The 57,671-nt window shown below is 35.6% G+C and carries 43 protein-coding genes and 1 riboswitch (1 of these 44 cut by a window edge); of the genes, 26 read left to right on the plus strand and 17 right to left on the minus strand.

What is annotated here, in order from left to right:
• Window positions 1-118 precede the first annotated feature (118 nt).
• Together NSS97_RS04480 and NSS97_RS04485 are read left to right on the plus strand one after the other, a co-directional pair.
• On the plus strand, window positions 119-658 hold the full coding sequence (locus tag NSS97_RS04480; protein ID WP_107887886.1) for an ester cyclase: 540 nt from the start codon (window positions 119-121) through the stop codon (window positions 656-658).
• Window positions 659-677: 19 nt separating this feature from the next.
• Complete coding sequence (locus NSS97_RS04485; RefSeq protein ID WP_107887887.1) at window positions 678-1,226, plus strand: NAD(P)H-dependent oxidoreductase; 549 nt, start codon at window positions 678-680, stop codon at window positions 1,224-1,226.
• Window positions 1,227-1,280: 54 nt separating this feature from the next.
• Here NSS97_RS04485 and NSS97_RS04490 read toward each other — a convergent pair whose 3' ends face one another.
• Together NSS97_RS04490 and NSS97_RS04495 are read right to left on the minus strand one after the other, a co-directional pair.
• The gene (locus NSS97_RS04490; protein ID WP_044444655.1) at window positions 1,281-1,799 is read right to left on the minus strand and encodes a hypothetical protein; all 519 of its coding nucleotides are present in this window, start codon (window positions 1,797-1,799) and stop codon (window positions 1,281-1,283) included.
• 30 nt (window positions 1,800-1,829) lie between these two features.
• The gene (locus NSS97_RS04495) at window positions 1,830-3,569 is read right to left on the minus strand and encodes an ABC transporter substrate-binding protein (protein WP_107887888.1); all 1,740 of its coding nucleotides are present in this window, start codon (window positions 3,567-3,569) and stop codon (window positions 1,830-1,832) included.
• A 154-nt stretch (window positions 3,570-3,723) separates the two neighbouring features.
• Between NSS97_RS04495 and NSS97_RS04500 the strand changes: the two genes are divergently transcribed.
• Complete coding sequence (locus tag NSS97_RS04500) at window positions 3,724-4,986, plus strand: MDR family MFS transporter (protein ID WP_016119656.1); 1,263 nt, start codon at window positions 3,724-3,726, stop codon at window positions 4,984-4,986.
• 52 nt (window positions 4,987-5,038) lie between these two features.
• Here the strand turns inward: NSS97_RS04500 and NSS97_RS04505 are convergent, their stop codons facing one another.
• The 5 genes from NSS97_RS04505 to gapN all read right to left on the minus strand — a co-directional run bounded on the left by NSS97_RS04505 (window position 5,039) and on the right by gapN (window position 10,920).
• Window positions 5,039-5,242, minus strand: a complete 204-nt coding sequence (locus tag NSS97_RS04505) for a hypothetical protein (protein WP_044444657.1) — start codon at window positions 5,240-5,242, stop codon at window positions 5,039-5,041.
• A 250-nt stretch (window positions 5,243-5,492) separates the two neighbouring features.
• Window positions 5,493-6,008, minus strand: a complete 516-nt coding sequence (locus NSS97_RS04510; protein WP_002029999.1) for a type 1 glutamine amidotransferase domain-containing protein — start codon at window positions 6,006-6,008, stop codon at window positions 5,493-5,495.
• A gap of 282 nt (window positions 6,009-6,290) precedes the next feature.
• Window positions 6,291-7,490 (minus strand): ABC transporter permease, encoded by a 1,200-nt coding sequence (locus NSS97_RS04515; protein WP_107887889.1) that lies wholly within the window; start codon window positions 7,488-7,490, stop codon window positions 6,291-6,293.
• A 60-nt stretch (window positions 7,491-7,550) separates the two neighbouring features.
• Entirely contained in the window at window positions 7,551-8,975 is a 1,425-nt protein-coding gene (locus tag NSS97_RS04520) for an amino acid permease (RefSeq protein ID WP_002010833.1), read from the minus strand.
• Between the two features lie 146 nt (window positions 8,976-9,121).
• Window positions 9,122-9,303: riboswitch (Lysine riboswitch) on the minus strand.
• A 177-nt stretch (window positions 9,304-9,480) separates the two neighbouring features.
• Window positions 9,481-10,920, minus strand: a complete 1,440-nt coding sequence (gene gapN, locus NSS97_RS04525) for an NADP-dependent glyceraldehyde-3-phosphate dehydrogenase (protein ID WP_002010835.1) — start codon at window positions 10,918-10,920, stop codon at window positions 9,481-9,483.
• A 706-nt stretch (window positions 10,921-11,626) separates the two neighbouring features.
• Between gapN and NSS97_RS04530 the strand changes: the two genes are divergently transcribed.
• The 5 genes from NSS97_RS04530 (at window position 11,627) to NSS97_RS04550 (ending at window position 17,933) form a co-directional block, all read left to right on the plus strand.
• Window positions 11,627-13,387, plus strand: a complete 1,761-nt coding sequence (locus tag NSS97_RS04530) for an ABC transporter transmembrane domain-containing protein (RefSeq protein WP_107887890.1) — start codon at window positions 11,627-11,629, stop codon at window positions 13,385-13,387.
• The gene (locus tag NSS97_RS04535) at window positions 13,384-15,384 is read left to right on the plus strand and encodes an ABC transporter ATP-binding protein (protein WP_341111708.1); all 2,001 of its coding nucleotides are present in this window, start codon (window positions 13,384-13,386) and stop codon (window positions 15,382-15,384) included. The genes NSS97_RS04530 and NSS97_RS04535 overlap by 4 nt, the downstream gene beginning before the upstream one ends.
• A 303-nt stretch (window positions 15,385-15,687) precedes the next feature.
• Window positions 15,688-16,485: an amino acid ABC transporter substrate-binding protein gene (locus NSS97_RS04540; protein ID WP_341111712.1), complete on the plus strand. Its 798-nt coding sequence runs from the start codon at window positions 15,688-15,690 to the stop codon at window positions 16,483-16,485.
• The gene (locus NSS97_RS04545; RefSeq protein ID WP_033706449.1) at window positions 16,472-17,170 is read left to right on the plus strand and encodes an amino acid ABC transporter permease; all 699 of its coding nucleotides are present in this window, start codon (window positions 16,472-16,474) and stop codon (window positions 17,168-17,170) included. The genes NSS97_RS04540 and NSS97_RS04545 overlap by 14 nt, the downstream gene beginning before the upstream one ends.
• 28 nt (window positions 17,171-17,198) lie before the next feature.
• The gene (locus NSS97_RS04550) at window positions 17,199-17,933 is read left to right on the plus strand and encodes an amino acid ABC transporter ATP-binding protein (RefSeq protein WP_002010843.1); all 735 of its coding nucleotides are present in this window, start codon (window positions 17,199-17,201) and stop codon (window positions 17,931-17,933) included.
• A gap of 51 nt (window positions 17,934-17,984) precedes the next feature.
• On the opposite strand, the gene sasP is transcribed toward NSS97_RS04550, so the two are convergent.
• Entirely contained in the window at window positions 17,985-18,188 is a 204-nt protein-coding gene (sasP, locus tag NSS97_RS04555; protein ID WP_000013349.1) for a small acid-soluble spore protein, SasP family, read from the minus strand.
• 490 nt (window positions 18,189-18,678) lie between these two features.
• Between sasP and NSS97_RS04560 the strand changes: the two genes are divergently transcribed.
• On the plus strand, window positions 18,679-18,924 hold the full coding sequence (locus NSS97_RS04560; RefSeq protein WP_002087367.1) for a hypothetical protein: 246 nt from the start codon (window positions 18,679-18,681) through the stop codon (window positions 18,922-18,924).
• 16 nt (window positions 18,925-18,940) lie between these two features.
• Here the strand turns inward: NSS97_RS04560 and NSS97_RS04565 are convergent, their stop codons facing one another.
• Window positions 18,941-20,401 (minus strand): YheC/YheD family endospore coat-associated protein, encoded by a 1,461-nt coding sequence (locus tag NSS97_RS04565; RefSeq protein WP_050000858.1) that lies wholly within the window; start codon window positions 20,399-20,401, stop codon window positions 18,941-18,943.
• A 19-nt stretch (window positions 20,402-20,420) separates the two neighbouring features.
• A complete protein-coding gene (locus NSS97_RS04570; RefSeq protein WP_002010850.1) occupies window positions 20,421-21,473 on the minus strand; it encodes a YheC/YheD family protein in 1,053 nt (350 codons plus the stop codon).
• Window positions 21,474-21,598: 125 nt separating this feature from the next.
• Here NSS97_RS04570 and NSS97_RS04575 point away from each other — a divergent pair, with 125 nt between their 5' ends.
• The 6 genes from NSS97_RS04575 (at window position 21,599) to NSS97_RS04600 (ending at window position 28,376) form a co-directional block, all read left to right on the plus strand.
• A complete protein-coding gene (locus NSS97_RS04575; RefSeq protein ID WP_107887892.1) occupies window positions 21,599-22,744 on the plus strand; it encodes a DUF445 family protein in 1,146 nt (381 codons plus the stop codon).
• Between the two features lie 143 nt (window positions 22,745-22,887).
• Window positions 22,888-23,244, plus strand: coding sequence for a YlbF/YmcA family competence regulator (locus NSS97_RS04580; protein ID WP_000164622.1), 357 nt, complete (start codon window positions 22,888-22,890; stop codon window positions 23,242-23,244).
• Window positions 23,245-23,454: 210 nt separating this feature from the next.
• A complete protein-coding gene (alsS, locus tag NSS97_RS04585) occupies window positions 23,455-25,143 on the plus strand; it encodes an acetolactate synthase AlsS (protein WP_044444664.1) in 1,689 nt (562 codons plus the stop codon).
• 16 nt (window positions 25,144-25,159) lie between these two features.
• The gene (alsD, locus tag NSS97_RS04590; protein ID WP_016119663.1) at window positions 25,160-25,918 is read left to right on the plus strand and encodes an alpha-acetolactate decarboxylase; all 759 of its coding nucleotides are present in this window, start codon (window positions 25,160-25,162) and stop codon (window positions 25,916-25,918) included.
• Window positions 25,919-26,136: 218 nt separating this feature from the next.
• Window positions 26,137-27,216, plus strand: coding sequence for a glycosyltransferase (locus tag NSS97_RS04595; RefSeq protein ID WP_107887893.1), 1,080 nt, complete (start codon window positions 26,137-26,139; stop codon window positions 27,214-27,216).
• A 50-nt stretch (window positions 27,217-27,266) separates the two neighbouring features.
• On the plus strand, window positions 27,267-28,376 hold the full coding sequence (locus NSS97_RS04600) for a glycosyltransferase (protein WP_044444667.1): 1,110 nt from the start codon (window positions 27,267-27,269) through the stop codon (window positions 28,374-28,376).
• A 179-nt stretch (window positions 28,377-28,555) separates the two neighbouring features.
• Here NSS97_RS04600 and NSS97_RS04605 read toward each other — a convergent pair whose 3' ends face one another.
• Window positions 28,556-29,170, minus strand: coding sequence for a DNA-3-methyladenine glycosylase (locus tag NSS97_RS04605; RefSeq protein WP_107887894.1), 615 nt, complete (start codon window positions 29,168-29,170; stop codon window positions 28,556-28,558).
• 134 nt (window positions 29,171-29,304) lie between these two features.
• Here NSS97_RS04605 and NSS97_RS04610 point away from each other — a divergent pair, with 134 nt between their 5' ends.
• From NSS97_RS04610 to NSS97_RS04625, 4 genes are all read left to right on the plus strand, one after another.
• Complete coding sequence (locus tag NSS97_RS04610; protein ID WP_000640394.1) at window positions 29,305-30,177, plus strand: Cof-type HAD-IIB family hydrolase; 873 nt, start codon at window positions 29,305-29,307, stop codon at window positions 30,175-30,177.
• A gap of 418 nt (window positions 30,178-30,595) precedes the next feature.
• Entirely contained in the window at window positions 30,596-34,999 is a 4,404-nt protein-coding gene (locus NSS97_RS04615) for an MSCRAMM family protein (RefSeq protein ID WP_445285989.1), read from the plus strand.
• Window positions 35,000-35,140: 141 nt separating this feature from the next.
• On the plus strand, window positions 35,141-36,631 hold the full coding sequence (locus NSS97_RS04620) for a coproporphyrinogen III oxidase (protein ID WP_002010930.1): 1,491 nt from the start codon (window positions 35,141-35,143) through the stop codon (window positions 36,629-36,631).
• A 270-nt stretch (window positions 36,632-36,901) separates the two neighbouring features.
• A complete protein-coding gene (locus NSS97_RS04625) occupies window positions 36,902-38,458 on the plus strand; it encodes a fatty acid--CoA ligase (RefSeq protein ID WP_044444669.1) in 1,557 nt (518 codons plus the stop codon).
• A gap of 157 nt (window positions 38,459-38,615) precedes the next feature.
• Here NSS97_RS04625 and NSS97_RS04630 read toward each other — a convergent pair whose 3' ends face one another.
• Both NSS97_RS04630 and NSS97_RS04635 read right to left on the minus strand, forming a co-directional pair.
• Window positions 38,616-39,221: a DedA family protein gene (locus NSS97_RS04630; RefSeq protein WP_044444670.1), complete on the minus strand. Its 606-nt coding sequence runs from the start codon at window positions 39,219-39,221 to the stop codon at window positions 38,616-38,618.
• Window positions 39,222-39,420: 199 nt separating this feature from the next.
• Window positions 39,421-40,053, minus strand: a complete 633-nt coding sequence (locus tag NSS97_RS04635) for a GNAT family N-acetyltransferase (RefSeq protein WP_107887897.1) — start codon at window positions 40,051-40,053, stop codon at window positions 39,421-39,423.
• Window positions 40,054-40,132: 79 nt separating this feature from the next.
• On the opposite strand from NSS97_RS04635, the gene NSS97_RS04640 reads away from it, so the two are divergent.
• The gene (locus tag NSS97_RS04640; protein ID WP_107887898.1) at window positions 40,133-40,981 is read left to right on the plus strand and encodes a MerR family DNA-binding transcriptional regulator; all 849 of its coding nucleotides are present in this window, start codon (window positions 40,133-40,135) and stop codon (window positions 40,979-40,981) included.
• A gap of 143 nt (window positions 40,982-41,124) precedes the next feature.
• On the opposite strand, the gene NSS97_RS04645 is transcribed toward NSS97_RS04640, so the two are convergent.
• On the minus strand, window positions 41,125-41,595 hold the full coding sequence (locus NSS97_RS04645; RefSeq protein WP_002030036.1) for a hypothetical protein: 471 nt from the start codon (window positions 41,593-41,595) through the stop codon (window positions 41,125-41,127).
• Window positions 41,596-41,828: 233 nt separating this feature from the next.
• Here NSS97_RS04645 and NSS97_RS04650 point away from each other — a divergent pair, with 233 nt between their 5' ends.
• Window positions 41,829-43,307 (plus strand): SulP family inorganic anion transporter, encoded by a 1,479-nt coding sequence (locus tag NSS97_RS04650; protein WP_044444673.1) that lies wholly within the window; start codon window positions 41,829-41,831, stop codon window positions 43,305-43,307.
• A gap of 234 nt (window positions 43,308-43,541) precedes the next feature.
• Window positions 43,542-43,913: a hypothetical protein gene (locus NSS97_RS04655; protein WP_002125538.1), complete on the plus strand. Its 372-nt coding sequence runs from the start codon at window positions 43,542-43,544 to the stop codon at window positions 43,911-43,913.
• 70 nt (window positions 43,914-43,983) lie between these two features.
• Here NSS97_RS04655 and NSS97_RS04660 read toward each other — a convergent pair whose 3' ends face one another.
• Together NSS97_RS04660 and secA2 are read right to left on the minus strand one after the other, a co-directional pair.
• On the minus strand, window positions 43,984-44,865 hold the full coding sequence (locus tag NSS97_RS04660) for an accessory Sec system S-layer assembly protein (RefSeq protein ID WP_341111724.1): 882 nt from the start codon (window positions 44,863-44,865) through the stop codon (window positions 43,984-43,986).
• 11 nt (window positions 44,866-44,876) lie between these two features.
• The gene (secA2, locus tag NSS97_RS04665; RefSeq protein ID WP_107887900.1) at window positions 44,877-47,246 is read right to left on the minus strand and encodes an accessory Sec system translocase SecA2; all 2,370 of its coding nucleotides are present in this window, start codon (window positions 47,244-47,246) and stop codon (window positions 44,877-44,879) included.
• Window positions 47,247-47,515: 269 nt separating this feature from the next.
• Between secA2 and NSS97_RS04670 the strand changes: the two genes are divergently transcribed.
• From NSS97_RS04670 to NSS97_RS04685, 4 genes are all read left to right on the plus strand, one after another.
• A complete protein-coding gene (locus tag NSS97_RS04670) occupies window positions 47,516-49,036 on the plus strand; it encodes a putative polysaccharide biosynthesis protein (RefSeq protein ID WP_044444675.1) in 1,521 nt (506 codons plus the stop codon).
• 165 nt (window positions 49,037-49,201) lie between these two features.
• Window positions 49,202-50,302 carry a polysaccharide pyruvyl transferase CsaB gene (csaB, locus tag NSS97_RS04675; protein WP_107887901.1) on the plus strand — a complete coding sequence of 367 codons (1,101 nt, stop codon included), beginning with the start codon at window positions 49,202-49,204 and terminating at the stop codon, window positions 50,300-50,302.
• A 727-nt stretch (window positions 50,303-51,029) separates the two neighbouring features.
• Window positions 51,030-53,480: an S-layer homology domain-containing protein gene (locus NSS97_RS04680; protein ID WP_044438488.1), complete on the plus strand. Its 2,451-nt coding sequence runs from the start codon at window positions 51,030-51,032 to the stop codon at window positions 53,478-53,480.
• Window positions 53,481-54,190: 710 nt separating this feature from the next.
• The gene (locus tag NSS97_RS04685; protein WP_341111728.1) at window positions 54,191-56,815 is read left to right on the plus strand and encodes an S-layer homology domain-containing protein; all 2,625 of its coding nucleotides are present in this window, start codon (window positions 54,191-54,193) and stop codon (window positions 56,813-56,815) included.
• Window positions 56,816-56,919: 104 nt separating this feature from the next.
• Here NSS97_RS04685 and patB1 read toward each other — a convergent pair whose 3' ends face one another.
• A protein-coding gene (gene patB1, locus NSS97_RS04690) for a secondary cell wall polysaccharide O-acetyltransferase PatB1 (RefSeq protein ID WP_107887903.1) crosses the window boundary here: on the minus strand, window positions 56,920-57,671 show its 3' portion. The gene runs 439 nt beyond the window's last position; only the last 752 of its 1,191 coding nucleotides appear in the window; its start codon lies beyond the right edge, outside the window; its stop codon occupies window positions 56,920-56,922.

Here is a 57,671-nt window from a genome sequence, read left to right on the forward strand (position 1 = left end):
AAAACTATCTTTTTGGTAACTATATGAAAAAAATATCACTACTTCCATAAAGGAAGTTAGTGCATATACAATAGCAATACGAAATACAAAGGGTTTGTATGAGGAGGAGGTGATTTCCATGGGTATGAAAAAGTTGTTTATGTTTCTTAGTTTTTTTGTCATTTGTATTGTGCTTGTAGCATGTAGTGGTGAGCAAAAAACTGAAATTCAGTTAGTAAAGGAAATGCCGAAGCCAAAAGCAATGACAATTGATTCTTCATTAAGTAAAAAGGAAGCGACAGAAATCGTGCATGCAGCTCAGCGTTTTTATGCATTTTGGGATACAGGTAAAGAGGAGCTTATTCCGCAGACGGTTACTGAAAATTTTTTCGATAACACACTGCCGAAAGGTCGACCACAAGGCACTGAAGGATTAAAGCTTGCGGCGCAAAACTTTCGTAAAGTAGTTCCAGATATACATTGCGAGATTGAAGATTTATTAGTGGTTGGTGATAAAGTAACAGCTCGTCTTTCTTTTACAGGAACTCATAATGATAAGAAAATCAATTTTTTTGCAATTGATATTTTGCATGTGAAAGACGGAAAGGTAACGGAAGATTGGCATTTAGAAGATAATCTTACGCTGAAACAACAACTTGGGTTAATAGCTGAAGAGTAAAATAAGGGAGAGAAAAGTTATGAAAAATATATTCATTATAAATGGGCATGAAAAATACGGTTCAAAGGAAGGTCGATTAAATAAAACGCTAGCTGATTGCATGATAAGTTTACTAAGTGAAAATCATCATGTGAAAACAACAACGATTCAAGATGGATACAGTATTAAGGAAGAGCAAGAAAAGTTTTTATGGGCTGATGTTGTAATTTATCAAACACCTATTTACTGGTTTAGTGTACCGGGATTATTTAAAACATATATGGATGAAGTGTATGAATACGGTTTGTTCTTTAAAGGTGCAGATGAATATGGAACAGGTGGTTTATTAAAAGAGAAGCAGTATATGTTCTCTACAACTTGGAACGCACCTGAAAAAGCATTTGGAGATAAGACGAAGTTCTTTGAAGGAGAAAGTTTAGAATCAGCACTTAGTCATTTACATCGTGTGCAGAAGTTTCTTGGCATGAGTCCGTTAAAGAGTTTTGCTTGTTATGATGTGGTGAAAAATCCGGATATTGAGCAATATTTATTGAACTTGAGAGATCACTTAGATAGAGTAATTAAATAATAGTTTGTATCTGTATGTGAAGAAGGTACTACTAAGGATGTAGTACCTTCTCTTTCATGAAATACGTTGAAAATCTTTACTCATACAGGACGGTTTTAGTTTTTTTGATTTGATTAAATGTTTAATATCAGAGATGTTATCGTATGAAAGTTGAGTATGATAATAGTTAATGTACTCAAGTAATGCAAAAATATAAATAAATAGAGTGAATGATACCCCGCCTAAAGGTAAGTGGGGATACCAAATTACAAAATCAATAGTAAACGTAATAAATCCCGTGACAATCAATGCTATATTTATCTTTTTAAGTACTTTTAAATATTGAATCATCCTAATAGGTGTAATAGATGTTTTCTCTTTTTTTAGTCGTTTCCGCTTTACGTACCAGTAAATTGCTCCTTGTAATAAGATAAACTCTAAAAGAAGAAATGAGATCCAAAAAGAAAATAGGGAATATAAATGTAACGTAGGATAAGCATAATTAAGTAAGTAACTTGTGAAAATAAAAGTAATGACTGAAAATAACTCACCTGTGTATAGATAGGAAAGTCTTTTTTCTAGGTTGCGTTTCATGGTTCTTCTCCTTTTATAAAAACTCATATTTTAATACGTGGATGGCTGTATCCATAACTTCGCAAAATTCGCCCAACCGAATGAATCAATTGTTACGTTTTTTAAAGAAGAAGGGTATGTTTTTCTTTTTAAAACGTGATAGTTAAATAAAATGATGTTTTCAGCTTGTAAAAACTCTTCAATCTCATACATGAGCTTATACCGTTTTTCTTTATTGTCTTCTAATAAAAAGGTATCAAGTAAACAATTAATTTGTTTTGCATAGTGTGGGTCCATGAATCGATTTACGAAGCAACTTTTATTTTTAAATACATTTAAAAATGCAATTTCATGATCGGTAGCAAATACTTCCCCCATGAAAATAATATCCGCATGTTTATCAATAGAACGATCCATATAATCTGAAACGAGAAATGGGTGAAGTTCTACGTGTACTCCTAATTGTTCGCAGCGTTCTTTTAGGAAATGTGCATCATTTGCACTATCTTTAAATGCGAAGAAATAAATATGTATCGTTTCTCCATTATAGGTGCTCTTTTTTAAATAATCTTTCGCTTTTTCTAAAGAGTAGGACCTGTTAGGAAATTGGCGGCTTCTTTCAGGAAAAAAGCTTGATGCAGCAATGGTTCGTCGCCCCTCTATATTACAAAGTATCGTTTTAACGTCATACATTTCTCTCCAAGCTTTACGAAAATAAATGTCGTGGTGGGGACCAGGCTTTGTAAAGTTGAAGCTAGCATAAATACAACCTATTTCTTCTATTTGTATATCATGCCTTTCATTTTCCTCTTCATTTGGTAGTTCATAATCAGCATCTATTTGCAAATGATCAGGAATACCCCAAAATTCAATACGGTCTAATAACGCACGCTCTTTAAAATAATGGGTGAACGCTTCGAGTACGATATTGTCTTCAGAGTAATGAGTAAGTTTAAAAGGTCCAGTACCTATGTAGTGATGATTTTGAATAACTGCATCATGCGGTAAAATTGCGAGTTGCATGGAACTCACATAACGTAAGAAAAAAACGTTAGGTTTTGCTAAATGAAATCGTATTTGCAGTGGTGATGGTGTTTCAATTTGAACAATTTCCTGTGTTAACCATGCGTAAGGAGATTGAGCTTGCTGCAATCTTTCAAATGAAAATTGTACATCTTTAGAAGTTAGAACAGTTTCGTTATGAAAATATATATCTTTTCTTAAATGAAACGTCCACGTAAGCCCGTCTTCGCTTAATTCCCACGTATGTGCAATGTGTGGTTCCATTTTTTCTGTAATATCGTTATAAATGACTAATGTATCAAAAATTTGGTTAATAAGATGACCCTCTGTTGTTACAGCCGTAAAAGCGGGATCTAATGGTAATATCTTTCTTGATATAGGGATCTTCAATATGTCATACATATCATTTGAAGGTTCGTATCCAAAATGATGATGTAGTTTATTTTCTATCTTTTTTTGAATTGCAAGAGGAAGGGGCTCTTTTAAAAGAAGAAAGACATCTTTTAATTTTTCTTGGGTTAACAGTTCATCTGTATAGGATTCAATCGCTTCTGCTAAAGTATGTGCAAATATAATTTCTGTTTTATTTCCGCGACCACGCCCTGGTGTCCACTTAATGAATTGCTCCTCGTTCATTTTCTTTAATAAAATCTTTACGTTTTTCGTACTGCAATATAAAACATCCGCTAATTCTTGTAAGCTATTTCGTATATGTTGTTGGTCTTGTGCATGTAATCTTAAACGAATGTAATAGTCCATAATTTTCATATATACACTTCCTTCTATAATAAAGTGAAACTTTAATCAGTGGGGGTCTTACTGCCCGTTAATGCGGGATAAAAGGGGAAACTCTTTAGAATATTCTAACCTTTTTCTTCCTCTTTTTCAAAGTAAAATGAATAAGCATAAGGAGGGGGAAACAATGGGATTTTGGAGTATGCACCGAAATATAAAAATCAGAATTATAACTTCGTTTTTAACACGCACTGTATCCACAATGATTTTTCCATTTATGGCGATTTATTTTTCAATAAAATTAGGTAGTGCGATTGCTGGTGCTTTATTACTCATCAATGTGCTAGCTGCATTAATTATCGGTTTATATGGTGGGTATGTTGGAGATCGGCTCGGTCGTAAAAAAGTAATGATTATCGGCCAAAGTATACAAGTCGTTTCCATAGCTTGTATGGGAGTTGCGAACTCAGATTATGTAGATTCACCGTGGCTAACATTTGTGTTTATGTTAGTGAATAGTTTAGGATCTGGACTTATGAATCCAGCGACGGAAGCGATGTTAATAGATGTGAGTACACCTGAAAATCGAAAAGTGATGTACAGCATTAACTACTGGGCTATTAACTTATCAATTGCGATTGGAGCAATATTTGGCGGATTACTATTTGAGAACTATAGATTGCAATTGTTTATCGGATTAACAGTTATTGCAGTTATTACTTTATATGTGATGGCTGTATATATGGAAGAAGTGTATGTGGCACGAAAAACGGTGGAGAAGAAAAATGTATTAAAAGATATGGCAGATAGTTATAAAGTCGTGATGAAAGATAGAGCGTTTTTAATTTTTTGTGCAGCAAGTATATGTACACTATCGTTAGAGTTTCAAATTAATAATTATTTAGGGATACGTTTACAGAAGGAATTTGAAACGGTGCACTTTTTCTTCGGGAATGGTTTTACATTCGATTTAACAGGTATTCGAATGCTCAGCTGGATATCGGCAGAGAATACAATTTTAGTTGTGTTATGTTCAGCGCTTCTTATTAAAATGCTGAAAAGCTTCAACGATTTGAAAATTTTATATGTAGGTTTATTCATTTACACGATTGGATTTACAATACTCGGAACGAGCAATAGTTTATGGATCTTATTAATTGCAGGGCTTTTCCAAACTGTAGGAGAGATGATGTATGTGCCGGTTCGTCAATCTATAATGGCGGACATGGTGCCGGATGAGGCAAGAGGTTCATATATGGCGATTAACGGAATGGTCTTTCAAGTGGCAAAAATGAATGGGGCATTAGGTGTTATGCTAGGCTCGTTTATTGCATCTTGGGGCATGAGCGCTCTATATTTCATCGTTGGTATGAGCAGTATTTTATTATTTATGAAGGCGATAGGGAAAGAGAAGTATCAGAATGAAGGAAATGTTTCTCAGATTGGATGAAACTATATAAAAAGCGAACCAGTTATACTGGGACTCGCTTTTTATATAATTTTTAAAACGGATCAACTTCAGCTAAATCAGGATTGGCGTTAGGGTTTGTTAATAAGGTTTTCAGCTCACCTACTTCTGAGAGAGCGACGAGAATATAACCACTAATAAGGACGATGAGTCCGATGACTCGTAATGTTTGCAATTTAATGTCACGGCTATTTTTTTCTGAGTTGTTTTGGGGCGTTGCAGGTGGATTGTTGTTCATAATAGAGCTCCTATCTTTTTTATTTATATGTGCGAAATCATTATTAACTTATGGATAGGAATCGTATAGTCATTTTCACTATATGAGAAATGCCTATGAAAAGTGATTAGAAATTTTGGGACGAGAAAAGAGGCTGTCTCAAAAAATCATTAAAGATGAAGAAATGTTTCATATGGTGTTAATTTTGTTTTTTACAAATAAAAAGGTTAACCAAAGTAGTTATTTAGCTACTTTGGTTAACCTTTAATAACTACCCTAATATACGCAATGATTCTTCAATAAACACTGGGATGTCCTCTGGTTGTCTACTTGTTACTAGCTGATTTTGGCATACAACCACTTCTTTATCATGAAAATTTCCACCGGCATTTTTCAAATCGACCGCAATGGATTTATATCCAGTCACATCGCGTCCTTCAAGTGTTTGTGCAGTGATGAGTAATTGGGGGCCGTGACAAATAGCAAAAACAGGTTTTTTCGCATCCATAAATGCTTTGCTAAAGCGAACAAAACGTTCATCTGCACGAAGTATATCTGGGGAAAATCCGCCTGGTATAAAGAGGGCATCAAAGTTCTCTGGAGAAACATCATCAATACTTTTATCAATTACGACTTCACTTTTTCCTTGTTTACCGTGTACCGTTTTACCTTTTTCCATTTCAATAGTTGTTAATTCGTATCCCTTTTGATTAAAAGCTTCTACTGGCTCTGTGTATTCTGTGTCCTCGAAATAATCCGTTATTAAAATAGCAATTTTTTTACTCATTGCAATCAGCTCCTTATATTATATAATCGGTTCCAGAATCGTCCTTGAGCAACGCCTTTTATAAAGTGAAACCTTAATTCATATTTTTTCATTCCCTCCAGTTCTTTTGCCCTGTTAATTTAATAACTACCCTTTTTATTAGGACGTAAACATGTATTATCGTTTTTGTATGTAAAAATCATAAAATATCGGTTGTTTCAGTGATTCTTGTTTGAGGAAGAAAAATAAAAAAGCCAAGGAGATAATTTATTTTCTCCTTGGCTTTTAAGATAATTCTTTTCGTTAAAACGAAGAAACGCGTTGCTTCGTTTTTGGTACAATAATAAATTTGATCCAGATTAACCCGATAATCATAATGATAAGACTATGTGAGAATTGCCCTGTAGCAATGAGTATAATACTTGAAAATACAATGAGTTGAATGCTTAGCAATATAAAGATTAAGCGGAGAAATTGATTCATTCGTTTTTCAGTATCAATTGGATATAATGCTACAATAATATTTCCCGAAAAATATTTCCACAGGGAACGGAGCTGCATAGAAATCATATATAGGACGATATAAGCGAAAGCACCTTTTACATATATATTCGGAATAAAATATAGAGCGAAAGCACCGATCAACCCTAAGCGAATATATATACCGAAATAATCATTACCGCGTAAAAATGCTAGTGTATGTAAATAGAAGAAAGTTGCTCGTTTTTTATGTAATAAAGGTTCAATCCAATTTGTAAGCCATTTTCTTTTATTTACTTGCTTATTCAGTTGCGGAACATCGGTGAAAATGCTAGCAAATTGATAGAAATGAACGTCCATTTTTTCTTCTTGTTCGATTATGTAATCCCACGGTATTCGTTTTGTAGGTTGTTTCTTCGTGTATAGAAGCAGGAAAGCAAGAAGTAAGAGTAGTCCGCCTAACACGATCACATTTGCAGTATAAAACAGCATGTAAATGATCAGGGCGTTACAAGCAATGCGAATGATAAACCATATGCTTTTTTCATAACTATCACGCCACATCCAATGTATGTATATGTTCCAGCCCTTTAGAATCATTAAAATTATAAAGATTGTACATAAGAAAGGTACGGTTAGTTGTAATGATTGCATGGCAAGCGGTACGATAAAAAGGAACGTAAATATAAGCGGGAAAAGCTGAATGATGTAATTATATAGAAGAGATTTTTTAAAATAAGATGTTAATTTCTCTTCTAATGCAAGTAAATAGACAGCGTCTGGTTTTTGAATAAATGTGCGAACTTGGCATCTCGTTATAATGAGTGTAAGTACGATCGTGATGAGTAATAAAGATATTCCTTTAGAAGGATCCGTTTTAAGAAACTTAGCGTAATAATATGCACCTACACATGAGACGAAGATGAAGCTATATAGTAAACCGTTAATCATACGTGCAAAGTATGTGATGGCATTTTGAATATGTTGTTGAAAGCGAGAGCTCCATAGTGATTCGATTGACATGTTTTTCACCTCTTTTTTCTATTATATATGTTTTATAAAGTAAAAAACGAGCAAATTGCGTTACGCAACTTGCTCGTTTTTCTTTTCTTTATTTTTTTTCTGATCACGATTCATTAATGGATAGAAGGCAAAGCCAATTCCGAATAAACCAATTCCGAGAAGAAATGTTTTTATATCGGATGCGCCGGTTTTAATAACCCATAGTGCATAGCAAAGTGCGATAACTGCAACTACACCATCCATAATTCTTGAACCCATTTCATTCTTATATGTTTCACCAGTTGCGACTAGTTTTAACTGGAATATTGGTGAAACGAGATATGGAATGAGGTAGGCCAGTGTTGATACGGTAATAACGAATGTATAAGCTTCCGCAATTGTTCCTGATAATGTTGAGAATAAGAACACTTGCGACATAATGTTTGTTAATCGTAGTGAATGAATTGGACTTCCTTTTTTATTCGTTTTTGCGAAGAAGGAAGGGAAGAAACCTTCTTTTGCTGCTTGATAAGGTACTTCTGAGCTTAATAAAATCCAGCCTAATATTGAACCGAATAGGGAAGTAAGAGCAAGTAATGCCATAAGTTTCCCGCCGCCATGACCCATTGCAGCGTTTAATGCATCTGCTAATGGACGTTCAGAAGCTTGTAATTTATCAACGTGAAGTACACCCATTGTTAAAATTGTAATTCCTAAATAAATTGCAACTGTTATTAGTAAACCGGCAACAGTCGCACGTTTTACCGTTTTGGGAGAAGTAGCTCGGTTTGATAAAAGAACGGCTGATTCAATGCCGATAAATGCCCAAAGCGTTGTAAGAGCCGCTAAATTTACTTGTGAAAGGAGACCGTGTGATACGCCTTCTTTATCGATCATCGGTGTGTACCATTGTCCAAACTTTGAAGCTTCGAACGCAAATAACGTAACGACAATGAATAGAAGGAATCCAGTTACTTTCGTTGTTGTCGCTAAGAAGTTTAGCTTCCCAGCTCCGCTTACACCGTTTGTTAAAATTAAATGTGTTCCCCAAAGTAAGATGGAACAAATAGTAAATGTAATTAGTTTTCCAACTTCTATATTGAAAGAGCCAATTGAAAATAGTAGTCGTGTATCTTTCATAATTGGGAAGAAGAGCGATAAATATCCCGCGAAAGATGTAATAATGGCAACGTTACTTGCCCAGTTTGCAACCCAATATCCCCATACCATGCTGAAACCAGCCATTTTCTTTCTTTTTGGTGTTGAGAATAAAGCATATGCATGACTTTGTGGTCCTGTCGTTAAATCAGGACGACGAATTGCTAAATTACCGAAAACAAGAGCTAGCATTAAAACACCAAACCCTGTTGTTAACCAAGCTAAAGTGACACCGAGTGGGCTTGCTGTTTGTGCTAACGTACTTGGCACCATGAAAATACCAGCGCCAACCATGTTACCGACAACGAAAGCTGTTAGTACCCAAAAGCCCCATTTTTTTTGTTGCATAGAAAATACCTCCAAAGTTAGTATAACCAAGTCAAGCGAGGAGATATGTATGTCTTCCTGATAAGGAAGAGAAGGTCCAAACAAAACAAAAAAAGCACGTAATTTGCCGCTACATGCTTTCTATCTTATAAGAAACCCACGACATACCTCTCGATAGCTCTCCACAAACGAAACGTTTGTGACAGTTCTGCACTTATTAAATGCAGACCCAGCAAGCGTGCATGGTGGACACGACTTACTTCGGCAATCATTCCTTTCTCATTTCTTCATCAATGCCACTACATCTCCTGAAATGATACTCTTAATGACTGCAACCTCTACCTCACCGAGATACGAATGAGGATTTATGTATTAAATTAACATGTTTAAGAGTAACAAATGTATTTTTATACGTCAATGGATATAGTAATAATCAGATTATAGAGAAGAATTTGTTATTAGGTCCCGGAGGATTTTAACTAAAAAGCAGCTGACCTAAATATTAGATCAGCTGCTACATATAAGATTAAACTAAGTTTAATACAGTTACTTTTTGACGAGTCATAGACTCAAGGCTCTTACGAATACCTTGTGCGCCCATACCTGAACCTTTTACACCGATGAATGGGAAGTGGTCAGGGCCGCGCTCTGTGCGTCCGTTAATTTGAACAGAACCAGTGTCGATTTTGTTAGCAATTGCAAATGCTTTGTTAATGTCTTTTGTGAAGACACTTGCTTGCAGACCGAACTCTGATTTGTTAGCAATTTCAATCGCTTGTTCGTCAGAAGAAACACGGATGATTGGAAGGATTGGGCCAAATGGCTCTTCCCAAGCAACTTTCATTTCTTCTGTTACGTTGTCGATTAATGTTGGATAAATTAGGTTGCGCTCACGTTTGTTACCGATAACGATTGTTGCACCTTTTTCAGCAGCATCGTCAATTAAACCTTGAACGAAGTCAGCAGATTTGTCGTCGATTAATGGAACGATTGTGCTGTTTTGTTCTGGAGATCCAACTGATAGTTCAGCTACTTGCTCTTTTAATAAGCCAGCTAGTTCGTCTGCTACATTTTCATGTACAAGTACACGCTTAATAGCTGTACAACGTTGACCTGAGTAAGAGAATGCACCGCTTACGATATGCTTTGCAGCTTCTTGTAAGTCTGCATCTTCACAAACGATACCAGGATCTTTACCACCAAGTTCTAATACAAGTGGAATCATCGCAGCTTTTTTCGCTAAATGTTTACCTGTATTTGTACCACCTGTGAACGATACCATATTTACGCCAGGATGTTCTACTAAGTAGTCACCAATTACAGAACCGCGTCCTGTAGCTACGTTTACAAGACCTTTTGGAAGGCCAGCTTTATGAAGTGCTTCAACCATTTTAACACCGCTAATTGCACCTTGAGTTGCTGGTTTGAAGATAACAGCGTTACCCATAATAAGTGCTGGTGCAAGTTTTGCAGCAGATAAGTTTACTGGGTAGTTAAATGGTGCAATTGCTAATACAACACCAAGTGGTGCGCGCTGAATAATCGCAAGTTTAGATTTAGATCCACCAGGGAAGCTATCACCCATCATGCTTTCACCGTGCATGTGAAGTGCTTCGTCAACTGTGTAACGAATTAAGTCAGCTGTACGAACGACTTCTTTTTGCGCATCTTTATAGCCTTTACCGACTTCTTTCATAATGATATCGGCAATTTCATCTTGCATATTTACGAGCTCATCAGCCCATTTATATAAATATTTTGCGCGATCTTGTAGAGAAGCTTCAGCCCATGATTTTTGAGCTTCTTTTGCAGATGCAATTGCTTCATCTACTTCTCCTTGAGTAATTGCTTGTACTTGCCCAATTACTTCGTGTAAGTATGGAGATGGAATGTCGATTGTTTGACCTGAAGAGCTTTCTCTCCATTCTCCGTTTAAATAAAATTTGTACGTATTGCTAGTTGTCATGATTAGTCCTCCTAAAATAGCAACTTGTAAGAGTGAGTATAAGGTGATTGTAGGTGGTTTGATAATATTTTTCAAATGAAATGTTTGTGAAAACGATTTCTTACTATTTTTTTATTTTGTATGCCCTTTCTTACAGAAGATTCTCTTATTTCAAACTGAATTATAAGCAGAATGCATCACTTTTATTTTTTGTGATAAAAGATTATTTTATTCTAAAGCGAAAAAAATAATTGACAGAATACTCAATAAAGTTGTAAGATTATAAATGGAAAATAAATGAAGGGGGTGTGCGTAATGATTGTAATCGTAAATGTAATGGGCTTAGCTCTGTTAAATGGCGGAAAACATTCATATCATTACGCAACCCGTGCGGATATATAGGACCTTTTTGTCTTATGAGAAGCGTACGTTGCGTATATCGTAACGTACGCTTTTATGCATTCTATTGCATATCGTCAAGCGGCGGTATGCTTTTTTTTGTTTATCCCGCTATTTGGGGGCTAATAATCAGTGGGGAATGAACAAAACCCCCACTGATTAAAGTTTCACTTTATTTTCCTTGTTTGCGTGGTTACTATAAAAAATCAGAATTTGGAAGGTGGAAAAATGTGATGAAATTGTATGGCTTACGAAATGTAAATGTGATGGGTTTGGATAGCGGATAAAGAAATGTGAATCAAATGAGAACGAGAAAGGAGAGATTACATTGTTTTCAGTATTACTAAAGTTAAGCTGGTTTTTTAGGGAGCATTGGAAAAGGTATAGTATCGCAATTGGGGTACTTTTAATTGTAAACGTGATAGAGGTAATTCCACCGAAAGTGTTAGGAATTACAATTGATAATATTAAAACAGGAGCTTTAACGAACGAGGCGATTATACAATATATTTTTATTTTACTTGGGGTAACGATTGGTGGGTATGTGCTTACCTTCATTTGGCAGCACCAACTATTTGGCGGTGCGTTCGTACTTGAGAAAACGATGCGTTCAAAATTTATGGGACATTTACTTAAGATGACACCGACGTTTTATCAAAAAAATCGTACTGGCGATTTAATGGCGAGAGCGACAAATGATTTAAAAGCAATCTCCATGACAGCTGGTTTTGGTATATTAACGCTCGTTGATTCTAGTCTATATATGCTTACAATCGTTTGTATGATGGGCTTTTCAATTAGTTGGCAGTTAACATTTGCTGCGCTTATACCGCTTCCGATTATGGCGTATGCGATGAATAGATACGGAAAGAAATTGCATGAAAGATTTACAGTCGCGCAAGATGCGTTCGGGGATATGAACGATAAAGTACTTGAATCAATTGCGGGTGTACGCGTTATTCGTGCGTATGTACAGGAGAGCGCTGATCAAGGAAGGTTTCATCATTTAGGAGATGACGTATACGAGAAAAATATGAGAGTAGCAAGAATCGATGCATTATTCCAGCCAACTGTAAAAATGCTCGTCGGTCTTAGCTATTTAATTGGTTTAGTGTACGGTGCATATCTCGTATTCCAATCAAAGGTGACACTTGGTGAGCTCGTTTCTTTTAACGTCTATTTAGGGATGATGATTTGGCCGATGTTTGCAATTGGTGAATTGATTAATGTTATGCAAAGAGGAAATGCGTCGCTCGACCGTGTAAATGAAACGTTAGCTTATGAACCGGATGTAAAGAATCCGAAAGATCCAAAGGTTGTACAAGAGCCAGATTACATTCAGTTTGATAACGTTACTTTTTCATATCCTTCATCAAATGAAACGAATTTGAAAAATGTTTCGTTCTCTTTAAAACAAGGAGAGACACTTGGAGTTGTTGGGAAGACAGGAAGCGGGAAAACGACGCTCGTTCGTCAGCTTCTTCGTCAATATCCACTTGGAGAAGGGGATATTGCAGTTTCTGATGTGAAGCTAGATAAAATTCCGAATGATAACGTACTTGGCTGGATTGGGTATGTACCGCAGGAACATATTTTATTTTCAAAAACAGCGAAGGAAAATATTTTATTTGGAAATAGAGAAGCGACTGAAGAAGAGCTTGAAAAAGCGATTGAAATAGCTGCGTTTAAAAAAGATTTAGAGTTTTTACCGGAAGGTTTAGAAACGCTTGTTGGGGAGAAAGGTGTTTCTTTATCAGGTGGGCAAAAGCAAAGGATTTCAATTGCAAGGGCTGTTATTCAAAATCCGGAAATTTTAATTTTGGACGATTCTTTATCAGCTGTTGATGCTCGTACGGAAGCAGCAATTATTGAAAATATACGAACAGAAAGAAGCGGGAAGACGACGATTATAACGACGCATCGTTTGTCAGCAGTGCAGCATGCTGATTGGATTCTCGTTATGGATAACGGTGAGGTTATTGAAGAAGGTTCGCATGAAGCGCTCGTTCGAAATGGGGGCTGGTATGCAGAGCAGTTCGAAAGACAACAAGGTGAAAGTGAAAGTACGGATAGTGGGGTGAAAATATGAGTGTTTCAAAACGATTGTTTCAATACGCGATGAAAGTAAGAGGGCCGATTTTTGCAGCGATGGCGATGCTATTTGTTTTCGTTATTGCAGAACTCGCGGGTCCTTTCGTCGCAAAAACGATGATCGATGAGCATATCGTTGGAATAGAGAGACCCTGGTATGAAACAGAAAAGAGTGAGGATGCTGTTTCATATAATGGCGCCTTTTATAAGCGAAGTGATCGCTTTGAACAAGGTGAGCAAAAAGGGAAAGAAGTCCGAGTGATTCAAGTTGGTTTTCAGTACTATTTTGTACCGAATAAAATAACGCTTGAAGGAACTCGTTCTGTTAAGGGTGATGTGCTTACAGTACAAAGTGGTAAGGCAGTGCAAGTGTATAAATCGAAAGCCTTAACGAAAGAAGAGGTATTTGCGTTTTATAAACCAGAAATAAATAGGTTATTACTACTTGGCGGTGGGTATTTCGCTTTATTAGTAGTCGTATCATTATTTGCATACGGAAAGCAGTTCTTCTTACAGAAGGCGGCAAACAAAATTATTCAAATTATGAGGGAAGACGTCTTTTCCCATATTCAAACGTTGCCAATTCGTTATTTTGACCATTTACCAGCAGGGAAAATTGTATCGCGTGTAACGAATGATACAGAAGCGATTCGTGATTTATATGTAACAGTGCTTGCGACATTCGTCTCTAGTATCATCTATATTATCGGGATTTTCGCTGCGCTATTTTTACTTGATGTAAAACTGGCGGCACTATGCTTGCTCATCATCCCAATTTTAATTGTTTGGGCGATTATGTATAGAAAGTATGCGTCTGTATACAATCATAAAATGCGTTCGCGTTTATCAGATATTAACGGAACAGTGAATGAATCAATTCAAGGGATGCCAATTATTCAAGCATTTCGTCAAGAACATGAAACGAAGAAGGAATTTGAAGAGTTAAATGGTGATTATTTTAAATATCAAAATAAAATTTTAAATTTAAATGCAGCAACTTCGCATAATTTAGTGTCTGTATTAAGAAACATCGCTTTTACAGGTGTAATTTGGTATTTCGGTGGTGCTTCATTAAGTACTTCTGGCCTCCTTTCTCTAGGGATACTGTATGCTTTCGTCGATTATTTAACGAGATTGTTCTCGCCAATTACGAACATGGTGAACCAACTTGCTAACTTAGAGCAATCGCGTGTTGCATCAGAGCGTGTCTTTGAATTGCTAGAGGAAAAGGGAGAGGCAGTAGAAGAAGATCGTATGCCTCGCTTAACCGGAAATGTGAAATTCGATAATGTTTCGTTTTCTTACAATGGAAAAGATGAAGTATTAAAAAATATTTCTTTCGAAGCGAAACAAGGGGAGACAGTGGCACTTGTCGGTCATACTGGATCAGGAAAAAGTTCCATTATGAATGTGCTCTTTCAGTTTTATGAATTTCAAAAAGGGAAGCTTACGATTGATGGTCACGATGTAACAGAGATGCCGAAACAAGCAACACGTGAACATATGGGAATTGTATTGCAAGATCCGTTTTTATTTAGCGGGACAGTGGCATCCAATGTAAGCTTAGAAAATGAAAAAATTTCAAAAGATCGCATCGTAAAGGCGTTACGTGATGTTGGTGCTGAAAGGTTTGCGAACAATATAGATGAAAAAATTACGGAGAAAGGAAGTACACTTTCAACCGGAGAACGTCAGCTTATATCGTTTGCTAGGGCACTTGCTTTTGATCCTGCTATTTTAATTTTAGATGAAGCGACTTCCAGTATTGATACCGAAACAGAAGCGATGATTCAACAAGCGCTAGAAGTTGTGAAAAAAGGACGAACGACGTTTATTATCGCTCATCGTCTTTCAACAATTAAGAGCGCTGATCAAATTATTGTGCTTGATAGAGGAACGATTTTGGAAAAAGGTTCCCATGATGAATTAATGAAAAAGCGCGGGCGTTATTACGATATGTATAAAACGCAAATGGAAGGAAACCAGAGCGCTTAATTTTTAGAAGAACTTGCGATTTTCGCAAGTTCTTTTTTGATTGGATTGTCCGCTCAGAAGTTAATATATTTTACCGGCTGAAAAACTTATAAATAAGTAAGTATTGTTTTACCTTTTTCTTTATAAATGCTATATTAAAAAATGTTACTTATTTTTTGTATGTAGCGTTATTTTTCCATTTTGTTTGATTATGAAGAAAAAGGTTAAACTAAATAAGAACATTTTCATTGAAAAATTGTTCGAAATTGCATACAATCAATATAGTTTTTAAATTCCTATCAGAATACTTGGAGGACTACTATCATGAAAAAATTATTTTCAGTGCTTGCAGTAACTACATTAGCGATTGGGATTGTAGCGGGCTGCGGTAAAGAAGAGAAAAAAGATACAGCTAATCAAGATGCATTACAGAAGATAAAACAAAGCGGTGAGCTTGTAATTGGTACAGAAGGTACATATCCACCATTTACGTTCCACGATACAAACGATAAATTAACTGGGTTTGACGTTGAATTAGCAGAAGAAGTTGCAAAACGTTTAGGTGTAAAGCCTGTATTTAAAGAAACACAATGGGATAGCTTACTTGCAGGAATAGATGCAAAACGTTTCGACATGGTTGCGAACGAAGTTGGTATTCATGAAGATCGCCAAAAAAAATATGACTTCTCTAGTCCATATATTTCTTCTTCAGCAGCATTAGTTATTGCGAAAGATAAAGATAAACCTGCTACATTTGCTGACGTAAAAGGATTAAAAGCAGCACAATCTTTAACAAGTAACTACGCAGATATTGCTAAGAAAAATGGTGCGGAAATCACAGGTGTAGAAGGATTTAGCCAAGCAGCAGAATTATTAAGTTCTGGCCGCGTTGATTTCACAATCAATGATAAATTATCAGTGTTAAACTATTTAGAAACGAAAAAAGATGCAAAAATTAAAATTGTAGATACAGAAAAAGAAGCGTCACAAAGTGGATTCTTATTCCGTAAAGGTAGCGACAAACTTGTCCAAGAAGTAAATAAAGCGTTAGAAGATATGAAAAAAGATGGTACGTACGATAAAATAACGAAAAAATGGTTCGGTGAAAATGTATCTAAGTAGCGCATTGATGTCAGATCGATTGTCTACTTGGATAGATATTATGCAGACTTCCTTCGCGCCTATGCTGAAGGAAGCTGTCTTTACGACAATTCCGTTAACGCTTATTACATTTATTATCGGTATTATACTTGCGACGTTAACAGCGCTCGCACGTATTTCAGGTAGTCGTATTTTACAATGGATTGCTCGTATCTATGTATCTATCATTCGCGGAACGCCACTTCTTGTACAGTTATTTATTATTTTCTATGGTCTTCCAACTCTTAATATTGAAGTTGAGCCATATACAGCAGCAGTTATTGGATTTTCATTAAATGTAGGTGCATATGCATCTGAAATTATTCGTGCTTCTATCCTTTCAATCCCGAAAGGACAGTGGGAAGCAGCTTACACAATTGGGATGACATACCCGCAAGCATTAAAACGTGTTATTTTACCACAAGCAACACGCGTATCAATTCCGCCGCTTTCGAATACATTTATTAGTTTAGTGAAGGATACGTCATTAGCGTCGTTAATTTTAGTAACAGAAATGTTCCGAAAAGCGCAGGAAATTGCGGCAATGAACTATGAGTTTTTAATTGTTTATTTTGAAGCAGGTCTAATTTATTGGGTAATTTGCTTCTTATTATCTATCGTGCAACAAATATTAGAAAAACGTTCAGAACGTTATACTCTAAAATAACCCTTTCATAAAAGGAGTTTTTGTTTTTATGATTTCAATTCAACATTTACAAAAAAGTTTCGGAGATAATACCGTATTAAAACATATAGACTTATCAGTTGAGAAGGGCGAAGTGGTTGTTATTATCGGGCCATCTGGATCTGGTAAAACGACATTCTTGCGTTGTCTCAACGTGTTAGAAACGCCGAACGCTGGTAACATTCGCATCGGCAATAAAGAGCTCGATTTCTCTCAAAAAGTATCGAAGAAAGATATTGTAAATCTTCGTACGCAAACAGGTATGGTATTCCAACACCATAATCTATTTCCTCATTTAACAGCAATTCACAATGTAATGGAAGGGCTCGTTACAGTGAAAAAGATGGGGAAAGAAGAAGCGAAGAAAAAAGCAAACTATTTCCTTGAAAAAGTTGGTCTTGCGGATAAAGTAGACTTATATCCGTTCCAATTATCAGGTGGACAACAACAGCGCGTTGGAATCGCTCGTGCGCTTGCGATGGAGCCGGAAGTTTTACTATTTGATGAGCCAACGTCAGCACTTGATCCTGAGCTAGTTCAAGAAGTTTTAAAGGTTATGAAAGAACTTGCTAAAGAAGGAATGACGATGGTCATTGTAACGCATGAAATGCGCTTTGCTCATCAAATTGCGAACCGTGTTATTTTCATGGATGGCGGTGTCGTTGTCGAACAAGGTACACCGGAAGATGTATTTACAAATCCAAAAGAAGAACGAACGAAGAAGTTTTTACAAATGTTGCAATAAATTAAGGAAGGTCTCAAGGCATATGCCTTGAGACCTTTTTGCCATATATATTTATTTTTGGAATCCGCCAAGGCTTTGCTCAGCCATTGCAACTAGACGTTTTGTAATTTCTCCACCAACAGAACCGTTAGCGCGAGCCGTAGAATCTGCTCCTAATTGTACACCAAATTCTTGAGCGATTTCGTACTTCATTTGATCGATTGCTGCTGTTGCACCTGGTACTACTAATTGATTGTAAGAACTTTGGTTTGCCATAGGAATATATCCTCCTTAGAGTTATAAAAATTTTTTTGGTTGGACTAGCTGGATTTGAACCAGATTATCGCCCCGTTTGGCGCTAATCCATCGGTAATTAAGTTTGTACTCATAGTATGGATGTTACCTAGAAAGATATACAAAAAAATAATTTGTAAATTTTGTAAAAAATATTTCATCATTTCGTAAATTATGAAATAAGAGTAATCGTTGTATTTTTAAGAAAGAAGGCTAAACTAAGAGCGAAATCATATGCGTTTTTTTCTTTGTATAACCAGCTTGGCTTACTTAACTTATGATTTGTTAAAGTGAGACAAATTCCAGTTTAGTAAAATGAAAATTAAATCGGGAGCAACTGCATAGTTCTGTTTTAACCCAGGATGGGGCAGAAAAAGGAACTGACCGCGTCTATGCACGGCTAGATGCTCTCTTTAATCTAAAAAAAGGGCTTTTTAATTGTTTTTAAACGATAACGTATGGAGGAATCATGATGGGAATTTGCCCGCTTTGCAACGCGCTAGAATCACAAACATATTCTTGTCAAAATTGCCAAGGTATACTCCAAGATTATGGGAAAACTGTAGATTACATAGACGATTACAGTGCATATATGGATCAAGAATTATTAAGTGCAGTAGACGGTTTAACACATAATAATTCACAGGAGTATTGCAATCATGTTTTTTATTGCGGAGTATGTAATGTGGAAACAGAAGTTGTAGTGAAGCTCGTTTAAATAAAAAACTTCCACCTTATGAAGGAGGTGGAAGTTTTTGTTTTTGTATTTGTGAGTTAATCATAGGGGAAGGGATGTTTTCGGTATGTGACGAAGGACCTGATTTTATTTGTGACATTTTTTCTTTCGTGTCGCGCAAAGAGTGTTCAGTTAAATAGATGGCATATTCATAAAATAATTGGCGCGTAAGTTCACTTTGTTCTTTTAACTTTTCATCTTGGAATACAGTTCGCCCCGGTTTAGAATTTGCTTCAAATAGCCACGGGTTTTCCGTGGTGTCTAAACCAATGTCAAAACCAATTTCTCCAATGTTCCCGGTTACTTGCCCATCAAGTGCATAACTGATCTGTAAGGCTGTTTGTTTTAGTTTATTTTCAATTTGAACTTGCTTTGTTGAATCAGGAAATAGTTCCTGAAGTAATTTCGTATCACCGCCGCTATTTACATGAGTTGTTAAGCTACCTTTGCCGGCGATTTTTGCGACGATTGCACTGACTACCCAATTACCAAAATGGTTTTTATTTGTATGAATGCGAAAATCGACGGGTTGCCCTTCGAAGCGGAGCAGTGAGATACCTTGTTGTACGATAAACTTTTTTAAATCATGTCCTTTTAACACATGGTTAAGAAGGGCTTCTAATGATTGATACTTTCTTAGTTTGTTTTGTTCATTTTCACGATAACGACAATAGTAGCAATTATCAGTTTGAGAATAGAGTATTTGATGAATATTTCTTCCGAAGCTACCGTGTATTGGTTTCATATAAATGTACTTATACGTACCGAGAAGTCGTTCTACTTGTTCAAAATGTTGAAATACTTCTGTATTTGGTAAGAATGGTTTAATTGAATCTTCTTTCATTAAAAGTTGATGCACTTCCCATTTATTGAAAAATCCCGGATTAAACCACGGAATCCCATAGTCGCTTTCTAAACGTTTTTTTGCTCTTACGATAGGTTTGTAATTTTCTGCTTGCCGATTTGGTAATCGGTCGTAAATGACATTTGGTAAAGGGACTTTGTTTTTTACCCATTTTCCTTCTTGAAAGAAGTACCCTTCAATTGTTTCCTCTTCCCAGTTTATATGTTGAATGCCAAAGACAAATACAAATGGCTGCAATGTGAATGGTGGTGTTAATAACTCACTGAGAGAGATGGAACGACTTCCTAAAGGAGAATTAAAATCATCGTTAAAGCCAGTTGTAAAAATCCCGATTAATGGGCCGAAAACAATGGTTTGATTGTGTAAGAAGGCATGGATTGTTGCTGAATGCGGTAGTAAAAGATCGGCTGCAATCTGTTCGCCAATAATAATTTCTCGCGTGAATGAATAATGAATTTTAATATTCTCACATGTAATATAACGTAAGCCAAAGAAAAAGGATGTAATTGGTGGTGTAATAGAAAAAACGTAAGGTAAAGTAATACTATTTGGATGCTCATCTGAAATACTTAATGTATATATGTGCTCTTTCAACGGGGATTTCCTCCTTTCGTTATGGTGTAAATCGGCTAAACTTTAATGGACCATGAAAAATTTGTTCAGCCAGTTCGTCGTTGTACCTAGTATAAACATCGTAAGAAGGCATCGTATTGACGTACATAAGCCAAATGGCACCTTTTTGATCCATAATGGTAGAAAGCTCTAGTTCAAATAATGAAGAATAGGACTGATCGAGTGTTTTAAACACTTCATTTACAACATCATGTAAAGCATCTTTTAATAATTGAACGCCAGTTGGAGAAAGTAAATATTTAATTTTAGAAAATGGATGTAACATAGAACGTTCTGTTGCTGAAAGTAAAAATTGTGCTGGGAATGAAGATTTTTGTATAAATTGACCGAGCACTTTCCAATTCTGTTCTTTATTTTTTTGCATAATGGTTCGAATATGAATCGGATATGATAGTTGATTTGGAGGTTGTAACATTGGATGAATCATATAACGGAATGAGTGTATGTTCGATTTGCACCATGATATAAATTTATCTGTTCGTTTGAATTGAGTAGAAGTATGATGTTGTTCATTTATTGTATCGATATGAAATGTTTTATTTTTGTAAGTGGCCCGATATAAATTTTCATTGGAGTGTATATTGATTGGTCTTATAATAATATCTCTTGTTTCTAGTAGTAATTTAAAAATTCCTTGTACTGTTCCTTTTATTATTTTTGGTACGTAAGGGGAAAGACGTTTATTAGTAAGAAAAAGATTGTGTAAATCGCTTGGGTTAATAAGTGTGTTGTTTAAAAAAGTAGTGGAAGAACGTTTGTGTAATGAATGAATAATCGCATTTGCTTGTTGGAATTCCTCATCCTCTTTGAAATGACAACGATCATATATATATGAAGGAATGGGAAAGGTTTGATCTATCCAATTTCCTGTATCTGTATCGTAAATAAGACCAGAAACAAGATCTGTCTTTGAATCAATGCTAAACGGTGTGAATTGGGCAACGACGTTATGATAAAGACGAGCTCGCTTAGCGATTTCGGTGTAATACGTTTGCTCGTGATGGAGCCCGGAAGTTAAAAGACCAAGAACCAACGAAATCACTCCTTTAGTAATAAGATGTTTGCATTATAGGCGAAGCTATATATTGCAAATACGTTTTTATACCATTATACTTTTGTCCGTATGATGATATGCTATAGTTTTGGAGAAGTGAAAGGTTGATTGTGATGAATATATGGTTAAATATGTTAATAACGACAGGGCTCGGGGCAATTATTGGAGGATACACAAATCATTTAGCGATAAAAATGTTATTTCGTCCTCATCGTCCGATTTATATTGGGAAGTTTCAGGTTCCATTTACGCCAGGATTAATTCCGAAGCGCCGCGATGAGCTTGCTGTTCAATTAGGTAAAATGGTTGTAGACCATTTGTTAACACCAGAAGGAATCGGAAAAAAACTAACAAATAAAGAGTTTCAAACCAGTTTAATTCGCTGGACACAAGTGGAAGTTGATAAAGTAATTACAAATGAACAGTCGTTACGGGATATGTTAGAAAAATGGAATTTAGAACATGTAGAAGAAGAGGCGATCGGGAAAATCGAACATGTTATTACAGAAAAAATTCATGCATTTTTAGCAGAGTACTATACATATACATGGGAACAGGCGTTACCTCATTCTATACATGAAAAAGTAGAGAATACGATTCCGAATGTATCGGCGTTTATTTTAGATCGAGGAATTCGCTTTTTTGAAAGTGAAGAAGGGAAAGGTCGTCTTTCAAAAATGATTGATGATTTCTTTGCTTCTAGGGGAACGCTACTTAACTTAGTCGGAATGTTTTTAGGGAATGTCAGTTTAGTGGATCGAGTACAGCCAGAAGTCATTAAGTTTTTAGGACAAGATGGCACGAAAAAGCTTTTAACTGATGTACTGCAAAAAGAGTGGGAAAAGTTAAACGGAAGAGATGTAAAAGAATTAGAGACGTTTGTAGAGAAAGAAATGATTGTGAAATCCATACTGTCAGCAGTTAAAGTAGAGGAAACAGTGAGTAAATTTTTAAATCAGTCTGTTCAGCAAGTATGTGAACCGGTCCGAGAAACAATCATAGAAAAAATCGTCCCAAGTGCAGTAACGAAAGGCTTGAAGTGGGGAACAGAAAATGTAGAGAGCATACTAAACAATCTACACCTTGCGGAAATTGTCCAGCAAGAAGTTTCTACATTTTCAACGGAGAGATTAGAAGACCTACTTCTGTCCATAACGAAAAATGAATTGAAAATGATTACGTATTTAGGGGCATTATTAGGAGGAATGATCGGACTCGTGCAAGGGGTGTTACTTCTGTTCCTTAGGTAATAAAAGCGAATACATAGAAATAAAAGTGAAATTTCTTCACATCTCTTGCATAGTTTGATATGGTAAGAAGAGGTGCGTATGTAAATGCACTTAAAAGGCAGTGCGAGCGAAAAGCGCTAGCCTTCTAAAGGAGGAAAAATAAAATGACAAAAAACATTCATGATGTTGCATATGAATTACAAAAAACAATCGCTGAAAACGAAGATTTCCAAACTTTAAAAGCAAGCTACGCAGCAGTACAAGGAGATGCAGAGTCAAAGAACTTATTCGATGAGTTCCGCACGATGCAACTTGGCCTACAACAAAAAATGATGCAAGGTCAAGAAATCACTGAAGAAGATAACCAAAAAGCACAAGAAGTTGTAGCTCGCATTCAACAAGATGCTAAAATTACAAAGTTAATGGAAACTGAGCAACGTTTAAACATCGTTATCACTGACGTTAACAAAATTATCATGAAGCCACTTGAAGAATTATATAACGCGCAACAACAAGCGTAATGATGAAGATGCTCCTAGTATAGGGGCGTCTTTTTTATTGTAGAAAAATGTAAGGGTTTTCCTTTCGGTTGTCAAAAAACTGTCAAATTCATATCGTTGGAAAAATAATGCATTTGTAATATAATGATAAATGATACTTCACCAAATTAATTAACTAGGTGAAATTAAAAATCTTTATTACACACATTATGAAATAAAGGGATGATTAGTTTGAGTACAGGTGTAAAAGCAAACGACGTGAAAACAAAAACAAGAGGAGCAGATCTTGTTGTTGATTGTTTAATTAAACAAGGTGTTACACATGTTTTCGGTATTCCAGGAGCGAAGATTGACTCTGTATTTGATGTACTGCAAGAAAGAGGACCAGAGTTAATTGTTTGTCGTCATGAGCAAAACGCAGCATTTATGGCAGCTGCTATTGGTAGATTAACAGGGAAACCGGGCGTATGTCTTGTAACTTCAGGACCAGGGACATCAAATTTAGCGACAGGTCTTGTTACTGCGAATGCGGAGAGTGATCCCGTTGTTGCTTTAGCTGGTGCAGTTCCGCGTACAGATCGATTAAAACGTACGCATCAATCTATGGATAATGCTGCATTATTCGAACCAATCACTAAATATAGCGTAGAAGTCGAGCATCCTGATAATGTACCAGAAGCACTTACTAATGCATTTCGAAGTGCTACTTCTACAAATCCAGGAGCAACACTTGTAAGTCTTCCGCAAGACGTTATGACTGCGGAAACGACAGTAGAATCTATCGGTGCGCTTTCTAAGCCACAGCTTGGAATCGCTCCCACAAATGAAATTACATATGTAGTAGAAAAAATAAAATCAGCGAAATTACCAGTTATTTTACTCGGTATGAGAGCAAGCACCAATGAAGTAACGAAAGCAGTTCGTGAGTTAATTGCTGGTACAGAACTTCCTGTTGTTGAAACGTATCAAGCAGCTGGTGCAATTTCACGTGAGTTAGAAGATCATTTCTTCGGCCGCGTTGGATTATTCCGTAACCAACCAGGTGATATTTTACTAGAAGAAGCGGATTTTGTTTTATCTATCGGCTATGACCCAATTGAGTATGATCCGAAATTCTGGAATAAACTTGGCGATAGAACAATTATTCACCTTGATGATCACCAAGCAGATATCGACCATGATTACCAACCAGAGCGTGAATTAATTGGCGATATCGCTTTAACTGTAAATAGCATTGCGGAGAAATTACCGAAGCTTGTATTAAATACGAAATCAGAAGCAGTTTTAGAACGATTACGCTCGAAATTATCAGAGCAAGCAGAAGTTCCAAACCGTGCTTCAGAAGGTGTTACGCATCCACTTCAAGTCATTCGTACACTTCGTTCTTTAATTAGTGACGATACAACCGTTACATGTGACATCGGTTCCCATTCTATTTGGATGGCGAGATGTTTCCGTTCTTATGAACCACGTAGACTATTATTTAGTAACGGTATGCAAACGTTAGGTGTTGCACTTCCTTGGGCAATTGCCGCTACTTTAGTTGAACCGGGCAAGAAAGTTGTTTCCGTGTCAGGTGATGGTGGTTTCTTATTCTCTTCGATGGAATTAGAAACAGCGGTACGTTTAAATGCGCCTGTTGTCCATCTCGTTTGGAGAGATGGTACATATGATATGGTTGCGTTCCAACAAATGATGAAATACGGTAGAACATCAGCTACAGAGTTTGGCGATGTTGATCTTGTGAAATATGCAGAAAGTTTCGGTGCAATAGGTCTTCGTGTCAATACACCAGACGAATTAGAAGGTGTATTGAGAGAAGCGTTAGAAGCAGAAGGTCCTGTCATTATTGATATTCCAATTGACTACCGTGACAACATTAAATTAAGCGAAAAATTATTACCAAACCAATTAAACTGATGGGGGCATGAGTGAGATGACTGTTGCGCAATTAATTGATATTGATGCAAAAAGAACGAAAATGAGTAATGAAGTATATCAAACATCTACAATGCTTGCGCTATTAGATGGTATATACGATGGTGTTATTAACTTTGAGGAACTGAAAGAACGTGGTGATTTTGGCATCGGTACATTTGATCAATTAGATGGTGAAATGATTGCGTTTGATAATGAGTTTTACCATTTACGTTCAGACGGTTCAGCGGAAAAAGTAGAACCGGAAGAAACAACACCTTTTGCGACTGTAACGTTTTTTGAAAAAGAAATGAGTTATACGGTAGAGCGTCCGATGAATCGTGAAGAAGTGGAAGCATTATTACATGAGTTAATGCCAAGTAAAAACTTATTTTATGGTATTCGAATGGACGGTACGTTCCGTGAAGTTAGAACGAGAACTGTTCCAAGACAAGAAAAACCGTATACGCCGCTCGTTGAAGTGACGAAATCACAACCGATTTTTTCGTTTAAAGATACGGATGGAACGATGGCTGGATTTTGGACACCGGATTACGCGCAAGGTATTGGTGTAGCTGGTTTCCACTTACATTACATTGATGATGAAAGAAGCGGGGGCGGACATGTTTTCGACTATGTTGTAGAAAACTGTACGATCCAAATTTGTCAAAAAGCTCATATGCATTTAGCACTTCCTGAAACAGCTGATTTTATGGCGGCTGAATTATCAAGAGAAAACTTAGAGAATGATATTGCGGCCGCGGAAGGTGCGGAGTAAAAAGGAATCGAAATTATGTATTCTCTATATAAAGAACCGAAGTCTTGTTCAGACTTCGGTTTTTTTCATTGATTCACAATCTTCGAGTAAAATACCCCTATATAATTTCACTGCACCGCCTCATTATGTTTCTTTTGTAAAATGAAAACTCAATTTTGAAGCAAAAGAAATATAAATTTCTCTCCAAACATATACATCAAAAAGATAGGGGGGATATGATGGGAAACTCAATTACTATTAGTTTATGCATGATTGTAAAAGATGAAGAACAAACTATATCAACATGCTTAGAATCGGTCAAAAGTGTTGTGGATGAAATTATTATTGTAGATACAGGTTCAACAGATGGTACAAAAGAAATTGTGAAGAAGTACGACGCGAAAGTTTATGATTTTCAATGGATTGAAGATTTTTCAGCGGCACGAAATTTTGCATTTTCTAAAGCTACAAAAGAATACATTCTTTGGCTAGACGCAGATGACATAATAGATACGGAAGATATAAAGAAATTGTTGCAGTTAAAACATACGTTAGATCGTAGTACGGATGCAGTATCTATGAAATATTATTTAACTTTTGATATAGAAGGAAATCCAACACATTCTTTAAGGAGATATCGATTAGTAAACAGAAGTAGAAATTTTCAATGGTATGGATTTGTTCATGAATATTTAGAGGTGCATGGAAATCTTATAAATAGTGATGTAGGGGTAAGTCATAAAAAAATAAAAGCATATACTAATCGTAATTTGAAAATATATGAAAAACATCTTGAGAGTGGAAAAGAATTTAGTCCCCGTGATGTGTACTATTATGCAAATGAATGTAAGGATCACAGATTATTTGATAAGGCTGTTAAGGGGTATTCTAAATTTTTAGATGAAGAAAAGGGTTGGGTTGAAGATAATATTCAAGCTTGTTTAAAAAGAGCCGAGTGTTATTTAGAATTGGGAGACTTAAAAAAATCTGTACAGTCTTGTTTACAATCATTTACGTATGACACGCCTAGAGGAGAACTTTGTTGCCACTTAGGACGTGTATTTTTGCAACAAAACGAATATTCCAAAGCGATATATTGGTACCATGCAGCAATTGATGGGCCACGCCCAAAGGATTCTCCATTTGTCCGGGAAGAGTGTCATACATGGTTGCCGCATATTCAACTATGTATTTGTTATGATCGAATAAAAGAATATGAAAAGGCAATTTATCATAACGAACAAGCTGCACAGTTCATACCTAATAATCCAAGCATTGAATATAATAGAAAATATTTTGATAGTTTATCGGAAAAATAATATTTAATAATACTAGATAATCATTTTGGCTGCTGAGAGGAGTTTGATTCATGCTCACAAGTATAATTATATTGACTCATAATCAATTACAATATACAAAAGAATGCATCCAAAGTATTAGAACGTATACAGTGGAACAAGAGTATGAGTTAATAGTTGTGGACAATGCGTCAACAGATGGTACTGTAGAATGGTTACAAAAACAATCGGATATTATGCTAGTGAAAAATGCGGAGAATATGGGGTTTCCAAAGGGATGCAATCAGGGGATTAAAGAGGCAAAAGGTGATAATATTCTATTATTAAATAATGATGTGGTCGTAACTGAAAATTGGCTAAGCAACTTAATTCGGTGTTTATATGAAAGTAAGGATACTGGAGCGGTAGGGCCCATAACTAATAATGCCGCTTACTATACTGCTATACCAACCTTTTATAAAGATATTGAAGGAATGCAGAAGTTTGCAACTTTATATAATCAAAGTGATAAAAATAAATGGGAAGAACGTATGAAATTAATCGGATTCTGTATGCTTATAAAAAAATCAGTGTTAGATGAAGTTGGATTATTAGATGAACGATTTACACCGGGGAATTATGAAGATGATGATTTGTCACTAAGAATGTTTGAAAAAGGATATAAACTGTATTTATGTAAAGATACATTTATTCATCACTACGGAAGTGTCTCATGGAAAGAAGATAGTATGAAATTTTCTGTAGTTTTACATGCAAATAATATAAAATTGTATGAAAAATGGGGATTTTATGGTGAAAGTTTATACATTCATTATGATTTACTAGCAATTGTAGATCGATTTGCGCCTGATCAAGTGAATATTCTTCATATAGGAGCTGGATGTGGTGCAACTTTATTAGAAATGAAAAGGCGTTATCGAGCAGTTTCCATATTTGGAGCAGAAATTAATGAAAAAGCAGCAGCTCTTGCAAATAGGGTAGCTCCTACAACTTCTGCTGAGTATGACAAGTTACATGAGGTATTTACAGATGAAAAATTTCAGTACATTTTGTTATCACATCCTATTGAGCCAGCGAAATTACCGCAGGTCATACAATCTATGTCACAACTTTTAACGCCAACAGGAACCTTCATTATGTCGAAATTCAATTTAGATAATTATTATGCATTAAAAAAATAATGCTTTTAAGATTTTCTCTTTGGAGATGAGCTGTATTTGGCAATGTTGGAGGAACAACGGTTTCTTTTATAGAAACAAAACCGAAATCCGAGCCCGGATTTCGGCTTTTCGACGTGTGATGAATTACGAAAAAAGAGCTATCCTATAAGTTGGTTTCACTGACTTATAGGATAGCTTCTTTATTTTGAAACAAACGGATGCTTTTCATAATAAAACCGCCATGGATAGTGAACGGCTTCTTCTGCATAATCAATATTAATACGAGGGCCAGCTATTATGTTATGTGTGGATGATAAATGGTCTTCTTCAGGAACTAATTCAATATGTAACGTATCACTTTGAAGTGATATGCCGCGCTCTTCTAAAGTGATTCCGAGCGCGCGGCATAGTTTTCCGGGGCCATTTGTTAAGTTTTTATACTGAGCTTTCGTAATGTCGGTTTTGTTGTAGCGCGCTAGTTTCATGTCTTCGATTCCATCTACAGGTTCAAGAGCACGAATGAGAACTCCTTGCGGGGTGCCGATTGGTGCTGTAATTACGTTAAAGCAATGATACATGCCGTAAATTAAATATACGTAAGCATGTCCGGGTGCACCGAACATTACTTCTGTTCGATCAGTCCGTCTGCCTCCGTAACTATGAGCGGCCTTATCATCTGGACCTTTGTATGCTTCTACTTCTACAATAATTCCGCTCCGCTTTATGCCGTCTACAATATGAACGAGTTTATGTCCGAGTAACTTCTTTGCGACCTCTAACGTATCGCCTTCATAAAAAGAAGAAGGTGCCTGCATTGTACTATCTCCTTTGCCAGTTGTATATGTATATAGTAAACCAAATTTTCAGTAGTAATTCTAACTCGTTCTATTTACTACATTTATTTCATAAATTATGGATAGAGTACAACAGCGAAGAGGGGGAGTGCGACATGATTTATCGCTTACTAGCTCTTAATATAGATGGGACACTACTATACAACAACGGAAAAATCGCAAAAGGGATACGAGAAACAATTGACTTTGTGAAAAGAAAAGATGTATACGTTACATTATTTACGAATCGTAATTTTCAATCTGCTCATAAAATAGCGAAGGCGTTAAAATTAGATTCTATATTAGTTACGCATGGCGGTGCTTTCGTTTCAGCATCGTTAGATAAGCCGTTCGCTCAAAGGAGATTATCTGAAGAGAAAACCTTTAATATTGTGCAAGTGTTAGAGCATTTTGATTGTAATGTTCGCATTTCTCATGAACGATATTCAATTGGGAATCGTGAGAGAAATACACCAAACTTAATTGCGCGTACTGTATTATCAAGCGCAGATCCGTTATTTTATCCAGTTCAATTTGTAGATTCGCTAGGGGATGCACTGCGTGATCATCCAGTAGCTGCGCCAAAAATTGATATTGTTTTCCATACGAAAGGTGAAAAAGAAAGAGGGATGAATACGTTAAAAAAGGCATTTCAAGATGTAGAGTACGTCGAGTGTGATGAAAGACATATAGAAATTCTCCCTCAAAATGTATCAAAACTACGTGGTTTACAATTACTTGGGGAGCATTTAAATATTAACCTTAGTGAAATGGTTGCGATTGGAGATAGCGTAGAAGACTTAGAGGTAATTGAAAATGTTGGGCTTGGGGTAGCGATGGGGAACGCTCCTGTAGAATTAAAGCAAGCGGCGGACTGGATTACACGTTCTAATACTGAGAACGGCGTAGAGTACATGATTAAAGAGCATTTTCGTAAGCAATTCCCGCTTCCTTTTTTAAAGAATCATAAACATACACCGAAACGATGAAAAAAGAAACGTAGCATTTTGGCTACGTTTTTTTGTCGACTTTATTTGAAAAGTTTAAATCAATATTCCAATAAGAAATGAAAGCGTTTCAGGGGATGAATTGTGTCTGGAATCTATACAATTCACTTGAATACTCTAGGAAACTACTGTAGAGTGGATGATGTTGCCGAAATAGTTACACCACATGAAATATTCTTCAGATTAATTTTATTGAGCTCCCGTACGTAAAAACATTTCCGCGTGATAGTTTAGTTCACGTATTATCTCAAAAATGAATTGTAGTAATTTTATTAATTAGTTGTAGAGTTTCTTTGTTTTATTTAAATGGATTATTTTAAATTAATGTGAGTAAGACTTGGTACATATGAAATGTACTTCTTTTGTGGGTTTAGGAAGTTTAAAAGGGGGAATGAATTTCTTGAGGAAATCATTTAATCAAAAAGTAAAAAAAATAAGTAGTAGTTTTATAGTTGTATTACTAATATGTATGAATTTTTTAATCCATTTACCATTTAAAGCAGAGGCAGCTACAACAGAATTAAAAGGTTTAGGTGATGTATCTTATTACAACGCCATCATTTTTGGAGATCATAGTGCAACGAGTGCGGATATTGAGGGTGCGATGGCTGTTCAAAAAAATATGAACGCATCAAGTTATACAGTCGTAGCGGCTGCAACTGGAGCAAACAACTTAGCTGGAGCAACATGGAAAGATGAAGGATATCCATCATTATTACTAGGTGGTCAATTTACGAAAGCGGGAGCAGGACAAGTAATCATTCAAGATGGAACAGTGGCGATGACAAAAGATGGTGACCCAGAAGGTGCAATGAAGTCATCTTATGACCGTATCTCTTATAAAGAGCAAGCAGAGATTGATGCCAAGTTCAAAGAATTTAGAAAAGACGTTGATGGTGTAATTGGAGATGCGAGTCAATTACATACTGATAAACCAAAACCTAATATGAGTTTTGGCATCGGAGAGGATGTAAACAATCCTAATATTTATGTTTCTTCAGGCTTAACAGGAAAGAAAACATTTGATGTAAGAGATGTTTATCTTCCGAATGTAAATAACAAAGACTTTATTGTTATTTATTCAGACGCAGAAGAAGTGAATTTTGGTAGCGGTGCAATTTTGTACGATACGAAAAATACTGGGATGGCAACAGACTTAATTAATACATCACAAGCATATGATCCTAATTCACCTTTTACTGAGTTAGCTAGTAAAGTAATTTGGGCGTTTCCGAATGCTACAAAAATATCAACAAAAGGATATGGCGTAGTAGGAAGTGTATTTGCTCCAAATGCTGTTGTAGAGACAAAGGGTGGTTCTATTAATGGACAAGCCTATGTTGGGGGATTACACCAAAGAGATGGGTTTGAGGTTCACAATTTTAAATTTAACTGGCCGAAATGGAAAAATCCATCAGTTGAAAAAGGAAATTTACAAATTAAAAAAGTTGATGCAAACGATGAAAACATTGTTTTAAAAGATGCGAAATTTGATGTTATAGACAAAGACAATAATGTTGTAGCTACTGTTACAACGAATGAAAAGGGTATTGCTGAAGTCAAGGATTTACCACTTGGTGACTATTTTGTAAAAGAAATAAGTGCACCAGAAGGATATATAAAAGTTGATACACCAGTAAAAGTAACAATTAATGGTACAAACGTAATTGAAATTGTTATGAAGAATACGAAAAAAGTAGAGAATGGCCAATTTAAATTATTGAAAAAAGATAGTGAATCTGGTCAACTTCTACCAGGTGCAAAATTTGATGTTATAGATAAAGATGGAAATGTTGTTGAAACAATTATTACAGATGGTAAAGGTGCAGCTTTATCAAAACAACTTCCAGTTGGAACATATACATTAAAAGAAGTTGAAGCACCAAAAGGTTATGAACTATCATCTAGCTCAGTTCGTGTTGATGTAGAGGCTAATAAAGTAGTTACTGTAGATGTGTTGAATAAAAAGATCGTTGAAAAAGTAACAGGTCAATTTGAAATCGTAAAAGTAGATGCGAATGATAAAACGAAGCTATTATCGGACGCAGAGTTTGAAGTGTATAAAGATGGTAAAAAAATAGATACATTACGAACAGATAAAACAGGTAAAGTAATCTCTAAGAAATTAGAACCAGGAAAATACACATTAAAAGAAACGAAAGCACCACAAGGATACAAGTTGTTAAAAGAAGAAATTGAAGTCGTTGTGGAAGCAAACAAAGTAGTACAAGTACAAGTAGAAAATGCGAAAGAACTAGGAAGCTTACAAGTAATCAAAAAGGATGCAGAGAGTGGAAAAGTTCTAGAAGGCGCAGAATTTAGACTGAAAAACGAAAATGGTCAAGTAGTTGGGGAAGCGAAAACAACGAATAAAGATGGTGTTGTGACATTCGAAAACTTAGTGCCAGGAAAGTACACGTTAGAAGAAACGAAAGCGCCGGAAGGCTACAAAGCGGTAGAATTAAAAGTGGAAGTAAATGTTGTAGCGAATGAAGTAGTAAAACAGGAAGTTACGAACGAAAAAGTAACAGGCCAATTTGAAATCGTAAAAGTAGATGCGAATGATAAAACGAAGCTATTATCGGACGCAGAGTTTGAAGTGTATAAAGATGGTGAAAAAATAGATACATTACGAACAGATAAAACAGGTAAAGTCATCTCTGGAAAATTAGAACCAGGAAAATACACGTTAAAGGAAACGAAAGCACCAAAAGGATATAAATTACTAAAAGAAGAAATTGAAGTCGTTGTGGAAGCAAACAAAGTAGTACAAGTACAAGTAGAAAATGCGAAAGAACTAGGAAGCTTACAAGTAATCAAAAAGGATGCAGAGAGTGGAAAAGTTCTAGAAGGCGCAGAATTTAGACTGAAAAACGAAACTGGTCAAGTAGTTGGGGAAGCGAAAACAACGAATAAAGATGGTGTTGTGACATTCGAAAACTTAGTGCCAGGAAAGTACACGTTAGAAGAAACGAAAGCGCCGGAAGGCTACAAAGCGGTAGAATTAAAAGTGGAAGTAAATGTTGTAGCAAATGAAGTAGTAAAACAGGAAGTAATGAACGAAAAAGTTCTGGGTCAATTTGAAATCGTAAAAGTAGATGCGAATGATAAAACGAAGCTATTATCAGATGCAGAATTTACTGTGTATAAATATGGTAAAAAGGTAGCAGAGTTGAAAACTGATGAGAGTGGAAAAGCGATGTCACCGAAATTACCATTAGGTGAATACACAGTGAAAGAAACGAAAGCACCAGCAGGTTACAAGATTTCAAATAAAGAATGGAAAGTAACAATTCAAAATGAGAAAGAAGTAGTAAAAGTAGAGGCAGAAAATGAAAAACTCTTGGGCTCTCTACAAATTATTAAAACAGATGATAAAGATCAAACGGAACGTTTAGCAGGCGCAGTATTTACATTGAAAGATGCTAAAGGAAATGTTGTAAAAGAAAAAATTACAACAGATAAGTCTGGAACGGTTAAAGTAGAAGGACTAGTACCGGGTGAGTATACGTTAGAAGAAACAAAAGCACCAGAAAATTATGAGTTAACAAAACAAGTAATTCATGTAACAGTCGACGGTGAAAAAGTTGTTGATGTAAAAGTAACGAATAGTAAGAGCCTTGGTCAATTTGAAATCGTAAAAGTAGATGCAAACGATAAAACGAAGCTTTTATCAGATGCAGAATTTGAAGTGTATAAAGATGGTAAGAAAGTAGAGATGTTACGAACAGATAAAACAGGTAAAGTAATCTCTAAGAAATTAGAACCAGGAAAATACACGTTAAAAGAAACGAAAGCACCAAAAGGATATAAATTACTAAAAGAAGAAATTGAAGTCGTTGTGGAAGCAAACAAAGTAGTACAAGTACAAGTAGAAAATGCGAAAGAACTAGGAAGCTTACAAGTAATCAAAAAGGATGCAGAGAGTGGAAAAGTTCTAGAAGGCGCAGAATTCAGACTGAAAAACGAAACTGGTCAAGTAGTTGGAGCAGCGAAAACAACGAATAAAGATGGTGTTGTGACATTCGAAAACTTAGTGCCAGGTAAGTATATGTTAGAAGAAACGAAAGCGCCAGAAGGCTACAAAGCGGTAGAAGTTACAGTAAAAGTAAATGTTGTAGCAAATGAAGTAGCAAAACAAGAAGTATTGAATGAAAAAGTGAAAGAAAAAATCACAGGTCAAGTAGAAATTACAAAGATAGATGCTAATGATACAGATAAAAAATTAGAAGGTGCAGTGTTTGAAATTCTGAAAGATGGAATAAAAATAGACACATTAACATCAGATAAAAATGGTAAAGCAACTTCGAAGAAACTGGAACCAGGAGATTACGTTTTAAAAGAAGTCCAGGCTCCAGAAGGATATAATTTATCTGATAAGGGAATTGAATTTACGATTTCTAATGAGAAAGTAGAAGTTATAAAGCTTCAAATTACCAATGAAAAAGAAACAGGAAAAGGTCCAGAGAAACCAGGTGGAGAGACAGAAACACCAGGTGGAGAGACAGAAACACCAGGTGGAGAGACAGAAAAGCCAGGTGAAGGAACAGAAAAGCCAGGTGAAGGAACAGAAACACCAGGTGGGGAAACAGGAACACCAGGTGAAGGAATAGAAAAGCCAGGTGAAGGAACAGAAAGCCCAGGCGAAGAAGTAGAAAAGCCTAACTTACCAGAAAAAGAACAAGGCGGTTCTAATAATCAAAAACTTCCAGCTACAGGGCATAATACGGATTACCTTCCATTTATAGGTGTCATTCTGGTGTTATTAGGAATACGTTTAAGATTTATGATTAAAAATAGCTAATAGGTTTATAAAAGGCATAAGAGAAATGCTATCTCTTATGCCTTTAAGTATTTAATAGAAGAAATAAGGTAAAACCTTCTGTATTGACCTTCAAACGCCCTTCAAGTAAACTAAAGAGAGTTTGCAAATGAAAAGGTGATAATGTTGTTAATTTCAATTAAGACGTTACAAGATGATCGTTTTTTACGTCCGCTACAAAATATTGGCGGTTTATTTTTTGAAGAGAGCACGATAGGGTTTGAGAAAGAAGAAGCAAATCTTATCGTTGATATACAGATAGAAGGTAATGTGACAGCATCGGCTCGTTTAACAGATGTTGCAACCGGAAATGTATATGAAGAAACATTCGCAAAAGATTTATCTGCTTTCACAGAAGAAAAAGAACGTATGAAGCAAGTGAAACATGTTGTTTCTTACGTATATCTTTCTGTACTTCAACAGCTAACTGGACTTGAACAGAGCTGGGGAATATTAACTGGGGTACGCCCAACGAAACTTCTTCACAAACTGCTTCAAAATGGTATGTCAAAAGAAGAAGCGCATAAAGAACTTCGTGAAAGTTATTTAATTCATGAAGAGAAAATTGAACTTCTTCAGCGTATTGTTGATTGCCAATTAGCGGTTGTTCCGGATTTATACCGTTTGAAAGAAGAAGTAAGTATTTACATCGGTATTCCGTTTTGTCCTACAAAATGTGCGTACTGTACGTTCCCGGCTTATGCAATTAACGGACGCCAAGGATCAGTTGATTCGTTCTTAGGCGGGTTACATTATGAAGTTCGTGAAATTGGTAAGTTTTTAAAAGAAAAAGGTGTTACAGTTACGACGATTTATTACGGCGGCGGTACACCGACGAGTATTACAGCAGAAGAGATGGATATGTTGTATGAAGAAATGTACCAAGCTTTCCCTGATGTGAAAGATGTACGTGAAGTAACAGTTGAGGCAGGTCGCCCAGATACGATCACACCAGCAAAGCTAGAAGTGTTAAATAAATGGAATATTGACCGTATTAGTATTAATCCGCAGTCATACCACCAAGAAACACTAAAAGCAATTGGACGTCATCACACTGTAGAAGAAACGATTGAGAAGTATCATTTAGCACGTGAAATGGGAATGAACAATATTAATATGGATTTAATTATTGGTCTTCCTGGTGAAGGATTAGACATCTTCAAGCACACGTTAGATGAAACAGAAAAGTTAATGCCAGAATCGTTAACAGTTCATACGTTATCATTTAAACGTGCTTCTGAAATGACGCAAAACAAACGTAAATATAAAGTAGCAGGTCGCGAAGAAATTACTGCGATGATGCATGAGGCGGAAGAGTGGACGAAGAACCATAATTACGTGCCATACTATTTATATCGTCAAAAAAATATTTTAGGTAACTTAGAAAACGTTGGGTATGCAATACCGACGCAAGAAAGTATCTACAATATTGTTATTATGGAAGAAGTACAATCGATTATCGGACTTGGTTGCGGGGCATCAAGTAAATTTGTTCACCCACAAACAGGAGCAATTACACACTTTGCGAATCCGAAAGATCCAAAATCATATAACGATGGCTTCGTGAAATATACAGAAGATAAACTGAAAATTTTAGAAGAGCTATTCGTGTAAGAAGAAGGGGGTTGTTCCGATTTGGAACAGCCTCTTTTTATATTGTCAGTTTTTGTCGGTAAGTCGATATATTCGAAAAATAGCTGATATAAATTGAGTTGCGTTCAATATATTCAAAAATCGCCGATATAATTTCATTTACCATCAAACGGTCCATTTGTAAAACTATGTCGATAATAATCAGAAAAATTAGTCATATTATTAGAGGACAATGTCTACTTATAGACGAAATGATAGATTTATGAAAGAGAAAAGGGGGAAATTGTTGGCATGTACATGACGATAGGGAGAATTTTTGATTTGACAGTTGGCAAGTATCCGAATAAAGAGGCGTTAGTAGAACCAGAAAAAAATATTCGTTGGACATATAAACAGTGGGATGAGCAAATAAATAAAACGGCGCAAGCTCTATTGAAAGAAGGAGTAAGAAAGGGAGATTGTGTATCTGTTTACCTATATAACTGTCGTGAATTTGTAAACGTTTACTTAGCCTGTGCGAAAATTGGCGCGATCTTCAATCCAATTAATTTCCGCTTAAAAGCAAAAGAATTATCGTATATCCTCCAAGATGCAGCCTCGAAAGTAGTTGTCTTTGAAAAAGCAGTCGAATCAACAGTTGCTATGATTGAACGAGATTTTCCAAATTCGTCTTTTTGGTACGTGGAAGACGATACACCTTCCTATGCGAGTTCTTACCATGAAAAAGTAAATGAAGCATCAGCTGAAAAAGTAGATATTGTAGTAGATGAAATGGATTATTGTTCTATGCTTTATACGAGCGGTACGACTGGTCATCCAAAAGGTGTACTACATCGCCATCGTGATATGGCTGAGCATAGTATGATTTGTACGTATTTCATAAAATATAACAGGGATAGCGCCGGGCTTGTGGTAGCACCTTTATATCATTGCGGCGAGTTAAATGCTGGAATCATACCGCGCATTCAAGTTGGCGGAAAGAATGTTATTTTACATCATTTTGATACGGATAGAGTATTACATACCATTCAAGAAGAGAAGATTACGACGTTTTTTGCAGCACCGACGATGTGGAATATGTTACTGCAAAAAGATCTAACTAAGTATGATTTAACTTCAATGAAAATCGGTGTATACGGCGGAGCTGCAATGGCACCGGCGCTAGTGAAGGAATGTAAAGAGCGCCTTTATATTGATCTTGTTCAAATTTACGGAATGACAGAAATGGGACCAGTTGTTGCGTTTCTCGTAGAAGAGGATCAAATTACGAAAGCTGGTTCAGCAGGAACACCGTGCTTTAGCCATGAAATTCGAATTGTGAAACCGAACGAAGATGGACCAGCAGAGCCAGATGATACGTTGCCTCCTTATGAAGTAGGGGAAATTATTTTGCGCGGTCCAACTATGATGGCTGGTTATCATAATCGAGAAGAAGCAAATGCAAAATCGATGTATAAAGGCTGGTATCATTCTGGTGATTTAGGATACTTCGATAAAGACGGCTATTTATTCGTTGCAGACCGCGTTGATGATATGGTAATTAGCGGTGGCGTAAATATTTATCCTCGCGAAATTGAAGATTTTCTTCATAGTCACCCTGGTGTATTAGATGTTGCAGTACTTGGTGAGCCAGATGAACTATGGGGAGAGCGTGTCGTTGCGGTCGTTGTAAAGAAAGATGAAAATATTTCAGAAGTCGATTTAGAAACGTATTGTAAAGAAAGTGATGAATTAGCAGATTATAAACGTCCGCGTCATTACTTATTTGTAGATGAACTTCCTCGTAATGCGAGCGGAAAATTACAAAAATTTGTCCTGAGAGAGTCGTTAAAAGGCGCGAAAAAATAGGGAGCTATCTTTACAAATAAGATTATCTTTCTTAATAAGGAAATAGTGTCAAGCTCTTGTGTTTTTAGTTTGAGAACGGGCTGTATATAAAAAGTGGAGACTATGTGTCCCCGCTTTTTATTATTCTTGTACGCATATAAGTTTGTTGATGAAAGATTTAATTTATACCTTTTAAAATCACATGTTTTATTTTTTTGCGAAATCGGGTGATTAGCGTAATGATAATAATACCGAAGATAATTTTCCAAATGTGTTGTTCAAGTACGATGAATATATCTTCTAAGTTTTCCCCTAACCAGTAACCACCGATTAGGAAGAAGGATACCCAAAATAGGGCACCTGAATAAATTGTCATCGCAAAGCGGCGAAACGGTAAGTTGATAATTCCTGCAAAGTATCCTGTAAAGTGGCGGACGCCTGGAATGAAAAAGGCGATAAAGATTAGAAAATATCCGTATTTATCAAACCACATTTTCGTTAAATTAATTTTTCGTTCTGTTAAAAATACATATTTCCCGTATTTCTGAATGAAAGGCATGCCAAGTTTATTTCCTAAAAAGTATTGGAATGTCATACCTACACTTGTCCCAATAAAGGATAAAATAATTAAAATTGGTAAACTCAAATCACCTTGATGTGATAAAAATCCTGCATAGGCTAATGTTGGCTCTCCTGGAAACGGAAGAGCAATATATTCTAAAAGTAATCCAATAAGTACTACATAATACCCATATTGCTGAAATAATTCTTGAATCCATTCCATGTTGTGCGCTCCTTTTTAAATTGAAGTTGTTACACATCTTCCTCTTTTTCACGCTAATCGAACTGAAACAATAGTAGTAGAAGAGTTTGGCTGGAGGATTTAAGCTAGTATGATTTTTTGACAACCACTCGCGAGTGATATCATACTTAATATAGCTCTTTGCTAATTAGCAAAGAGCATTGAAGTGTAAATGTTACTATTAGTTAAAGTTATAGCGGTACAAAAATACGTTGAAATCTTCTTCTTTTGGTCCGAAATTAACTGCTTTTTCTTGTATACGTTGGAAGTTTTGTCTGTCATAAAATTCATAGTTGCATTCATTATCTGTATATAAATATAAAGATGTCACTTCTTCTTTTGTCATGTATTGGAATAAATGATTTAATAAAGATTTCCCAACTCCAAGACCTCTAGATTCTTCGGATACGATGAATAATTGTATACAGCCTTGAAAATGATCTTCTTTTCCTTGAATTAGTTCTTTATATGTTTTTTGAACTTTTATAAATGCTTTTAAAAACTCTCTATTCTCTTTATTCGTCATGAATAGTTTCAGCGTGTTAAAGGCAAAGCTAACAGTATTATGGAATCTCTTTAAACGGTTTTTATCTTTTTCGGAATCGCCTAAAATGACACCGATAATTTTATTATCGTTTTCAGCTACCTTACTAAAGGAGCTTCCTAAAATGCAACTGTGTAGGTAGAAGTTTAATATTGAATTTAAAAATTTTTTATCTGTAATGAATTCATTAAATCTAAATGCCTCACCAATTAAATGTTTTATAGGCTCATAGTCTTCTTTGACAAGATTTCTATATTTTACTGTGTTCATAATTGTATACTCCCTTTATTAATGTAAATGACTTATTATAAATAGTAAGGTCTCCTCTAAGGGGAGAGTCAATAGTTGCATGCGAAAAAATAAAAAGGAAGAGATTCAGGTGAAAACATTATTTTCTATTGGAGAAGTTGCAAAAATAAAGGATATTACGATAAAAGCGTTAAGGTACTATCATAAGATGGGGATTCTTATTCCAACATATGTTGATGAATCAACAGGATATAGATATTATTCTATAGATCAATTCATTCACATTGATATTATAAAAAGCTGTAGAGAGTTGAATACCAGTATAGTAGAACTTCAAGAGATTTTTAAGGAATGTGATATGGATAAATTGCTGCAATTTTTGCAATTAAAGAGAGCGGAAGCGGAAGAGCATATAAAGAAAATGAAAGAGGTAATTGAAACGATTGATGGGTTAAATGCGAAAGTAGGGAGTTCACAGGAAATATTAAAAGGTGATGAAGTGTGTATTCAGTTCTTTGAACAGCGGAATGTGATTGTAGCACCTTGTAAAGAAGTGGGGAGTTTACAGGAGTTACTGTATTATTCCGATTTAGAGAAGATCGTGCAAGATTATGAAGAGAAAATGGCAATGGAAATGGGGATTCTCTACAATGTAAATGAAAATTGGGATGTAGAGCCGAAGTATGTTTTTAATAAAGTACGAGATGATGTACATATGGAAAAGATGCAAAATATAAAAGTATTACCGGGCGGGAAATATATAACATTAGCGTATAGTAAAGAAAATGAGGAAGAACGTCGAAATACCATAATTAAATACATAAAAGAAAATAATATAGAAGTGGAGAGTTTTATTGAAGTGGAGTTAGTTAGTGATATTTTTAATACGGAGACGTATAGTTGTCAAATTCAAATTTTTATAGGGGATAGTGAGAATAAGAAGTTTTGATGCCATAATTTAATGGATGGAACTGTTCCAAAAGCCTAATTCCTAAATATATCGACTTAACTGCAAAATACGACAATAATAACCTGCCTATTAATAAGAGAGGCCGTCCCAAAAAACTTTTGGGACGGCCTCATTGGATCGTATTATTTGCGTGAGAAACCTTCTTCATCAAGGTATTCCGCAGCTTCTGGATAAGAGTTGAATGTACCGTCTAAGTTTACGCCAGCGTAAACGTTCCACATGTCATCCTCTTGAATAAGAGTTAGGATATGACCGTCTTCGTTCTTCCATTCCTCTTCGGCAGCAGGTTCTATTGGTGCTACAATTTCCTCTTGCTCCTGTGATAGACGTTCAATTACTTTTTCAATTAATGAACGCAGTTCTTCTTCTGAAAACTCGCGGATGTTAATCATGCCTTTATCATCTGTTCTATAACCTTTAATGAAGTTTGCATATACAAATCCGTTTCCATTTGGGTGTAAATGATATACAACGTTCTTTTTATCTAAACGACTTTCTTCAAAGTGAAAGTTTACGCGTTTTAATGATACGTTCTTTCTTTCTAATTCCGGGAAAGATTCAATAATCGATAATTTTTCTTCAAAAGTTAGCATAGTGCCTCCAAGTATATAGTAAAAGATTTAATTTGTTCATTATAGCATAGTCAAGTTTGTTTCCAAAGGTAGATTCGTCATATTGCTGTTTTTTAGTTTGACTTGGGAAGGCTATTTATCAATGTAGACGCTTACTTCACGAGACTGTAAAGAGTTTTTTATAAATACGCTAACGAATGATTTGTTTTAGATGTACAATGGAACATGGACTTTATAAGAAGGTGGTTATTTATATGTTTCAAAAAATAGCAAAGGAATGTTTAGCAGGGTTTACTGTTGCGATTGTTGCCTTGCCGCTAGCGATTGCATTTGGTATTGCTGCAACGGGAACGTCTGAGGGAGCACTTGTCGGATTGTATGGTGCAATTTTTGCAGGTTTGTTTGCGGCGTTATTTGGCGGTACACCGGGGCAAGTAACGGGTCCTACTGGGCCGATTACAGTAATTGCAACGGGCGTTATTGCAACTCACGGATTAGAAGCAAGTTTTATTGCATTTATGATGGCAGGGTTATTTCAAATTTTATTTGGTGTATGTAAGCTCGGCTCTTACGTTCGTTACATTCCGTATCCTGTTGTTTCAGGGTTTATGAATGGGATTGCACTCATTATTATTTTAGGCGAAATGAAGCACGTACAAAATAGCTTTCTGCTTGTGTTATTAACGATCATTGTAATGATTGTTTCTGGAAAATGGATTAAGGCCATTCCATCAAGTTTAGTAGCATTAGTAGGTGTTACAGTAACGTTGCCGTTATTTTCTTCTATGCTACAAGGAATTACGGTAAACTTACCAGTTGTAGGAACTCTTTCTTTAAATAAGATGATTGAAAAAATAGGTGCAATTCCAGAGGCGATGCCATCTCTTCACGTACCGAATTTAGACGCAAATGGCATGTTAGCACTTGTATTACCAGCACTTAGTATTGCTTTACTAGGATCAATTGACTCGTTATTAACGTCTGTCGTAATGGATAATGTGACGGGGACACGTCATAAAAGTAATAAAGAGTTAATCGGACAAGGTATTGGCAATATTGCGAGTGGTTTGTTCGGTGGATTAGCAGGAGCAGGTGCAACTGTTAGATCTATCGTCAATATAAGAAGCGGGGGGAAGACGGCACTGTCGGCTTGTATGCATAGTGTCATATTATTTATTTTCATTATGGGACTCGGTTCAGTGGTACAATATATTCCGCTTGCGGTATTATCAGGTATTTTAATTTTAACTGGCATCGGGATGTTTGATTGGGAAAGCATGAAGAAAGCACATGTAGCACCAAGAGGTGATGTGATTGTTATGTTCGTGACGATGGTTGTGACAGTGAAATTCGATTTAATGGTTGCTGTTGCGTTTGGCATTATTCTTTCCTTCATTATATACATGGTGAAGTGTAAAGAACGTAAAGCTTCTATTATAAAAGAAAAAGAAGCGACGTATACGATTCAGGGACCACTTTCATTTCTATCAGTAGATCGTATTTTTGCTTCTTTACAAGATGTGAAGTCACCAGTTAGTTTGCGTATGAAAGATGTACATTATATGGATGTATCAGGAGCTATGGCGTTATTAAACTTTGTTGAGCAATCGGATAAAGCAGGAGTGCGTGTGACACTTGAACATGTACATCCGCATGTTGAAAAGACGATAGTAATGATGGCGAATGATGAGCAAAAAGAGAAGCTGCAGTTTTTAAAAGTTAAGGCAATATAACAATAAGAACCTTCACATGAATTGCGTTATAGAGTGTGAAGGTTCTTGTTATTTGTATATGTGCTTACTATGTATAAAATCATTATATCTAAATGTTATACGTCTGTTGACAATTGATTTTCTACACAGTATAGTAACATCTTAGATTAGCAATGTGCTATTATAAGAAGGTATATGAATTTTGAGATTCCTTTATATTCAGAAGGAAGAGCTTTAAGCTGGAGGGAATATTTGATGTACAAACAGTTACCACATGGAGTGAAGATCGGGATTACACGATCAATTGTTGTTTCTTTTGAGAGATATATGAAAGAAATTGAATGGAATGAAGAAAAATTTGATATGCAGCAATTTGTTGAACAGTGGAAACAATATTTATACACAAAATCAACTTGGATTAATAAAGTTGATGACGAGTTGAAAGGACATCCAGATTTCCATCAAGCATTAGCGATGAAAGTAAATGAAAAAATTAATGAGCTTATTAGTGAGCAGCCGAGCGAAGAACAATTAGAGCTGTTAAACAAGAGCGAAGTAAAGCATGTAGATGAAATGTGTAAACTAGAAGCTGAGTATCATATTGAACGTTTATTAGTAACGAAGTAGATTTTACATAAAAAATAGAGCCTATCCTAAAGGTGTGATGACCATCTTTTAGGATAGGCTTTTTTGTATATTAGTCTTGTGGTACAAATGCTTTCCAGCTAGATAAATCCATATTTTGTTTCAAGACGGATGAAGCAGGGAAAACAAATGACCACGGTTTTGTAGTATTCGCTTTAATTTCAAGATTCGGTAACGTGAAAGCACCTTTAACAACGACTTCTCCAGAAGCATCTTCAATATGAAGAGGAAGTTGTTCTAGTTGAATGTTATCTTTACAGCCGTTACGAATTAGAAGTGTTGTATGTAAATCGCCGTTCTCTTTCAGTGCGGCTTGTAAACCTAGGAAGTTAATTTCACCTTCATTTGGAGGTGTTAAATTGTCTACAAAATTACGTAAAGCATCTTTGCTTGCTTCAGGTAACTGAGATTTCCAAGATGGATCTAAATCTAGTTGATGCTTACTTTCAAGTTCGAAAGCTAATTCCCAATCTGATTGAGATAGTTCAGCTTCCGTTATTGTTTCTTGCTCAAATGTAAATACGAAAGGCATATTCACGTTTTCAGGAATATCGCCAAGTGCAGATAGGTTAAATGTTTTACGTGCGCACAGCTTTTTATCTTTGTTTAATAGGAGTAATGTAACTTCTTCGAAAGAAATTGGTTTTGGGACACTGCTGCGAATGAATGCAGCTACATCGTATGCGCCATCACGTTTTTCAATTTCAATTCCTGATAAAGAAATTTGATATTCTTGTAAACGTGGTAATTCTTTATGTAAAAATTGATAAATGTATTTTTGTTCTGGTGCTACGTCACCCCAGCTAGGATGGAAGTAAAGAACTGGCTTTACCGTTTTATTTTGAGAAGTAGTTTCTTCTTGTCCAAATAATTGATTACTAGAAACAGTAGTATCTTTTCCTTTTTTCTTTGCCTTTTTCAGGAATGATAACATAAATTTTCACCTCATGATTGTACGTTTTCTGGAACTGCTAAATGTCTCGCGATATATCGGCACATTTCTTTTTCAAAATTACCGTAAGTGTATAAGAAAATATCCAAACCTTCTTTTTGGTAAAGGCGAGTTGGATCTTCTTGTTGATATTGTCTTAAGCCAATACCTTCTTTCAAGTGAGTCATTGCATCTAAGTGATTTACCCAGTTTTGATCTAGGAAGTGTAAACCAACGTAGCGCAGTGATTGTTGTAAATCCACATGGTCATTTAATTCTTGTACACGTTCGATATAACTAGAAATTGTATCTTTTAAAACGATTTGTAAATCCTCAGGCGAATGTACGTCGTTCGCAGATAATGGCGGCAAAGTTTCAACCGCTAAAACTTCTTTAATAGATGCTGTTAAACTAGTGAAATCCCATTCTTCAGGAAGCATTCCTTCGAAAAGGTGCTGCTTAGCAATTGCATCCACAGAGTGTTCAATCATTGGAATAACAAGTTCTATCATATTTGTTTCTTCTTTTAGAAGGTTGTTACGTAGTGTGTATATAACATTACGTTGATCATTAATTACGTCATCTAATTTTAAATTATATTCACGCATTGAGAAATGACCACCTTCACAAATTAATTGTGTACGGTTAATGAAATCATGAACTTTAGGTGTATTAATAAGTCCCGTTTTGTCAGGTTTCAGTGATTTTTCCAACTTTTCTACTTCTTCGTGAGCGAAGCGCTTTAGCATCTCATCTTCTAAAGATAGGAAAAATTGAGAGCTTCCCGGATCACCTTGGCGACCAGCTCGTCCTTTAAGCTGGTTATCAACGCGGCGAGATTCATGACGTTCTGTTCCAATTACATGTAATCCACCAAGGGCGTGGACACCTTCTCCTAGTAAAATATCAGTACCTCGGCCTGCCATATTTGTAGCGATTGTAATTTGACCTTTTTGCCCAGCAGTTGCAATTAAGTCTGCTTCTTGCTCTGCACTTTTAGCGTTTAATAATTGATACTTTATGTTTGCTTCATCTAAATAACGAGCAACAGTTTCAGATTGCAAGATAGACATCGTCCCAATTAAAATAGGGCGCCCTTGCTTATGCTGTTTTAGAACTTCTTCACGCACAGCTTTATATTTATCATCAGCTGTTACATATACTACGTCATTTTTATCTTCACGAAGAATAGGACGGTTCGTTGGAATTGGAATAACTTCCATATTATATACACGGTTGAATTCTTTTTCTTCCGTTTTTGCGGTACCTGTCATACCTGATAATGCCGGATACATACGGAAGAAGTTTTGAATTGTAATAGAAGCTTGTGTTTGGTTTTCTTCTGTAATTTCTAAACCTTCTTTTGCTTCTAGTGCTTGATGTAAGCCGTCACTTAAAGAGCGACCATCCATAACACGTCCTGTGAAAATATCTACAAGTAGTATTTTTTCATCATGCACAATATAGTCAACGTCAAGCTGGAAAGCGACATTGGCACGTAATGATTGAATCATATAATGGTATAGAGTTTGATGCTCTAAATCATATAAGTTATCGATGTCAAATAAATCTTCTATTTTTGTAATACCGTCTTCTGTAAAACTAGCTGATTTCGATTCTGCATCATATGTATAGTGAAGGGTATCTTGGAATGATTTAATAACTTTTGCACATAAATAATGCAAATCAGAGCTACCTGATTTCTTCCCAGCAATGATAAGTGGCGTTTTCGCCTCATCAATTAAAACGCTATCAATCTCATCGATAATAGCAAAGTGATAGGGGCGCTGAACTTGATCATTTTGTGAAGCAGCCATATTATCGCGAAGATAGTCAAAGCCAAACTCTGTTCCAATACCGTATGTAATATCAGCTTTGTACGCAAGTTTCTTTTCAGAAGGATCGATTTGAGGAATATTTAATCCAACTTGTAAGCCTAGAAATTCATGAACTTGGCCAATTAACTCTTTATCACGCTTCGCTAAGTAATCGTTTACAGTAATAACATGAACGCCTTTTCCTTCAAGGGCACGTACATATGTTGGGAGAGAGGAAACTAATGTTTTTCCTTCACCAGTTGGCATCTCTGCAATATTACCTTCTAGTAATACAAGTCCTCCGATTAACTGCACATCGTAATGGCGTAATCCAAGCACACGTTTTGCGGCTTCGCGTACAACAGCGAATGCTTCTACTTTTATGTCATCAACTGTTTTACCATCCTTAAGCATACTTTTGAATGTGACAGTTTTGTGACGTAATTCTTCGTCAGGTAAATCAGCCATTTGTTTTTCCAAATCATTAATATCTTGAACGAGTTGTTCATATTTTTTTAGCTTTCTTTTTTGAGAATCTCCTAACAATTTCTTTACCGAATTCAGCATGTTGTAAACACTCCTCTTACTGACAATAGCTACATTATAGCACATGTTTATCCTGAACAAGTAGAAGTAGTAAATTGAAGAAAATACTGGATAAAAAAATATATATATGGCACATATTATATTTAAAACATAAAAAGAAAGAGAGTATTCAATATATAAGAAATTTGGTATGATAACTAAATGAGATAAAGTGATGATTCTCAAGTTGAATGAATAATATGGATTTAATATTTTATGTAGATTATATATTGAAAGAAAAGAGATAGAAGATGAATAAAAAGTTTGTAAAAGGCGCTGCGATTTTAACCGTTACAACGTTTATATCGAAAGTAGTGGGGAGTTTTTTTCAAATTCCATTGCAAAATATAGCAGGGGATGAAGTACTTGGAATTTTTCGCCTTGTTTTTCCTGTATATATGATAGCCTTAACTTTATCAGTAGCGGGAGTCCCGCTAGCAATATCCCAGTTAATAGCTGATCTTCATGAAAAGAATGATCGTGACGGAATAGCTAAATTGTTTACGTCCGCATCTATTATCGGTGTTATATTTGGGGTGCTCGGATTTTTAATTATTATCATTGGATCGAGTGGCATTGCAAATATGCTTGGTGGGCAAGAGACGAGGCTAGCATTAATTGTTACTTCGTTTGCTTTATTAATCGCACCGTATATGGCAGTGTACCGTGGATATTTCCAAGGGTTCGGAGATATGATACCTACTGGTGTATCACAAGTAATTGAACAGTTGATACGCGTATTCTTTATGCTAACAATAGCCTATATATTTGTATATTGGAATAAAGGTAGTGATATCATAACAGGCGGAGCAATGATTGGTTCTTGTTTTGGTGTTATTACGTCACTCATATATTTGCGAATGAAATATGTGAAAAGCACGTATCGCTATAAGAGCGAAACATATTCATTACAAGATTTTAAGAAAAACGCGAAAAGTATACTCCGTGTTTCAATTCCAATTGCAATCGGAGCGTTATCGATGCCTGTTTTAAATTTAGTTGATTCTGTAACAATTCCACATGTGCTACATGAATCTTCTACAACTATTCAGGAACAATTTGGTATATATAGCCGTGGTTTTGCATTTACGCAATTAATTGTTGTATTTGCAAGTGCGATAGTATTTCCATTAATTCCATTATTAACAGCTGCTTTAACAAAAAAAGATATAGCTTTAGCTAAACTGACAGTAAAACGTACAAATGAATTTGCGCACGTTTTAACAATGCCGATAACGATATGGCTTATGGCGCTTGCAGTACCGCTTAATGTTGCATTATTTACAGATACAAAAGGAAGTGGCATGTTAGCTATTTTAATTGGTAGCTCGTATTTCACATCACTTATGGTATTATCAATAGGAATCTTGCAAGGGATTAATCGTTCGATGCAAGCAGCATGGATTGTCATCGGTGTAAGTTTTGTAAAAATTGTATTAAATATAGCGCTAGTAAACCAATTCGGTATAAATGGAGCAGCGTATAGTACTCTAATTATTTATATAATGATTTGTATCGCAAATCATATTTATATTAGAAAAGATCTTTCCTATCCAATAGCTATAGGGAAATTTTTGGCTGTGATTGGAGTATCTAGTATTTTAGGTATAGCATTATACTTTGGGTCTACATTAATCAATGTGACAGATTCCAGGATTTTAGCAATGATATATAGTGCTGTAGCGCTAAGTATAGCTTCAGTGTTATATGGCATATGTGCATTGAAACTAAACTGGATATCGAAAGAACAAATTCCATTTTTACGTAAATAAAATCGTTGATTATAGAAAATGAACAATATTATACATGGGTATGACTTGTTAGATGTTTGTGAAAGAAATCAATTTGAAGTTATCAAACCTTTCTCGGCAAGGAATGGATAACAATTTGTTTAATTACAAAAAGAGTTGATTGCGAAATGTTGGAGGAGATTAAGAGTGCGGTTAGTTTTATCAGGATATTATGGTTTTTATAATGTTGGGGACGAAGCAATTTTGCAATCAATTATTAAAGCGCTACATGAAGAGGATCCTACTCTTGAGCTTGTTGTACTTTCAAATGACCCCGACTATACAAGAAAAATATACGGTGTAGAAGCAGTAAACCGATGGGATATAAGAGCGATTTACCGAGAAATAAAGAGAAGTAATGGTTTAATTAGCGGAGGCGGAAGTCTCTTACAAGATAAGACGAGTATTAAGAGTATTTTATACTATACAGGTATTATGCGGCTTGCTCGTTTTTTGAAAAAGCCGTATTATATTTACGCCCAAGGAATCGGGCCTATCACGAAGAAGCAAAATCGTTTATTAGTGAAATGGCATGTATCAAAGGCTGAATATATATCAGTACGTGATGAAGACTCTTTTTTGTACTTAAAAGAAATTGGTATTAAGAAAGACATCGAACTTGTTCCAGATCCAGTATTAGCTTGTCAGCCAGAAGAAAAGAAATCCGATTGGCTTCAAAAACATGCGCTGCAAGGAAAGGTCGTTGCGGTTAGTGTAAGGTACTGGGATGCAAAAGAAGATTATATGAAGAAGTTAGCAGATACGCTGAAAAAGCTTAAGCAAGAGGGATACCATATTTTATTTGTACCGATGCATGGACCATTTGATCAAAATGCATCAAGGGATATCATTAATTTGATGGGAGAAGAAGCGCACATGCTCCCTTATAAAATGGATATTCATGAGAAAATCTCTATTTTATCAGAATGCTCTCTTTTAATAGGAATGAGACTGCATGCTCTTATATTATCGGCAGTTGCAAACACGCCTATGGTTGGAATTTCGTATGATCCAAAGATCGATTCGTTTTTACAACAAGTAAATCAGCCGATTATTGGGAATGTGGATGGAGACTGGACGACAGAAACATTACATAGTATGGCGATTAAACAATTAGAGCAGACAGAATATGTACAGGAAACGTTAGGACAAAGGGTAGAGGAATTGCGAGAGCAAATTTCCATAGCGTCCAAATATATTATTAATGACTTACATGCAAAAGAGTCTATAAAAAGAGGAATGGAATAGAGGCCATTCCTCTTTTTATTCAATAATTGAGTAGAAAAAAGAACAGGGATCACCTGTTCTTTTTTGCTATGTAAGTAAGAATTCGAAAGAGAAGCGTATGAAAGAAAAAATAAAATGTCGACAAAAAATACAAAAATGTAGAATAATGTCGAAAAAAATAACAGATTAAAGGTTTGGTTGTTCCGGAATAGGCATGTTTTTATCTTAAAATCTTAACATTAGCATATATGGAATATTGATATAAAGCGTTTTATACAAAAACACTTGGATAACGAGGCAGGTTTTGTTCAAAAAAATGAATTTAAGAATAATGTCGAAAGTTATAAAAACGTCGTGTCGATTAATGTCGTAATATCTTCATAATTAGATATCGAAATTGCAAACGTTTTTCTGCTATAGTTGTAAATGGTTATACAAATATTGCTCAAATGTAGTTCTGACGCATTGTTTCGTACATTTGAAATATTCTGATTTTATAATCGGGTTATTTGAATTAAAAGTCGAAAAAAGTGAACGTTAGAATTACGAAAATTCACTTTTTTGTCGAATTTAAGGATTTAAATTCGGGTAAAAACGGTGTAATATGTTTATTATTCTATATTATGGAATCATTTCTATATGTAGGATATTAACTACATTTATATTTACTAGTTTCAACATTAAATAGAATATCTATTTAAAACATTATGGAACTAGTATTACATTCCTGAAGGAGGAAATATATAAAATGGCAAAGACTAACTCTTACAAAAAATTAATCGCTGGTACAATGACAGCAGCAATGGTAGCAGGCGTTGTTTCTCCAGTAGCAGCAGCAGGAAAATCATTCCCAGACGTTCCAGCTGATCACTGGGCATTAGATTCTATTAACTACTTAGTAGAAAAAGGCGCAATTAAAGGTACAGATCAAGGTACATTCGCTCCTGAACAAGAAGTAACTCGTGCAGAAGCAGCTACAATGATGGCTATCACATTAAACTTACCAATCGAAGAGAACGCTAAACCAACTTACAAAGATGCTCAAAACCACTGGGCTTCAAAATACATCGCAGCTGTAGAAAAAGCTGGTGTAGTTGCAGGTAAAGGCGACGGCACATTCGCTCCAGATGGAAAAATCAACCGCGTTTCAATGGCAGCAATGCTTGTACCAGCTTTCAAATTAGACACTAAAGTAGCTGGTACTCCAGAAACTAAATTCGAAGATTTAAAACCTAGCTGGGGTAAAGACAAAGCTAACATCCTAGTTGAATTAGGAATTTCTGCAGGTACTACAACTACTACTTGGGAGCCTGAAAAAACTGTAACTAAAGCAGAAGCAGCTCAATTCATTGCTAAGACTGACAAGCAGTTCGGACAAAAAGCAGAAGCTAAAGTTGAGTCTATTAAAGCAATCAACGCTAAAGAGATCGAAGTTAAACTTGGCGCTACAGTGAAAGAAGAAGATGTGAAGAACGCGAAATTCACTCTTTCTCAAGGAACTAACGCAACAGCAGTTACTACAAAAATCGGTGAAGATAAAAAATCTGTAATCGTAACTTTAGATGGAGATGCAAAACTTAAAAATAAAGAAGCTTACGTTCTAACTGTTGAAGGCTTAAAAGCTGCTGATGGTAAAGAAATTCCAAAAGCATTAGAAGTTATCTTCTTTAATGACGAAGTAGCTCCAACTGTATCTACAGTATCTACTCCAGACGGAAAAGTTAAAGTAGTATTTAGTGAAAAATTAGATACAGCAAAAGCTGTAACTGTAATCGTTAATGGTCAAAAAGTAGACGGAAAAGTTGAAAATAATACTTTCACTTCTACTAACACTTTAAACCTTGAGAACGGTAAAGAATTCTCAGTTATCGTAACGGGTGCTCAAGATTTATCAGGTAACGAAATGGAAATGTACGAAGGTAAAGCTACTTACAAAGTAGAAAAAGACGTTACAGCTCCAGAAGTAAAAGAAATTAAAGTAAAAGACCTTGCTAATGGTACAGCTACATTAGAAGCTACATTTACAGAGGAACTTTCTGCACAAGGTACAGTAGTTGTAAAAAAAGGTAATACAGTAGTAAAAGAGGCTACAATTGCTCTTGATCAAGATAAAACAAAAGCGCTTGTTACAGTACCGGGTGCTCTTACAGATAAAGAAACAGCTGCAGATCTTACAGTTGAATTTGTTGGCTACAAAGATTTAGCAAACAATGTAGGTACTAAAGTATCTAAAGCAGTAAAAGTTACAAAAGATGTTGTAGCTCCTAACTTAGTTAAAGTTGTGGCAGATCAAAATAAAGAAGCTACATTTACTTTTGATAAAGATGTAACTAAACAAGACGGAAAAATTCGTGTAATCAATTTAGATACAAGCAGAGATGTAACTGGTGAAGTGACAATCGAAGCAGCAAAAGACAACAGCAAAGGTATTACATTAACATTCCCAGCAAAAGGTAACTACAAAGTAGCTGCTACAAAAGGTCTTGTAAAAGATGCAGCTGGTAATGAGTCTGCAGCATTTACTAAAGAAGTGAAAGTTGTAGAAAAAGAATCTGAAAAAGAAACAGATAAAGTAGCTCCAGCAGTAACAGGCGTGGCTTTTGATAAAGCTACAAATAAAATTACAGTAAACTTTGATAAAGAAGTAAAAGGTGGCCAAGTAGCTGAATCAGCTTCTAATGTAAACAATTACACATTAGCTGGTGCTAAATTACCAGAAGGTGCTCTAATCGTATTAGACGGTACAAATGCAGTTATTGAGTTACCATCTACATTTACTTTCGAAAAATCAGAAACAGTTAAATTTACAGTAGCTAATGTTGCAAACAAAGACGGAGTGAAAATGGGTACGAAAAACCTATTATTAAACGTTGTAGATACAAAAGCTCCTGAATTCCAGTCAGCTAAAATTACAAAAGTTGACGCTAAAGAAATTACTTTAACATTCTCTGAAGCTGTGAACGTTGATGCAACTGACTTTGTTATTGACCTAAATGGTGTAGCGTTAACAGTAGCAAAAGCTGATGACAAAGCAGCTAAAGAAGTAGTACTTAAAGTAACAGCTCCAACAGATGTTAACTTAGCAACTGGTACATTAACACTTAAAACTAAAGAACTTAAAGATAATGCAACTTTAAATACGGTTGATACAGCAGCTAACAAACTTGTTGCTTTCAAACCAGTAACAGTAGCTCGCTAATTGAAATTTATTTCAATGGAAAGAGTCCACATTATGTGGGCTCTTTTTTTATGGTCTAATTTTCATATAAAACATTCTGTGAAAAAATGATCATATTTTGAAGATTGATAGTTAGTTTATTGAGAAATAAAATGACAGCGTTTTCAAAATTAAAAAATCACCCTATTAATATGTAAATTTTTTGTAAATTAACACCTTTTTTCGTTAAAAAAACATTCGAAAAGAAGTAGAAAATGTCGAATTATAATAATTTAATTCGAATGTAGTCTGAAAATTGTATTTATTGCAAAAAACATTTAGGTGATGAAGTGGAAATATGTGCTATAATTCCAATTGTGTATTTGATATGAAAAATATACGAAGCGCGGTGATAGTAGTTTTTAGGAAAAAAGTTTGTTCATTTCTATATTTTAGTATTATTAATATCTTAATAATACAATAAAAAGACTGAATTATCAGAATGTGTCGAATCTTCTTTTGAGAAAGTTCTTGATAACGAATAGTTTTGTATAGTATGATGAACTTGTTTCAAAAAATGGTATTTAAACCTTATATTTACATTTAACGGTTTGTATCATTTTATTATGTGAACTACTTTTCGCATGATATTTTGTATTTTTATTGTTTTATGGCTTTTTAAGTAACTAGTTTTCAAATTACATATGATATGAAACTAGTAGCACATAGTCCTAAAGGAGGAAAATAATAAAATGGCAAAGACTAACTCTTACAAAAAAGTAATCGCAGGTACAATGACAGCAGCAATGGTAGCAGGAGTTGTATCTCCAGTAGCAGCAGCAGGTAAATCATTCCCGGATGTTCCAGCTGATCATTGGGCATTAGATTCTATCAACTACTTAGTAGATAAAGGTGCAATTAAAGGTAAGCCAGACGGTACATATGGCCCAGCTGAAGCAATTGATCGCGCTTCTGCAGCTGTAATTTTCACTCAAATTTTAGGATTACCAGTTGATGAAAATGCTCAGCCATCTTTCAAAGATGCTAAAAATACATGGGCTGCTAAATATATCGCAGCAGTTGAAAAAGCAGGTATCGTTAAAGGTGACGGTAAAGATAACTTCTATCCAGAAGGAAAAATCGACCGTGCTTCTTTCGCATCTATGCTAGTAGGTGCTTATAACTTAAAAGAAAAAGTAGATGGCACATTAGTTACAACATTTGATGATTTAAGAGGACATTGGGGTGAAGAAAAAGCAAACATCCTAATTAATCTTGGAATCTCTGTAGGTACTGGTGGCAAATGGGAGCCAAATAAAACTGTATCTCGTGCAGAAGCAGCTCAATTTATCGCAGTAACAGATAAAAAATTCGCAAAATCAGATAACAGTGTTGCGAAAGTAACAAACGTTACTGCTACTGAGCCAACACAATTAACCTTAACTGGTACAGGATTAAACAACCTTACTGCTGAAGATGTCATGCTTGAAGGAAATAAAGCAATCGCACTTGAAGCAAGTAAAGATGGAAAATCTGCAGTTGTAACGTTAAGCGGAAAAATCGCTCCAAATAAAGAGCTTCCTGTTAAAGTAAAAGGCGATTCATTTAATGTGAAGTATGTATACGAAGTGAAAAAATTACGCGTAGAACAACTTACATTCGATGACGATCGTGCAGACCAAGCAGTTGTTTTCAAATTAAATGAAGAAAAAGGCAACGCTGATATCGAGTATTTAGATATCGCTGGTCATGATGTGAAATTTGTTGCGAATAATTTAGATGGTACTCCAGCAAATATCTTTGAAGGTGGTACTGCAGAGTCAACAACTGGTAAACTAGCAGTTGGTATCGACGAAGGTAAATACAAAGTTGAAGTACAAGTTACAAAACGTGGCGGCATCACAATTTCAAACACTGGTATCATCGAAGTGAAAAATCTTGATGCAGAAGCAACAGCAATTAAAGATGTTGTATTTGCGGTAGATACAGATAAAGCTGGTGTAAATTATGCTAAAGCTTTAAGTGGAACTGACTTCACATTAAACAGCAAAACATTAGTTGCTGGTGAAAAAGCTGGTATCCATAAAGTTGTTGCTCAAATTAACAAAGAGAACAAAGTTGTTGATCCTAGCGCGATTATCTTAAAATCATCTAACCCAGGTGTTATCTCTGTTAAAAACGGTGAAATTAAAGCAGAAGCAGCTGGTTCTGCAACAATTACTGTTAAAGTGGGCGATGTAACAAAATCATTTGATTTCGTTGTAAAAACGGATACTCGTAAACTTACAACTGTAAAAGCTAACCCAGATCAATTAAAAGTTGTAGATGGTAAAGAATTACCAGTAACATTCGTAACAACTGACCAATACGGCGATCCATTTGGTGCGAATGAAGGTGCTATTAAAGAAGTGTTCCCACAAACAGGCGCTGTAACTGAATTAGAGGTTATTACGACAAATGAAGGTTCTATCGGTACATCTTCTATTAAAGTTAAAGGTGCGAAAGTTGGAGCTGGTACAATCCACTTCCAAAATCCAAATGCAAGTGGTGAAGGTTACGGATCACTTCATGTTGAAGTTACGAAGAGCAACATCGGTCATGAAGCTCCACGCTTAGAGCTTGTTTCTAAAGCTGGTCAAAAAGGTGAAGCTGCTGACACTACACTTGGTGCTGGAAATACAGTAAACTATCAATTATCTAATTACACTACAGAAGGCGTATATGCTGATGCAGCTGATTTAGCAGGATATGAATTAAGAGTAGGTAATGAAGGTATCGCTTCAGCGAAAATCGAAGGAAAAACATTAAAAGTAACAGGTAAAAAAGCAGGTGTTACAGATGTTATCTTAACTAAAGATGGCGCTACAGCTGGACACGCAACAATTACTGTTACACAAGAAAACATCCAAATTACATCTGTTAAATTTAAAGATGTAGAAGTTGAGCAATTCGAAAACCGCAAAGTTAATATCGACAGAGTACTAGACGTTGTGAAGAGTGATAAAGATGATGTTCTAAATGGCATCAAATTAAACATCTCAACAGAACATAAAGTACGTATCGTTGATGAAGGTACAGAGCAAGGTAAAGTTTACCTAGATCGTGACGACAATGCTACATTTGACGGTAACGATGTTGCGCTTGGTTATGTAACAGCTGTTAAATCAAATGATACAGTATCTAAAGAAGGAAACGAACTATTTAGTTTCTTAACTGACGAAACTGTTACTGAGAAAAATGACGTCTTCAAAGGTGTAACAACTGCGTTTGGAGATAAAGGTACAGTAATCTTTAAAGTTGTGAAAGACAGACTTGCACCAACTACTGAGTATGGTACAAAAGCTGTAACAATCAACGTTATTAAAGAAAACATCTAATAATTAGATTTGCAATCCCCATGTCATTATGACATGGGGATTGTTTTTGGTTTCGAAAAAAATAGGTCTCTTTAGAGGATTCTAAAGAGACCTATTTTTAATAATTATTTCTTAAACTTAAACATATCCCCGCTCAAATTCGAATCACTATACACGAACAATACCATGTTAATGTTGTTGTCTTTAATGTATTGATATACATCTTTTTCGTGATAGTGACGCAGGTCGAGGATGGATGTGTGTTTGAAGCTTTGTGCTAAGTGAGGCACGATTGCGTTTGCGAATGAGTCTTTTAGGACTAAAGCTCGTACATCATTTGGTGCATTGTTATTTTCGATGACGATTTCTGGATAGTCATTTGCATAATAACCTGCGTATGATGTTGTATCATTTTGTTTTTCTACGCCGTATAGTTCATCTAATGTGCGATATACAGTGCCATTTACATCTTTTGCGGCTACGCTCGTAAAGTTGAAACCGTCTTTCGGTGTGTAGTAGCATAGTTTTTCACCAGTTGCATCGATCAGTTGGTATAACTGGTTGTTAAAGCTTCCGACTAGATGTTTATTTGGAGCACACGTACGAGTGTAATCTTCTTTTTTTATTTCTTTTCCTTTATATATAGAAGATTGTTGCGCGATTGTGTTCATTATATATTGATAGCCTAAGAAGGCACCATCCATATTCCAGTGATGGTCTGTTTTAAAGTACATACTTTGTATTTCTTCATTTGTATAGTTTTTCTTAAAATAATCCATGAGTTTAATTGGCTTTACGTCCGCTGGAATTTTATTTAGAAAGTAATTTAAATTTTCCTGTGCATATGTGTGAATATGAGAAGGTAATTTAAATGATA

Origin of the sequence: Bacillus sp. FSL R12-0074, assembly GCF_038005725.1 — a bacterium.
Lineage (GTDB): Bacteria > Bacillota > Bacilli > Bacillales > Bacillaceae_G > Bacillus_A > Bacillus_A mycoides.

Excerpts from the sequence above, each read along its gene's own strand:
- NSS97_RS04480 (WP_107887886.1), top strand. The coding sequence starts at position 119 with ATGGGTATGAAAAAGTTGTTTATGTTTCTTAGTTTTTTTGTCATTTGT.
- NSS97_RS04485 (WP_107887887.1), top strand. The coding sequence starts at position 678 with ATGAAAAATATATTCATTATAAATGGGCATGAAAAATACGGTTCAAAG.
- NSS97_RS04490 (WP_044444655.1), bottom strand. The coding sequence starts at position 1,799 with ATGAAACGCAACCTAGAAAAAAGACTTTCCTATCTATACACAGGTGAG.
- NSS97_RS04495 (WP_107887888.1), bottom strand. The coding sequence starts at position 3,569 with ATGAAAATTATGGACTATTACATTCGTTTAAGATTACATGCACAAGAC.
- NSS97_RS04500 (WP_016119656.1), top strand. The coding sequence starts at position 3,724 with ATGGGATTTTGGAGTATGCACCGAAATATAAAAATCAGAATTATAACT.
- NSS97_RS04505 (WP_044444657.1), bottom strand. The coding sequence starts at position 5,242 with ATGAACAACAATCCACCTGCAACGCCCCAAAACAACTCAGAAAAAAAT.
- NSS97_RS04510 (WP_002029999.1), bottom strand. The coding sequence starts at position 6,008 with ATGAGTAAAAAAATTGCTATTTTAATAACGGATTATTTCGAGGACACA.
- NSS97_RS04515 (WP_107887889.1), bottom strand. The coding sequence starts at position 7,490 with ATGTCAATCGAATCACTATGGAGCTCTCGCTTTCAACAACATATTCAA.
- NSS97_RS04520 (WP_002010833.1), bottom strand. The coding sequence starts at position 8,975 with ATGCAACAAAAAAAATGGGGCTTTTGGGTACTAACAGCTTTCGTTGTC.
- gapN (WP_002010835.1), bottom strand. The coding sequence starts at position 10,920 with ATGACAACTAGCAATACGTACAAATTTTATTTAAACGGAGAATGGAGA.
- NSS97_RS04535 (WP_341111708.1), top strand. The coding sequence starts at position 13,384 with ATGAGTGTTTCAAAACGATTGTTTCAATACGCGATGAAAGTAAGAGGG.
- NSS97_RS04540 (WP_341111712.1), top strand. The coding sequence starts at position 15,688 with ATGAAAAAATTATTTTCAGTGCTTGCAGTAACTACATTAGCGATTGGG.
- NSS97_RS04545 (WP_033706449.1), top strand. The coding sequence starts at position 16,472 with ATGTATCTAAGTAGCGCATTGATGTCAGATCGATTGTCTACTTGGATA.
- NSS97_RS04550 (WP_002010843.1), top strand. The coding sequence starts at position 17,199 with ATGATTTCAATTCAACATTTACAAAAAAGTTTCGGAGATAATACCGTA.
- sasP (WP_000013349.1), bottom strand. The coding sequence starts at position 18,188 with ATGGCAAACCAAAGTTCTTACAATCAATTAGTAGTACCAGGTGCAACA.
- NSS97_RS04560 (WP_002087367.1), top strand. The coding sequence starts at position 18,679 with ATGGGAATTTGCCCGCTTTGCAACGCGCTAGAATCACAAACATATTCT.
- NSS97_RS04580 (WP_000164622.1), top strand. The coding sequence starts at position 22,888 with ATGACAAAAAACATTCATGATGTTGCATATGAATTACAAAAAACAATC.
- alsD (WP_016119663.1), top strand. The coding sequence starts at position 25,160 with ATGACTGTTGCGCAATTAATTGATATTGATGCAAAAAGAACGAAAATG.
- NSS97_RS04595 (WP_107887893.1), top strand. The coding sequence starts at position 26,137 with ATGGGAAACTCAATTACTATTAGTTTATGCATGATTGTAAAAGATGAA.
- NSS97_RS04600 (WP_044444667.1), top strand. The coding sequence starts at position 27,267 with ATGCTCACAAGTATAATTATATTGACTCATAATCAATTACAATATACA.
- NSS97_RS04605 (WP_107887894.1), bottom strand. The coding sequence starts at position 29,170 with ATGCAGGCACCTTCTTCTTTTTATGAAGGCGATACGTTAGAGGTCGCA.
- NSS97_RS04610 (WP_000640394.1), top strand. The coding sequence starts at position 29,305 with ATGATTTATCGCTTACTAGCTCTTAATATAGATGGGACACTACTATAC.
- NSS97_RS04620 (WP_002010930.1), top strand. The coding sequence starts at position 35,141 with ATGTTGTTAATTTCAATTAAGACGTTACAAGATGATCGTTTTTTACGT.
- NSS97_RS04625 (WP_044444669.1), top strand. The coding sequence starts at position 36,902 with ATGTACATGACGATAGGGAGAATTTTTGATTTGACAGTTGGCAAGTAT.
- NSS97_RS04630 (WP_044444670.1), bottom strand. The coding sequence starts at position 39,221 with ATGGAATGGATTCAAGAATTATTTCAGCAATATGGGTATTATGTAGTA.
- NSS97_RS04635 (WP_107887897.1), bottom strand. The coding sequence starts at position 40,053 with ATGAACACAGTAAAATATAGAAATCTTGTCAAAGAAGACTATGAGCCT.
- NSS97_RS04640 (WP_107887898.1), top strand. The coding sequence starts at position 40,133 with ATGCGAAAAAATAAAAAGGAAGAGATTCAGGTGAAAACATTATTTTCT.
- NSS97_RS04645 (WP_002030036.1), bottom strand. The coding sequence starts at position 41,595 with ATGCTAACTTTTGAAGAAAAATTATCGATTATTGAATCTTTCCCGGAA.
- NSS97_RS04650 (WP_044444673.1), top strand. The coding sequence starts at position 41,829 with ATGTTTCAAAAAATAGCAAAGGAATGTTTAGCAGGGTTTACTGTTGCG.
- NSS97_RS04655 (WP_002125538.1), top strand. The coding sequence starts at position 43,542 with ATGTACAAACAGTTACCACATGGAGTGAAGATCGGGATTACACGATCA.
- NSS97_RS04660 (WP_341111724.1), bottom strand. The coding sequence starts at position 44,865 with ATGTTATCATTCCTGAAAAAGGCAAAGAAAAAAGGAAAAGATACTACT.
- secA2 (WP_107887900.1), bottom strand. The coding sequence starts at position 47,246 with ATGCTGAATTCGGTAAAGAAATTGTTAGGAGATTCTCAAAAAAGAAAG.
- NSS97_RS04670 (WP_044444675.1), top strand. The coding sequence starts at position 47,516 with ATGAATAAAAAGTTTGTAAAAGGCGCTGCGATTTTAACCGTTACAACG.
- NSS97_RS04680 (WP_044438488.1), top strand. The coding sequence starts at position 51,030 with ATGGCAAAGACTAACTCTTACAAAAAATTAATCGCTGGTACAATGACA.
- NSS97_RS04685 (WP_341111728.1), top strand. The coding sequence starts at position 54,191 with ATGGCAAAGACTAACTCTTACAAAAAAGTAATCGCAGGTACAATGACA.